Here is a 55340-nt window from a genome sequence, read left to right as displayed (position 1 = left end):
GCTCCTGAAAGATCATGGCGATGCGGTTGCCACGCAGCCCCCGCAGCACCTTGTCGCTGGCGTGCAGCAGGTCGACGCCCTTGTAACGAATGCTGCCCTGGGTGCTCACGGACTTGGCCGGCAGCAGCCGCAGGATCGAGTGCGCGGTCACCGACTTGCCCGAACCGGACTCACCGACCAGCGCCAGGCACTCGCCGGGCTGGATGTCGAGGTCGAGGCCGTGCACCACTTCGGCGCCGTTGAAAGCGACGCGCAGGTTGCGGATCTGGATCAGAGGGTCAGTCATGGCAGCGCTCAAGTCCGTGGGTCGAAGGCGTCACGGCAGGCTTCGCCGATGAACACCAGCAGTGTGAGAATCAACGCCAGGGCGCAGAACGCCGTGACGCCCAGCCACGGCGCTTGCAAGTTGCGTTTGGCCTGACCGATGAGTTCGCCTAGGGACGCGCTTTCGGCGGGCATGCCGAAGCCAAGGAAATCCAGCGCGGTGAGGGTGGCGATGGCGCCGGTCACAATGAACGGCAAGTAGGTGAGGGTGCTGGTCATGGCGTTGGGCAGAATGTGTCGCCACATCAGCGCGCCGTCGCTGAGGCCCAGGGCGCGGGCGGCTTTGACGTATTCCAGATTGCGCCCGCGCAGGAACTCGGCGCGGACCACGTCGACCAGCGCCAGCCAGGAAAACAGCGACATGATTCCCAGCAGCCACCCGAAGTCCGGCTCGACGAAGCCCGACAGAATGATCAGCAGGTACAGCACCGGCAGCCCCGACCAGACCTCCTGCAAGCGCTGGCCGATCAAATCCGCCAGCCCGCCGTAATAGCCCTGAATCGCTCCGGCGAACACGCCGATCACCGTGCTGATGGCGGTCAGCGCCAACGCGAAGAGTATCGATACGCGGGTGCCGAACAGCACCCGCGCCATGACGTCCCGCGCCTGGTCGTCGGTGCCCAGCCAGTTGCGCGCGCTGGGCGGGCTGGGGGAGGGCTCGCGCAGTTCGTAATTGACTGTGTCGTAGCTGAAGGGGATCGGCGCGAAGAGCATCCAGCCGCCCTTGTCGACGATCAGTTTGCGCACGTAATCGCTGGAGTAGTCCGGCTCGAAGGGCAGTTCGCCGCCGAAGTCGGTCTCCAGGTACTGGTGCATCGCCGGGAAGTACAGCTCGCCCTGATAGCGCACGATCAGCGGCTTGTCGTTGGCGATCAGTTCGCCGCACAGGCAAATCACCAGCAGCGCCACGAACAGCCACAGCGACCACCAGCCACGCCGGTTGGCCTTGAAGTTGGCGATGCGGCGCTGGTTTTGCGGGGAAAACTCGAACATCAGGCGCTCCTCGCGGAAAAGTCGATGCGCGGGTCGACCAGCGTGTAGCACAGGTCGCCCACCAGCTTGATCAACAGGCCGAACAGGGTGAACAGAAACAGCGTGCCGAAGACCACCGGGTAATCCCGGGACACCGCCGCTTCGTAGCTCATGCGGCCGATGCCATCGAGGCCGAAGATGGTTTCGATCAGCAGCGAGCCGGCGAAGAACACCTCAATCAGCGCCTGGGGAATGCCCGCCACCACCAGCAGCATGGCGTTGCGGAACACATGGCCGTAGAGCACGCGCTGCTCGCTGAGACCCTTGGCCCGTGCGGTGACCACGTACTGGCGACCGATCTCGTTGAGGAAGCTGTTTTTGGTGAGGATGGTCAGGGTGGCGAAGCCGCCTATGACCAGCGCACTGACCGGCAGCACCAGATGCCACAGGTAATCGCGCAGCTTGCCCAGCGGCGAGAGGCTGGCGAAGTCGTCGGAGAACAGCCCTTGGGCCGGAAACCAGCTCCAGTAGCTGCCGCCGGCAAACACCACGATCAGCAGAATGGCGAACAGGAACGCCGGGATGGCGTAGCCGATGATGATCAGCGTGCTGCTCCAGACATCAAAGCGGCTGCCATGGAGCACGGCCTTGCGGATGCCCAGCGGGATCGAGATCAGGTACGTGATCAGCGTCGCCCAGAGCCCGAGGGATAGGGTCACCGGCAGCTTTTGCAGGATCAACCCGGTCACCGTAGCGCCGCGAAAAAAGCTGCTGCCGAAATCCAGCTGCGCGTAATGGGTGAGCATCAGCCACAGGCGCTCGTGCAGCGGTTTGTCGAACCCGTATTGGTGCTTGATCGCTTCGACCAGCTCCGGGTCCAGGCCTTGGGCGCCCCGGCTGATGCCGCCGGTGGCCCCGACCTCGCCACCGCCGCCACCGATGCCGCCCGCCGGGCCCATGCCCTGAACCCGGGCGATGGCTTGCTCGACGGGACCGCCCGGCGCGGCCTGCACGATAAGGAAGTTGACCACCAGAATGCACAGCAGCGTGGGAATGATCAGCAGCAGTCGACGCAGGGTGTAGGCGAGCATGTCACTGGCCCTCCGTTGTTGGTGCAGCACGGCTATTAGCGCTGTTGCTGTGTGCCGCCAGCTGCGCGGCCATCTGCGCATCGGTCAGCGGCACACGGCTGACTTCCCACCAGCTTTCCAGACCGACGTCATAGATCGGTTCGATTGCCGGGCGGCCAAAGCGGTTGGCGAACACCACTGGCGTGCCCTGGGAGTAATAGTTTGGAATCATGTAGAAACCCCAGAGCAGCACCCGATCCAGGGCGCGGGCGTAGTGCAGCATGTCGTTGCGGTTGTTGGCCGCCACCAGGCCATCGATGAGGCGATCGACCGCCGGATTGCGCAGGACCATGGCGTTGGAACTGCCGACCTGCCGCGCGCTTTGCGAGCCGAACAGGTTGTACAGCTCGCGGCCGGGGGAGAGGATCGGATTGCCGTTGCTCGGCAGCGTGACCACGATCATGTCGTAGTCCCGGGCGTTCAGGCGGTTCATGTACTGCGCCGAGTCCACGCGACGAAAATTCAGGGTGATGCCGATCTGCGCCAGCACCCGCTTGTACGGCAGCACCAGCCGCTCGAAACCGCCCTGGCCGTCGAGGAAGGAAAACTCCAGCGGCTGACCGGCGGCGTTCACCAGCCGGTTGTTCTTCGCGTGCCAGCCGGCGTCGGCCAGCAGCTTGAGGGCCTTGAGCTGCTTGTCGCGGATGTAGCCGCTGCCGTCGGTCTTCGGCGCGTGCCAGACCTGATCGAAGACTTCGTCCGGCACCTGCCCGCGCAGGGGCTCGAGAAGGCTCAGCTCCTGGGCGTCGGGCAGCTCGGTGGCGGCCATCTCGCTCTTCGGGAAGTAGGTTTGTTCGCGCACATAGAAGTTGCGCATGATCTGGCCGTTGACCCACTCGAAATCCCAGAGCATCGCCAGGGCCTCACGGACACGCCGGTCCTGGAACATCGGCTTGTCGAGATTGAACACGAAGCCCTGACCGGCCACCGGGCGGCGTTTCGCCAGAATGGTCTTTTGCAGACGGCCGTCCTGCAGGCTCGGTGCGGTGTAGCCGACGACGTAGCCAGCCGAGGAGAACTCGCGGTTGTAATCGAAGTTGCCGGCCTGGACCAGTTGCCGGGCCACGTCGACATCGCCGTAGAAGTTCACCGTCAGCGCGTCGAAGTTGTAGAGCCCACGGCTGACCGGCAGGTCTTTGCCCCACCAGTCCTTGACCCGCTCGAAGCTGACACTGCGCCCGGCGTCGACCCGCGAGACCCGATACGGCCCGCTGCCCAGCGGCGGTTCGAAGCCGCCGCCCTTGGTGAAGTCGCGGGTTTTCCACCAGTGCTCGGGCAGGATGCGCAGGCTGGCGAGGTCCAGCGCCAGGGTGCGGTTGGTGCCGGTCTTGAAATCGAAACGGATCTGCCCCGGCGCTTCAATGACCGCGTCCTTGACGTCGGCGTACAGCGGTCGATAGCTGAAGCTGCCCTGGGTGATCAGCGTCTGCCAGGTGTAGCGCACGTCTTCGGCGGTGATCGGCGTGCCGTCATCGAAACGCGCCTTGGGGTTGAGGTAGAAGCGCACCCAGAGATTGTCGGGGTCACGCTCCATTTTCTCGGCGACCAGACCGTACACCGTGTAGGGCTCGTCCAGTGAACGATAGGCCAGCGGCGCATACACCCACGTATCGATCTGGCTCACGGAAATGCCCTGATCGACATAGGGCGTGAGGTAGTTGAACTGGCCGATCTCCTCGGACGCGCGGCTCATGGAACCGCCTTTGGGCGCATCAGGGTCGACGTAATCGAAGTGCTGGAAATCAGCGGCGTATTTCGGCGCTTCGCCATAGACGGTCAGCGCATGCACCGGCGCGGCAGACACCTGGGAAATACCCAGCAGCAGCGAGCCACACAACAGCACCGAGTACAGCAATGCCCCGCCCGGTAAGCGGCGCGGCAGTGGAAAGGGGGTGGCGGACATGCGGACATCCTTGAGTGCAGCCCGACGCGCCGGATCACCTGCGCGTCGGGCGTCAGCGCTTAGAAGTGGTACGTGGCGCGGGCGAACAGCGTGCGGCCCAGTGGGTCGGCGTAACGAGGGTCATAGCCGGACTGGAAGTTGTAGGCCTGGTTGGTGAACGGCGGGTCGCGGTCGAACAGGTTGCGCACGCCGGCATCGAGGTCCAGCACCTTCTCGAAGGTGTGGCCCACCGACAGGTCCCACAGCGAGTACGACGGTACGGTGCCGTTGGTGCTGCGGTCGTAGTCGTTGTAGCCGCTGGTGAAACGGTTGGTCAGGGAGGCACGGCTGTCGCCCAGGGTCCAGCTGCCGATCAACACGTGTTTCCAGCGCGCGATCACGCCATCACCCTGGAAGTCGCCGACCTTGTCGGTGTACGGACCGTCGATGATGTTCTGGAAGTCATAGCGGTTGACGTAGGTCCCGGTCAGCCCCAGACCGAACTGGCCATACGGCGTGTTCGGGAAGCGGTAATCCAGGGTCACGTCGACCCCGTTGGTCTTGACGATGCCCAGGTTGGAGTTGCCGGTGACGATGTTGGCGATGGAGCCGTCGGAGTTGCGGATGATGCGGTCGCCGTACAGGTCCGACTGGTCGAACACGGTGGATTCAGGAAACGATTGAATCTGGTTGGAGATGTGAATCCACCAGAAATCCAGGCCCATGGAGAGGTTGTTCATCGGCTGATAAACGAAGCCCAGGGTAACGTTGCGGGCTTTCTCCGGGGACAGGCTCGCGTTGCCGCCGCTGCGGTTGAGGAACTGCTGATTGCAGTCACGCCCGGCCTGACCGCCCGGTTGCACGGTACCGCCGGCGCAAAGGGTCGGATCATCGTAGTAGCCCTGGCTGTAGGCCAGGCTCTGCGGGGCGTACAGCTCGTACAGCGACGGCGCACGGAAGCCTTCACTGTACGCGCCGCGCATGACCAGCTCTTTGAACGGCTGGAAGCGGAACGAGTATTTCGGGTTGGTGGTGCTGCCGAAGTCGCTGTATTTGTCGTGGCGCACGGCAGCGGTCAGTTCCAGGCTGTCGATCACGGGGACGTTCAGCTCGGCGTATTCGGCCTTGACGCTGCGATCGCCGGACACGGAACCGGCCGAGTCCAGGCCCAGGCTGTCGATGTCATCGACGAAGTCCTCGTAGTTCTGGTGCAGCTTTTCCTTGCGGTATTCGCCGCCCAGCGCCAGACCGGATTCCCCGGCGCCGAACCAGTTACCGATCTCGCGACTGATACGTCCGTCCACGCCATAAACGCGGCCAACGGCGGTGGAGTATTCGCCGTGGTACGCGGCGTCATCGATGTACTGCTGTCCTGCCGCCGATTGCGCGCCGAACGGGTTGAGCAGTCCGCTGGCCAGGCCCGCCTTGAGGGCGGCGTCGCTGGCGTAACCCGATGTCACGCTGGAAACGACTTTGCTCTGGTTGTAGTTGGCGCCCAGGTTGTAATCCCAGCCGCCGACGGTGCCGTCGAAGGTCAGCAACAGGCGCTGGTTGGTGTTCTGGTCCTTGCTGCCACGGGGGCCCGCGGCGGTCTCACGCCAGGCGGTGTCCACCGGTTGGGTCGGGTCGAGGGCGAAGTTGTTCGGGCCGGGGGTGATGCCGTTGCCCGGGTAGTAGGGCGAAGACGGGTCGATGCTCAGGCCGGTCAACGGCGCCGGGCCAACGGTGGCGGCGTTGTTGTTGCGGGCAAAGAAGTATTCCAGGCTGACGTTGTGGTCCTCGGCCAGCTTGCCGGTGGCGCGACCGAAGAACGAGGTCTTCTCGGTCTGCGGCACCAGGTTGATGTAATCGCGGGTGCTGAAACGGCACAGCCCGTTCACGCTGACCAGGCCCGGTCCGGCGCAGTTGGGCGCGAGGGGGTTGGTGCTGTTATTGCCCTGGTAGTAGTTGCCGGGATAAGCGGTGCCGGAGGTCTGGTTGAGGCCGCGGCCCGGGACGTAATCCTTGTCGAACGAACGGTCGTTGGCGTCGAGGTTCTGCTGCTTGTTGTAGTTGAACACGCCCATGACGTTGAAGCGGTCTTCGTCCAGATCGCCGAAACCCCAGCTGGCGCTGACGTCTTTGCTGGCGCCGCCACCGCTGGCGGTCGGGGTGTCGCCGCCGAGGCTCAGGGTGCCGTCGGTCAGGGATTTCTTGGTGATGAAGTTGATCACGCCGCCGATGGCGTCGGTGCCGTACAGGGCCGAGGCACCGTCGCGCAGCACTTCGATGCGGTCGATGGCGGCGAACGGAATCATGTTCAGGTCGATGGCACTGCCGTTGGGCGTGCCGACGCCGGACAAGGCGTTGTTGGCCAGACGACGCCCGTTGAGCAGGATGAGCGTTTTGTTGGCGCCGATGCCGCGCATGTCGGCATAGGAAGCGCCGCCGGTGGAGGCGCCAACCGAGCCTGCGCTGTTCATCATCGACTGGCTGCCGGTGATGCGCTGGACCATCTGTTCGGTGGTGGTCACGCCCTGTTTCTTCAGCTCGTCGGCACGCAGGATGGTCACCGGCACGGCGGTTTCCGCGTCGGCCCGGCGCACGGCCGAACCGGTCACTTCCACCCGTTTGAGCTGGGTGGTCGCCGGCGCAGCAGCCACCGCCGCCGCGGGGACAGCGGCTTCACCGCCAGGTGCGGCATCGGCGGCGCTGTCCGTGCTGTCGGCGCCATAGGCCGGGCTCATGCCGACCGCCAGTGCGCAGATCAGCGCACGGGGGTGGCGTTGTACGGCAACAACAAGGGGCTTGAGGGTAAAACCGGGAAAGCTCATCAGCATGGTAGTTTCCGACTTATTCCAGATGTTATTGAAATGGCCTTGTGAGCCCTCGTTGCTCCGACACGGTGATGGCGGTCGGGAATTTCCTTATTTCAAACAAGCCGCTCCCCTCCGGGCCAAAACCCGGACGGCGGTGAATCGGGAGTAGGGTGCGCAGGGCCGCAGCGGGGTGCGGCGCCGGCTTCAGGTGCAGATCAGGTGCGGGTCATGTGTCGATCATTTGGACGTCATCACTGAAATCCTGGTGATGCCCGAGCGCTCGATCGACGCCATCGCCTTGGCCACCTGGCCGTAGTTGACGTTGGTGTCGGCCTGCAATTGCACGCGCACCTCCGGGTCCTTGGCCTTGACGTCCTTGAGGCTGAGCTCCAGGGATTCCGGCGCGACTTCGGATTTGGCCAGGTAGAACTTGCCGTCCTGATCGACGCTGACCACCACCGGGTCTTTCTTGTCGGCGGCGGCGACGGCGTCGGTTTTCGGCAGGTTGACCTTGATGGCGTTGGTCATCAGCGGCGCCGTGACGATGAACACCACCAGCAGCACGAGCATCACGTCCACCAGCGGCGTGACGTTCATTTCGCTGAGCACTTCATCGCTGTCTTGGGTGGAGAACGACATCAGCTCGCCTCCCGCACAGTCTGGCTGTGCTTGCTGGCGATGGCCTGACGGTTGATGGCGAAGGCGCTGCGCTGGGCGAGGGCGTCGAAGTCGTGGGCGAAGTCATCCATGTCGGCGACGGCGAGCTTGAGACGGCGCAGGAAGAAGTTGTAGATCAGCACTGCCGGGACCGCGACGGCGATGCCGACACCGGTGGCAATCAGGGCGTGACCGATGGGGCCGGCCACGGTTTCCAGGCTCGCCGAACCGCTGGCGCCGATGCTTTGCAGCGCTTCCATGATGCCCCAGACCGTACCGAACAGGCCGATGAACGGCGCCGTGCTGCCGATACTGGCGAGGATGGCCTGGCCGGCTTCCAGGGCGCGGCGTTCTTTCTGGATCTGCTGGCGCAGGTTGCGCTCCAGCCGGTCGGAGCGGTTGATGGTGTGGGCGAGCTGCTGGGTGTTGCGCGGCGTGTCGTCCACTGCCATGGCTTCGAAACCGCTGTTGGCGATCCGCGCCAGTGAGCCCGGGTATTGACTGGAGTGCTCGGCGGCGGTGAGCAGATCCGGCGCTGCCCAGAAGGCTTTGGCGAACTGTTTGTTTTGGGTCTTCAAGCGTACGTACTGTGCGGATTTGATCAGCAACAGTCCCCAGCTCAGCACCGAAAACACCACCAGCGCCCAGAGCACGCCGGGGACAATCATCGAAGAGATCGATTCGTTCATGGTTACACCTCACCCGCTATATAAAGAGTTGTTGTTGATGGGCTGACCGGGTTCATTCGGGCAGCTTGAAGTCGATGGTTTGCGTCGCGAAGCCTTCGATCGGGGTGTCGCCGCGCTTGGCCGGAATAAACTTCCAGTTGCGCACCGTTTCCACCGCCGCATCGTCCAGCACCTGCTTGCCGCTGGATTTGGTCACCTCCACCGTGCCGGCGCGGCCGTTGGGCAGCACCTTGATGCGCAGGATCACGCGGCCTTCCATGCCTTTGCGCAGCGCCGCGCCGGGATATTCCGGTGGCGGGTTGCCCAGGCTTGCGAGCCCGGAAATCGCGGTCGATTCCTTGACCGGTGCCGCTGGTGCAGGCGCCGGGGCAGGGGGGGCAGGCGAAGGTGACGGGGCGGCCGGCGCAGGCGGGCTCGGCGCAGCGGGTGCTGGCGGTGCGGGCGGCGTTGGCTTTTTCACCGGTTCGGGTTTCTTCACCGGCTTGGGCTTCTCGACCTTCGGTTTCTCGACGGGCTTCTCCACCGGTTTCGGCGGCGGCTTGACCGCGTCGGGGTCCTCGACCGGTTGCTCCGGTTCGGGAGGCGGCGGAGGCGGTGGTGGCTCGGGCGGAGGCGGCGGGGGTGGCTCAGGTGGCGTTTGGGGCGTTGGCGGTGTCGGGCTGGTCAATTCGACGGTCATCTCGGGCACTTGCGGCGCAACTTCCGGGACGTCCGCTTTAGCGGTCTGCATATACCACCAGAGGGCGCCGTGAATAAGGACCGAGGCGGCAATCAATATCAACACGTGCGTGCGGCTTAGTTCACCCGGGCGCGATGTGTTTTCCTTGAAAGGAATACGCGGCCAGGCCATGGACAGTGCGTCCGGTGCCGGGTCAGGTATGGCTTTCGTTTTTACCGCGTCATTCATTAAAGCTCCCTCGGGTTGTTGAAGGGCAATAAGGGTCCGTTCAAACAAGTTGCCCTGTTTGAAGTTGACGTCCGTGCTGTCGGATGCACGAGGCCTGGGAAAGCAGGTCTTTAAGAGAACTGCCTTTATAAGTGCTGTTGCAGCGTGGGCTATGGAGAAGACATTGAGTTTCCCTGATTTCTTGTTGAGTACGAAGACGTACGTCTTTATTTCAGAATGACTACCTAACGATCATCGCTATTGCAACCGCTATGCCAGCGCAGGGATCTAGCGCGGCATTTATGGCCTGGGGCGGGGCGATGTCGCATTCCTGTAACTTTTTAGCGAATTTCATTTGATCCAGCTCCGTTCACTTTATGGAGGCAGGGACAGTTACCTGAACAGGGGGCGAACCTATTCATTCAGGTTCACCGCGTGGTTGCGCGTTGACCCGTTCCGGTTGAATCAGAAGTGCAATGCACCAAACGTGATTAAGTAGGTGCAAGTTGGTGCGTGAGTGTTCAAGTGATCATTGGGGTGTTTCCTGAAAGTGTGACTTGTCGGTCAGGGGGTGGAGAGTCGTTATCGTTGTCGTGCACTGACTAAAAATGATCAGTGATGCCTTTTAGTGTGTGCAGATCAACAGCGAGCAATTGAGCGGGTAATTCAAAACGTTATGGGAACAGGCGCACCTGTCCCGAATTGGAACAATAAAAAGTGGCTACTGAATCGCTATAAAAGCGGCAGCCGTTGAAACGAAATAAAGGTGAGGCACTGCAGCGCACTGGCGCTGGGTTTCAGCCGGAGCGCTGAAGGGAGATGGGGCGAACGGCAGGCTCGCTGACGGAGGCGTGCAGCGGATAAGGCAAGGCGCGGTGTGGGCGGATCGGGTGTGAGGGGCGCATGTCTGGCACGAATCGAATTCCTTATCGACGGACGCCAGACTTCTGGTCGGCGTCCTGCACTGTTTCGGACGGGGTAGTGTCCGGTTTCTGCCCGTGGGTGCGGGGTGCGCACCGTTTGGCAGCGTAGACTCACGGCAGCCTGGGCTGGACGCGAAGCGTTTCGTGGTACTGACGTTCCACAAGAGAAACACTAGAAAGAAGTGTGCCAAAACGTGTCCGGTTGTAACATTTTTGACGCAGTGTCGTTTTTCCGTGGCGTTCGGCCTGTCTGGTACGCGCCTGTCCCCCGGTGCCACTACCTTTGGAGCGCATCAATGAGCCACTTTTTTCCTGATCGTCCGGGTTATCGCCCGCTTCGCGAACGCTTCATCGCGGCAGCCACGGCCGCTGGCGCACGATTGAGCGAATACGTCCACCCGCTGACGGGGCCGTTTGGCGAGACGCTGGCCACGGATGTCGCCTGGCTCGGCGACCCGGGTGCGCAGCGGGTGTTGGTGGCGTTGAGCGGCACCCATGGCGTCGAGGGCTATTACGGTTCCGATTGCCAGAGCCGCTGGCTCGAGGGTTTTGACCCACGCTCGTTGCCCGAGGGCGTGGCGATCCTGATGATTCACCTGATCAACCCCTGGGGCACGGCGTGGATGCGCCGGGTCAATGAGGACAACCTCGATCAGAACCGCAACTACCTCGACTTCAGCCGGTCATTACCGGACAACCGCGACTACGCCGACGTCCACGCTATCTATGCCTGCGATCAGTTGCGCGGGCCCCGGCGGGATCAGGCTGACGCGTTGTTTCAGGCAGCAATCGACGTGCGGGGTTGGGCAGGGCTGATGTCGGTGGTGGAGGCGGGGCAGTACGGATTCCCCGATGGCCTGTTCTTCGGCGGCCGCGAGCCGAGCTGGTCCAATCGCACGCTGCGCAGCATCGTCGGGCAATATTTGCAGGACGCCGAGGTGGTGACCTGTTTTGACCTGCACACCGGCGCCGGTGCTTACGGTCATCCGATGCTGATGAGTATCGTTGAATCAGCCTACCCGGCGCTGGAGGACGCGAAAGCGTTGTTCGGGCCGTGGCTGTTCACCCTGATCACCGGCGCTCATCGGGTCAGCGACACCGGTGTCGCGGCGACCTCCACTGGCTACACCTCGCAGATGCTCCTCGACGTGTTGCCGGGGGTGCATCTGATGCCGTTTGTCATTGAATGCGGCACGTACCCGGGCTCAGACGTACATGGGCATTTGCGTGATGATCACTGGCTGCACCTGCACGGCGACCCGCTGGACGAAACCGGGCGGCGGATCAAGCAGGGGCTGCTGAAGCAGTTCTATCCGGCGGACCCGGACTGGCAGGAAGTGGCGTGGGTCAGGACGCGGCAGGTATGGGACCGGGCGTTGGCGGCGTTGCCGGGGATTCGTGCAACCAGCTAATGGATCGAGCGCGGCGGGAGGACTCCGGTCCTCCAGACAACGCGCTATCTCGCAGCGAACAGTGTCCGTTAACCCACCAGCAGCCGCTGCGCCAGCGCTGGCAACAGCACCTCGCACGACGCTTCTATCTTGAGATCCAGCAGATCATCCGCCCGGGTTTTGCCCAGGTTGATGGCGATCAGCGGTTTGCCCTGATCGCTGACGGCGCGGCACAGGCGAAACGCCGAAAACGCCATCAACGATGAGCCCACGACCAACAGTCCCTGGGCTTCTTCCACCCGCTGCATGGCCTTGGCTGCAGTAGGCGGCGCGACGTTTTCACCGAAAAACACCACGTCAGGTTTCATTCGCTCGCCGTCGCAATGGGGGCAGTGGGGCACCTGGAAGCGCTCTTCGAATGCCGGGTCGAGCAGGGTATCGCCATCGGGCGCCTGCACCGCATCGACGCCGGCCAGGTAGGGATTTTGTTCAACGAGGGTCAACTGAATGATGTCGCGCTCGGTGCGCTGGCGGCAGTCCAGGCACAGCACCCAATGCAGGCTGCCGTGCAACTCCACCCCATCATGGCTGCCGGCCTGATCGTGCAAGGTGTCGACGTTCTGAGTGATCACACCGCTGATGAGGTCGTGCTGCTGCAAGCGCGCAATCGCTTCGTGGGCGGCGTTGGGTTGCGCGGCGCGAACGCGGGGCCAGCCGAGCATCGCCCGGGCCCAGTAACGGCGCCGGGCCTCGGGTGCATTGAGGAATTCCTGAAACATCATCGGCTGCCGACCCCGGCGCACGCCTTCGCTGTCGCGGTAATCCGGGATTCCGGAGGAGGTGCTGATCCCGGCGCCGGTCAGGACGACGAACGAGCGGTCGTGCATCCAGTGCAGCAGGGTATCGACGTGAGTGTCAGGTCCATCAGGCATGCACAGGTCCTCATGATCGGCTGTGCGCTGATACTAGTAGGACCGGCTCCGTGCGGGAAGGGGCCCCAGTGAGCACCTTCAATTCTGCAGCGTGACGCCTGACGTCTTCCCGGCTGAAGCCAGTCCTACAGGTTGACCGCGTTGTGTCAGTCGGACCACTGCAAATCTCCGGTGGCGCCGCGGTCAATTTGTAGGACAGGCTTCAGCCGGGAAGGGGCCGGTGCGAGCACTATCAATCTCGAACCCGGCCCTGACCGTACCTAGCTCAACAACTCCGCAAACGCCTTGTCATCCTCCAGCACCTTCGGCAGGGCGGCGAACAGGGCATCCAGGTCAATCCCGTCCAGCAACGGCCCGTCGACTTCCTGCCTGGCCTGCGCGGTGGCGCCGCCGTGATTCTCCAGCGCGGCAGAAATGGTCAATGCCTGAGCCACGATCCGGGGCTGGGTCGCATCCCCCGGCGCCTGCATGGGCCGCGCCTGATAGGCGATGGCGTTCTGGATGACCTCCGGCAATCCCCAGCGCCGGGCCAGTTCCGCGCCGACTTCCGGGTAGCCAAAGCCCAGCTGCAGCGTTTCGATGGCCGCGCGGCCGGTCGTCCCGGTCTTGGTCACGCTGTTGATGCGCTCGGCAACGGCGGGCGCGCCGGTCTGGATCAGCAGTTCGCCGATGTCGTGCATGACCCCGCAGGTGAAGGCGATTTCCGCATCGGCGCCGGACTGTTTCGCCAGCAAACGGCAGATCCCCGCCACCTGAAAACTCTTCAGCCAGAAGCCCTTCAGATCAAAACTCGGGCCTGCCTTGAACGCGCCGGTCACCGCCGACGCCAGCACCAGCGTGCGCAGAGTGTTGAAGCCCAGGCGCATGGCCGCGTCCTCGATGCTCGACGACTCCCGCGCCCCGCGAAAGCGCGCGGAGTTGGCCAGCCGCAGAATCTTCGCCGCGATCACCGGGTCCTTTTCGATGTTGCCGGCAATGCTGCCCAGGTCCGACGACGGGCTGTCGAACTGTTTGATCAGGTCCTGCGCCACCTTGGGAATGCTGGGAAGACTGCTCAAATCGGCGAACAATTGATCGATACCCATGGGTGCTGCTCCTGTCTCGGACGATTTACACACCATAGGCAACATTGGCGAAACTGCACGGGTCGGCCGGCGGTTTTGCTACAGACGGCACAAACCCCGATGCTTGAGTCGGGCCGCCCAGGATCTTTTTCAGCTCATCTGCCGCGGAGGCGGTTTGCGGGGAGAAAAATCAGTAATATGGCGACACACCGGAACGGGTCGCGTCCTGCTCCGGGCTTTATCGATGAAACGCCAGACGCCGGACACTCCCGGTCGCGCTGGCCTGGACATAGAGGGTGTCATGGGTAACGACAGCATTAACTGGGACAAGCTCGGCTTCGACTACATCAAGACCGACAAACGCTACCTGGCTCACTGGCGCGATGGCGAGTGGGACCAAGGCACCCTGACCGAAGACAACGTGCTGCACATCAGCGAAGGCTCGACCGCGCTGCATTATGGCCAGCAATGCTTCGAAGGCCTCAAGGCCTATCGCGCCAAAGACGGCTCGATCAACCTGTTCCGCCCCGACCAGAACGCCGCGCGCATGCAGCGCAGTTGCAGCCGCCTGCTGATGCCCCACGTGCCGACCGAGCAGTTCATCGAAGCGTGCAAGCAAGTGGTCCGCGCCAACGAGCGTTTCATCCCGCCGTACGGCACCGGCGGCGCGTTGTACCTGCGCCCGTTCGTGATCGGCGTCGGTGACAACATTGGCGTGCGCGCTGCGCCCGAGTTCATCTTCTCGGTGTTTTGCATCCCGGTGGGCCCGTACTTCAAGGGCGGCATGAAGCCCCACAACTTCGTCATCTCCAGCTACGACCGCGCCGCACCACAAGGCACCGGCGCGGCGAAAGTCGGCGGTAACTACGCCGCGAGCATGATGCCCGGCGCCGAGGCCAAGAAAGCCAACTTCGCCGACGCCATCTACCTCGATCCGTTGACCCACACCAAGATCGAAGAAGTCGGCTCGGCCAACTTCTTCGGGATCACCCACGACGACCAGTTCATCACCCCGAAATCGCCGTCCGTGCTGCCAGGCATCACTCGTCTGTCGTTGATCGAACTGGCGCAGAGCCGTCTGGGACTGAAGGTCACCGAGGGCGAGGTGTTCATCGACAAGCTCGACCTGTTCAAGGAAGCCGGCGCGTGCGGCACGGCGGCGGTGATTACCCCGATCGGCGGCATCAGCTACAAAGACAAACTGCACGTGTTCCACAGCGAAACCGAAGTCGGTCCCGTGACCCAGCGCCTGTACAAAGAGCTGACCGGCATTCAGTCCGGGGACATCGAAGGCCCGGCGGGCTGGATCGTCAAAGTCTGATCCGACGCGTCTTGCACGTCCGAAAACCACCGCCTTGCGCGGTGGTTTTTTTTGCCTTCGATTTGGTCAGGTACGTCATCGCAGACGTCAGGGTATGAAGCCACTGAACTGATCACCCGGTGCGACGCCGGTGGGTGAGCTAGGGTTCAAGCACGCGCGTTCTTTTAGTGGGCCCGGCTTTGGCGGGTGATTTACCCAATACACCTGCCGGGAATTGACCGACGTCCGTCACCGACGACAAAAAAGGATACCTCATGCACCCACCCGTCTCGTTCCGTCCCGGCGCTTTCAAGCGGCCGCTGACCCTGTCCCTCGGCCTGCTCGCCGCCACCCTGGTGTCCAGTGCGTGGGCAGACGACTATCCCCACGCCCAGGAACCCATTGGCACGGTCGAGCAGATCTACGACGGCGCCATGCTCCCGGACCTGGCGGTCAGCACCTATCGCAATATCGGCCGACTGTTCCCCACCCACACGATCAAGGCCGGCGATCACCCTTATGCGCTGCCGAAGTCGGATCGGCAACTGCCCAACGTGCGCCTCACCGTCGAGGTTTTCTAGACAGGCCCTGCTTTGGTGTCAAAACCCACAAGGCTTTGACTGCTCTTGCTCTTGCTCTTGCTCTTGCTCTTGCTCTTGCTCTTGCTCTTGCCCTTGCTTTGGCGTTGCCTTTGATTCCGAAGCCCACAAGGCTTTGGTGCTCCTGCTCCTGCTCCTGCTCCTGCTCCTGCTGGGAAAGCTTAAGTATTTCTTTTGACTGGGAGTGCTTCTAGCTCGATCGTGCTGATTCACCTAATCTAAGCCATACCCCGGACGCCCGAAGGATTTGAAACGATCAATGGCGGTCGACTCCGTAGACCACTCTGGGGCTAGCTTCAATCCTCCGCATCGGTAGGCCGGGCCAGCAAAGCCTTCGCAAACTTTTTCATCCGCGCTTTGAAGCCTGTTTTGTTTGAAAGGTCTGCATAAACGTTGGGTAACCGATCTTTGAGCTTTGTCACATATGAGGCGTAGGTGTCCTTGTGATCCTTGGAAGTCGACCAGTCCGCAAGCTGCTCCCACCGACCATCCAAGAAGTCAGAAACTCGGGATGTAGACTCTGGGTTGCGATGGAGGAACAAAAGTATTTGGAGTAAGCGTTCTTCCTCAACTGCGTTTCGAGGGGTGACACTTGGAAGAAGGAAGTTGAGTTCAGACAAAATAAATATTGAAGACTCAATCGTGGCACTAGCATCATAAACGAAGGTCCGGAGCTCTGTTCCGATGACAAATAGAGTATCCTTGTCGAAAAGCTTTAGCACGTTCTTAATATTACCCATTACCGGCGCGGGTGGGGATGCAAAGGGTGATTGTTTTGTCAAGTCTGAGACGTATTTAGAAAATGCAGGGTGAGCATTTTTTTCACCTTTGAAATCCAGCTTTTCTTTGACCATTCGATTCAGCGTATTAGCTACCCTAGCATCAGGGCTGTTAAAGATAGTGAGCCAGCCGCTTGCATCAATCTCAGAGCCAAAGTCTCTATTTAGGACACGAGCTCTGAGCGGAAGAAGTTCGTCATTCGATCCGGTCAATATCACGTCTAAGAAGTCTGGGTCTATCTTGTCTAGTGTCGGGAGATGTTCAACAATCGTAGGAAATGAAAGGATCCATGCTAGAAATTCGCTTTCCGCTAGGCCCGCTTCTTCCAATGTTTCGCGCAGCTCCGTGTATTGCCGAAATAAGTGAAATACAAATAACGTGGCTACATGGCGCTCTTTAATTGCATGGGCAAGAAGCGGAGTCACTATCGCTTTTGACTCAGGTTGGAGAGCAAGAGATAAAAGATTACCGCTAGTAAGCAAGGCCCCAGCTAAAGAATTGAGGAATTCTGGCTCTTGATTAAACGCAGATTCGATTTCTGGGATTTCGGCAAGATCTGTACCCATATCTTGGCGCATATATACGACTGCCATCGCAATTTTTATGCGGTTCGACTTTGTAGTGAGTACATGGCTTTTGATTAGCGCGGGCACCGTGCTTGCGTATTTTTCACAGAATGCCAGGCCTAACCAAGATCTCTCTTCTGTAGGATCAGCGTTTATCGCAGTTGTGATCTCCGTCGATTGTTCGTCGCCTAGGTGATAGTCACGCTTCGCGGTGGACATTCGGATGTTTCTAAAATACTGATAGAAGCAGTGCACCCATTCCTCCTTTGGCAGAGGAGTCATATCGAATGCAACCGTATCATTCGAAACAAGCTGTCTCACGGCATCTATGCGTCCTTTCTGACTAAGCGTGATGCGGTTCACGTCGACTACGAGGAGATCAGGATCCGGAACTAAGGTATGAAAGAGAATTTCTGAGCTGTCCATAGCGATTTCTGGGAACGGCTCATCCAATGCGTGTAGATAGCTGTCATACATGTTCACTGTTTTTTGATAGGCATCCGTAGCGTCTGGGTCATATGCCTGCTTATTCATCTGCAAAAATGCGTCTCCCGCAGCTTTCAGCTCTCCATCGAATATGGTTTTACTAAGCCCTAGGCTAATCAGCTCTTTTGCCGCTTCAAAAAAACCGGTCTCTGGAACGTGACCTGCCAGTAAATTATTCTCTGTAAATTTCTTATTTATATGAGGAATTAACATGGCAATGTCGCAATTTTCTGAGGTTGCGGCCTCGTGAAGTGTTAGGAAAAGATTGTTAGGTGATACTTCTCCTTCGAGCTCTCTTAGGAACGAGTCGGTAAATCCGAAGTACCCTGCTAGCGAAGCTAGTTGTTTTCCATCTTGGGATTCAATGGCAGTAGCCAAGGGTTGGTCTATCAATTCTGCGATGGCAATATCTGGGGATGTTTGGAAGTGTATCTGAAGGACTTGAATGGGCCAGCCTTGATCCACGTCCTCGCCTAACAATGTTTGAAGAGTACGTTTCGTCCTGGCTAAATTGGCTCTGTTCTTTTCATTCTGTTCATTCTCATCAGGTTTGCCACTAGCGGCGGTATCTTCGGCTGAAGGCGCAACCGGTTCTTTTAGCAAAGATTCAATAGAAATGTTATTGTATTTGCAGATTGCGATGTAAGCTGCGATGCACGCCACGCTCGGTCGGCCAGCTGTGACTAACATGGTCGTCGCGATGTCATTGATAAATCTTTTTTGTAGTCGAGGGGTAACCAAACCTGCTGCCATGGGACTGTGGCGTTGCAAAATAACGCTACAGGTATCTGCATCGTTTTGGCTCCCTAGGCCGAAGGTTTGAGCCCAAAGTGCCCTAAATGCGTCTTTCCACCCAGAGGTGATAATAGGTGGTGTACGAAATACCACGGGGAACTTCTTTGCGATGAAGTCCCTTGAGTCATAGCTTTGCTCAGAGTCTCCGTTAAGGTATTGCGAAACCTTTGTTGAGCAGAAAGGAACAATTACGCTTAAGTTCTCGGTTCCCGTTACTGAAGTGAAAATTTCAAGGTCACTCCAAACCGAACGAAGTACGTCCCGAGGTAACCGGTCGAGGTTGTCGATGACAATTATGAAGTGATGATCTTTAACAGCGTGAAGGTGGTTCCTCAGGGCCCTTTTCAAGTCTAATGGGCTGACTTCTTTGCTGATCTCGATCGTTTCAGTGATCTGATCATCCGAGCTGCCCTTCAGGAGGCTGCTGATATTCCACCGTTTCTTACCAACTTGCGCCTTTCCATTGAAGAAGTAAGCAAGCGTCAGAATTATTAGCGGTGCAAGACTTGTACCTAGATAGAGTAGATGTTGCCACCACGACAATTCCAGACTTCCCCGAAGCTGAGGCAGATAATCCCGAATAAAGGTAGGGCTAAGCACGCCACTTGCGATAAGCAATACAGCCCAGACGCTTATGTGACTTCTTGTGTCCTTCGTATAGCTGAAGTGTCGACCTAAGGCGATGTCTCGGGTTTTGAGGGCCTCTGGGATAGCAGGTTTGTCCCCAGTCTTTATGAGGAGAGAAGTGATTTGATCGGTAAATAGCTCGATAAAATTACTCTTAATAGAGCCTTGGTAGTTTTGCTCGCAATCAAATATCCATAGCACGGACTTCGAGCCTTTGTCCTTGATCTTTCGTTCGAGCATCTGGAGTATGGAGCTTTTTCCCGAGCCGAACTCACCATCAAGGCCAATTACACGGTGATTTTTTCCGCTACTAATGTAGTCATGGATGGCTTGTGCGACTCTATCGTGGCTCTCGCCCTTGAAGGCATCACGTTCAGACGGGTTTTCGCTTTGGAAATTTAAGATGTTCATCAGTCCTTTGCACCTTTCCAGGCCCTACGACGTGGCCGATAGGTGTGAGGATACTGGTTTTGATGGCCAAGTGCCCGATTGCTTTCTGAGAAATTGAGTCCAGCGTTTCAGTGGTCGATTTTGCGAAGGAATGCCTGAGACCGATGGTGTCCATCGATTGACGAGTCCCCGAACGGTGCCTCTCGTTGGTGGTCTAGAGTGCAGCTGCGGCAAAAAGTACGACCTGTACGACTTCGTGGCGCTGGACAGTATTACCGCGATGCTGGTGATCAAGGACGGCAAGATCGTCTTCGAGACTTATCAGCGCGGCAACACCGAGAAAACCCGCTGGATGTCGATGTCCATGGCCAAGTCCATCACCTCGACCCTGACGGCGGCGGCGATCAGTGATGGCCTGATCACGGGCCTTGACGCCCAGGTGGTCGACTACGTGCCGGCCCTCAAAGGCAGCGCCTACGACGGGGTGACCGTGCGCAACGTGCTGATGATGTCGTCGGGTGTGAAGTGGAACGAGACCTACACCGATCCGGCGTCGGACCGGCGGGCGTTGCTCAAGGCGCAGATTTCCCAGCAGCCTCACTCGGCCATGGCGCTGATGGCAAGCCTGCCGCGCGCTGCCGAGCCCGGCACGGTGAATAACTACAGCACCGGTGAAACCCAGGTTCTCGGCGAGATTGTGCGGGGTGCGGTGAAGATGCCGCTGGCCGAGTACCTGTCGAAGAAGATCTGGCAGCCGTTCGGCATGGAAAGCGACGCCACCTGGTGGCTGGACTCGCCTGACGGCGTGGAGATCGGCGGCAGCGGCATCAGCGCCACGCTACGGGATTACGGGCGCTTCGGGCTGTTCTTCATGAACGACGGCAAGATCAACGGCACCTCGATTCTGCCCGACGGCTGGGTCAGGGAAGCGACGCTGCCGACCACCCTCAAGGGCGGCAAAAGCCTGGATTACGGCTACATGTGGTGGACCGCCTGGACCGCGCCCTCCGTCAAAGACGGCGCCTATTCGGCGGTCGGCATCCAGGGCCAGAACATCTACGTCAACCCGGCCAATAACGTCGTGATCGTCACCTTCGGCGCACAGCCCAAGCCGGTGGACAAAGAGCCCATCGACCCGATGGCCTTCTTCGATGCGGTGGTCGCGGCGTTGAAGTGACCTTGTATGCATCGCTGGCCCCACCGCGCACGCCTGACCTGCAGGCGCGCGTTTGCCTGCCAAGAGGCGGGCATGGGCACCTCATCCGTTGATGTAATAAATGCACAGCGACAGCGTGACCAGCGAGCCCAGCGTCGAGATCAGGATCGTGCTCGACACCACCGACGCCTCGCGCTTGTAGTACTCGGCCAGCATGAACGGCCCGGTGCCGGTGGGCAGGGCGCTCAACAGCAGGGCAGAGTTGGCCCACAGCGGCGGCAGGTGGAACACCCGATACGCCAGAAACCAGGTGAGCAGGGGGTGAGCGATCAGTTTGATCAGCACCAGCAACGTCGTGCCCTCGCGCGGGCCTTGCTGCTTTTGGGCGAGAAACAGTCCCAGGGAAATCAGCGCGCAGGGTGTCGTCGCAGCCCCCAGCAAGCTGAGGAATGTATCCAGCGCGCCGGGCAATGCCACGCCGGTCGACGCCCAGCAGGCGCCGAGGATGGGCGACACCACCAGCGGGTTTTTCGCCAGCGCCAACAGCACTTTGAGGACGATGCGGTGCACCCGGGCCTCGCTTTGCAGGCCGACTTCGATGCACACCAGGGCGATGCCGAATACCACGCAGACCACCAGCAACGAGGCGATAAGGGCCGGTTCCAGGCCTCCCTGCCCCAGCACCATGACGCACAACGGAATGCCGATGTAGCCGGTGTTGGCATAGGACGCGCTGAGGGCATCAATGCTGGCATCGGCGAAATGGCCGGCCTTGCGGCGCCGCAGCAGTAAGGTCATGACGAACATCGCGAGGGTCGACAGGGTGAAGGTCAGCACGAAGCCCGGGTGCCAGATCTGTGCCCAGGTGGCGTGGGCTGTGGCGGTGAACAGCAGGGCCGGCAAGCACAGCCAGACCACCATTCGATTGATTTCAGACGCGGCGGTCGGTCCGAGGCGGTTGGTGCGGCGACAAAGGTAGCCCACCAGGATGAGCGCGAAGATCGGCAGCAAGACATTCAAAACGGAAGACATCGAACCCGGGCCTATGGCGCAACAAACGAGAGGCGCAGAGTAGAGGGCGCCATCGCCAGGGTGCAACCTTTCTTGTCAGCGAAAAGCAGCGGGGGCGGGCGTTTGGACAGGGTGCTGGCAAAGCGATGCCCGACGGGTGTCGGGCACGGTGACGGGCGTTGCGGTCGTTACTTTTTCAGCGGTTTCAGGTTGCCCGGCGCGATGTCGAGGACCTTGCCGTCTTCCATGTTGATCAGCGCGTATTTATCGCTGATCAACACCCATTGGGTACCTTCCTTTGGTGCGTGCAGGCCCTTGCCCTCCCAGTCCCTGACGCCGACGCGCTCGTCTTTGTACAGGTCATGGGTGGTGTCGCCCACCTTGTACTGCTCATTGGTGTGTTCTGCCTGCACGCTTTTCGTCGCAGGGGTCTGTGCCGCCGCGGCGAAGCTGGCCCCGCCCAAACAAGTAAACACGGCCGCGCAGGCCATCAGTTTCTTCATGTTCATGGGAATTCCTCTGGTCGTTCTTATACGTTCTTCAAGAGATGGTGCGCGCCACGCAAACCCGGCGCGCTGGGTCGCTGCCCCGACTTATTTCTCGATCGGGACAATCTTGGTGATCTGGCCATTGGTGGTCTGCACTTCAACGTATTTGTTGTTGATGCGCACCCATTGACTCATCTTGGCCGGTTCTTCCAGGCCCTTGGCTTTCCAGTCCTTCAGCGCTGCATCCGGGCGCTGAAATTCCTGCGGCGATCGGCTGCCGACTTCGAGCTCCCGCATGTTGTCTCTGGAAGGTTGAATGGTCGGCTCCGTTGCATTGGCGGCCTGCACCGTGAAACTCGCAACGGAAATGCTACCCAGAATCGCCAGACCGGCAATGAGCGATTTGCTGTTCATTCGAAACTCCTTGGCCAGCGCGTGGTGCGCTGTCATTAGTTCCGACCGTGGGCCGCGCAAATCATTCAGTGCAGGTGCTGGCGTGCCGCCCGTTCTGGTGGGCGGCGGTCACGAATATCAAAGGGACAGCGCATCGGCAACGCTGGCCGACAGCGGCGTGGTCGGCCGGCCAATCAGACGGCTCAACTGCCGACCGTTGTCGAACAGCGCACCTTTGGCCGCGGCGGCATCGGAGTTGGCGAGCAACTCGGCGACGAATGCCGGCAGCCCGGCGTGCAGCAGCGCAGCCTTGTAATCGGCCTCTGGAAGATCGGTGTAGACGACAGGCTTGCCGGATTGCTGCGCAATTTGAGCGGCGAATTCCTTCAGCGTGTAAGGCTCGTCGCCGGCCAGTTCGTAGACCTTGCCCGCCTCATCATCAGTCGATGTCAGTACAACGGCCGCCGCCGCGGCATAGTCCGCCCGCGCAGCAGAGCTGATCCGGCCTTCGCCCGCGCTGCCGTAATGCGCGCCGTTCGCCACCGCGTGGGCGACGCCGGCCGTGTAATTTTCGTGGTACCAGCCGTTGCGCAACACCACCGCCGGAACGCCGGACTGCGCCAGCGCCGCCTCGGTCTGCTGATGTTCTTCAGCCAGGCCCAGCGCCGAGGAGTCGGCATGCAGCACGCTGGTGTAGCCCAGCAGTTGGACACCGGCGCGTTGGGCGGCATCGATCACCGCGCGATGCTGAGCCACGCGCTGGCCTACTTCACTGGACGAGATCAGCAGGACCTTCTCGGCGCCTTCGAAGGCGCGGTCGAGCGTGTCCGGCTGCGAATAATCGGCCTGGCGAACCTGCACGGCCTGGGCAGCAAGGTCGGCCACTTTTTCCGGGTCACGGACGGCCGCGACGATCTGCGAGGCATGCACGGTTTCGAGCAGCTGAGCGATGACGAGGCGGCCAAGCTGGCCTGAGGCACCGGTGATGACGATCATGATGATTCCCGAGAGAAGTGATTGAGCGATCAGCATAGTCACCGTGCTAACCTTTCGTAAGTACGTACGAAAAGGTAAGTGTCATGAGCAATATGTCTCCTTCCTCTGCTGGCACTGTCTCGTTGCTCGAGCGAATCCGTACCGGTGAGGTGCTGGCCCGGGATTGCCCGTCGCGGGAAATCCTCAATCATGTGTGCAGCCGCTGGGGGGTGTTGGTGCTGGTGGTGTTGCTGGACGGCATGCACCGGTTTAGCGAGCTGCGGCGCAAGATCGGCGGGGTCAGCGAAAAGATGCTGTCGCAGACGCTGCAGAGCCTGGAACAAGATGGGTTTGTCGATCGCAAAGCGCTGCCGGTGGTGCCGCCCCACGTCGAATACCGTTTGACCGCGATGGGCGAGGAGGTCGCCTTGCAGATGGACGGGTTAACGTCCTGGATCGAGGAAAATCTGTCGCGCATTCTGGCGGCGCGGGAAGGGAAAGCACCGGCGCTGGAGTGAGCGGTGCTTCTCGTTGCAGAGGCGGGATGCCGCGCTCAAAAAGCGGCATCCCGACTCTGCGCGTTTTGCCTGGCCAGGCAGCAGCCCACCCTCGCTTCACTGCCAGCCAAACCAACGTGCAGTCGGTCTACAGACCGACCAGACGCTTAACGCTTACGCATCATCAACAGCGCAACCACAATCGCCAGGGCGGCGATCCCGGTCGCGATCCAGCCGAGCGACCCAAGTCCGAAGTGGCCAATGCCCAGGCCACCAAAGATCGCACCCAAACCGATACCGGCGTTAGCCGCCGAGATATTCATGGTCGCCGCCAACGCCTGAGCCTTGGAGCCGGCCTGCATCACACGCACCTGGCACACCGGGAACAGTGCGGTGTATGCAACGCCCCACAGCACCAGCGCGGCGATCAGCCAGATATGATCAGTGGCCAGTGGAATGGCGGCGGCCATGCCGACACTCAGAATCACCAGAAACAGCACCATCGCGCCCAGCGGGCTGCGGTCGACCAACTTTCCGCCCCATTGGTTGCCGATCATGCCGACCGCGCCGAAGCCCATCAGCCACCAGCCCACTTGATTGGTCGGCACGCCGGCCAGGGTCTGGAGGATATCGGCCAGGTAGGTGTAGGCCGTGAACATCGCGGTGAACGCCAGCACGGACAGCAACACGTGGGCGAGAAAGCGCGGCTGTTTCAGAATGTCGGTCTGCTTCTCGCCGTGCTTGGCCGGCGAGGAGGGCAAGGTCGGCATGCACAGCTGCATCAGGATGGCGATGACCAGGGAGATAACGGCCAGCACCCAGAAGCTGCCGCGCCAGCCGAGGGTATCGGCGGCGACGGTGCCCAGCGGTACGCCGAACACCAGGGCGGCGGAAATGCCCAGGTAAACCCGCGACACCGCCTGACCCGACTTGCCGGGTGCTGCCAGTTGTCCGGCGGTTTCGCTGGCCGTGCCCCAGAACACGGGCAGGCCCAGCGCCGGAATAAAGCGCGCGAGGGCCATGACCCAGATGTTGGTGGACAGCGCCGCCAGCACGTTGGAGGCGGCAAACACCAGCAGGATGATGGTGAACAGCTTTTTGCGTTCCACGCCGGCCAGTTTTGCCGTGAGGAACGGCCCGAACAGCATCACGGTAAAGGCGAACAGCGTCACCACTTGGCCGGCCACGGCGATGGAGACACCGAGGTCGTGTGCCATCGCCGGAAGCAGTCCGACGATCAGGAACTCAGTGGTGACGATGATAAAAGCGGCGATCGCCATGATCAGGATCTGTATCCCTGACCGAGACGTGGCATCCGGCGCTGACGCCGTTGCGGAGTGTGAGGGTTGCATAGGTGAAGCTCCAAAAGACGATGCCATAGCCTATTGGAGATCTGTGTTCTCATCCGCGACATAAATGACTTACTATCGCGAATCCAATTCAGTAATGGTGTTCGCGTTGTTCTCCTCCGAGCGTCTCAAAGGCATTGACGTATTTGTGGCAGTGGCCGATTTCGGCAGCTTCGCCAATACCGCACTCAAGCTGAACCTGACAGCCTCGGCGGTCAGCAAAGGCATCGCCCGCCTGGAACAGCGGTTGGGCCAGCGTTTGTTCAACCGCACCACCCGGCGGTTGTCCCTCACCGAAGCCGGTGTGAAGTTCTACGCCACCTGCAGCGGCGTGCTGGCAGACCTCGAAGAAGCCGAGCTGGCCCTCGCCTCGGAGCGGCATGAACCCCATGGCCGGGTGCGGATTGATTTGCCCGCGTCCTACGGGCGTCTCCATGTGTTGCCGCTGATTCTCAATTTCGTCAAAGAGTACCCGCTGCTGCAACCGCATATTTCGTTCTCTGACCGGTTTGTCGATCCGGTGCATGAAGGCATCGATATTGTGGTCAGGATCGGTGGGCGCGACGCCTGGGCGGCGGGGCTGGGGCATCGGTTCATCGGCGCCCAGCGACTGGTCTTCTGTGCCGCGCCGAGTTATATCGCCGAGCACGGTCGGCCGCAGACCGACGCCGATCTCGAGCATCATCACTGCATCGCCTACGGCCAGTCCGACGGGCAGGTCGGACCCTGGTATTTCCGCGGGCGCGTGCCGGGAGATCAGGAGCGTCGGGTCATTCATCCGCGCATTGCCGTGGGCGACGGGGAGGGGGAGGTGTCGGCCACGCTGGAAGGCCATGGCATCGCTCAGTTGCCGACCTGGCTGGTGCAGACCCACCTCAACGAAGGTCGGCTGGTGGAAGTGCTCCCGGAGCTTGCGACCGATGGACTGCCGATGAACCTGGTCTGGCTGAAAGCCCGAGAGGCGCTGCCGAAGGTCAGCATTCTGCTCAAGTACCTCAGCGAGCATCTGGCGCCGTACGGCAGCGTCGATTCTGCTGCCGGGCCGGCCTGATCCGGGCGCACACAGCGGCGGGCTATAAATCCTTGCCCATGGTCATCTCGCAGACCGCCATCCCCGAGGTCTCGTAGAGCGTCCGCGCGGCAACGTTGTCCGAAAACACGTTCAACTCCAGACGCCGAATGCCGCGCTCGAGGGCCCACGCTTCGACGGCGCTCAGTGCCTGCCTGCCCAGACCCTGACCTCTGAAGGCCTGATCAATTTCCAGGTCGTAGACGAACAGTCGGGTGGGCAACGGCGGGTTCTCCACAATCCCAATCCAGAGGCTGCCCACCTCAGTGCCATCGGCGTTGCACACGCGGTAGAAGTAATGCCCCTCGGTGTCCAGACCGTCCTCCAACAGTTCATTGAAGTCAGCGTTTGCGCTTGTGCAGGCCAGCGCATCAGGCAGCCCGTAGGTCCGCGCAATGTCCCGGGCGTACCCGGCGACCGAACGGGCAGCAAACCCCTGAAAATCAGCCGCGTTCATCGCGATCAGCTTCATACCTGCGGCCCTGCCTGTGACGCGGGCGCTTTCCCGCGATAAGCCACCAGCGCCTGCTCCAGCGCGCCCATCGCCGCATTGAGTGCAGACTGCCGCTCGCCGACAATGGCCTCCGGCGCGTCGGCCTCGCAGGCCGCTTCCAGCGCTTCGCAGCCTTGAATGACCGCGGTTGCCGAAATGATGTTCGCGGCGCCGCGCACCTTGTGGCCGATGTCTTTCAGCTGGCTCGGCAGCGTGGTCGCGTTCAGCTCGGCGCGGTCCTGACGCATGCTGGCGATGAGCTGATCCAGTAGTCGCTCATTCATGTCGGCCCTGCCACAGGTCAACGCTTCGATGGTGTGCGGGTCGAACACAGCCTGCGGCGGCTGAGCGGGCAGGGCCGGGAGCGTGCCCGGCGCAGACGAAGTCCGCAGCGGCGTGACCTTGCGCAGGCGGTCGTTCAGCGCGGTCAGGCTGATGGGTTTGAACAGGCAGTCATCCATGCCGGCATCACGGCAGCGTTGCTTTTCCTCCGGCTGCGCATTGGCGGTGTAGCCCAGCACGGTGCAGCGCGGACGCGCCTCGGTTTGCTCCAGCTGACGGATGGCCCGGGTGAGGTCGTAGCCGTTCATGACCGGCATGTTGCAGTCCGCGATCACCAGATCGAAACGCTCTGCACGCCAGCGTTCCAGCGCTTCGGCACCCTGAAGCGCCATGTCGCAGCGGTGCCCGAGGAAGCACAGTTGCTCGAACAGCAACAGACGGTTCGCCGGGTGGTCGTCGACGATCAGAATATGCAGCTGTCCCGAGGCATGGGTGACCGCTTCACGGGCGATGCTTTTCGCCTCCAGCGGCTCCAGGGTGGTGAACTCGAAGGTCATTTCGATGCGCGTGCCATCCCCGGGGCGGCTGCTCAGCGTCAGCTTCCCGCCCATCATTTCGCACAGGCTGCGACAGATCACCAGACCCAGGCCGGCGCCGGTGCGCGCCAGTTGCCCGGATTGATCGACCTGAGAGAAGGGCGCAAACAGCCGCTGCTGGTCCTGCTCGGTGATGCCGATGCCGCTGTCGTGAATCACCACTTGCACGCGCATTTGCTGGGGGCTGCGGCCGGCTTCGGTCTGCAGGGTGATCTTGACCTGACCCATTTCGGTGAACTTGATGGCGTTGCTGATGAGATTGGAGAGGATCTGCTTGAAGCGCAGCGGGTCGATCAGCACATCGGTGTTGGTCCGCGCGTCCAGATCCAGGGCCAGGGTGAGGCTTTTCTGCCGGGCCAGGCCGTCGAACACCCGCACCACGGATTCGACCAGCTGGCGCAGGTTGGCGCGCTCGGGGCTCAGGCTCAGTCGCCCCGACTCGATGCGCGCGATGTCGAGGATATCGCCGATCAGTTCGAGCAAATCCTTCGCCGAGCTGTAGGCCACTTCGATGGCCGGGCGGTCGAGATGGCCGTGGTCGGCACGCTTCAGGGCCAGCTCGAGCATGCCGATGACGGCGTTCATGGGCGTGCGGATCTCATGGCTCATGGTTGCCAGGAAGGTGCTTTTGGCGCGGTTGGCATCGTCCGCCAGGTCCTTGGCCGTCTGCAGTTGCTCGATCAGTTGCCGCCGTTCGCTGATGTCGATCCAGCCGCCGATGATGCCTTGCACTTTGCCGAGGGAGTCGCGGAACGGCAGGATCCAGTGGTAGATCGTCAGCTCGCGGCCGCCGATGTGCAGCGAGCGGTCGAGAATCAAGGGCTCGTTGTCGGCCATGACGCGCTTGTAATCCTCGACGTAACCCTGGGCCTCTTCGGTGTTGCTCAGTACGCCGTCCAGAATGCTTTTGCCGATCACGTCCTCGCGCCGCTCGGCAAAGGCGGCGAGGTAGCTTTCGTTGCACATTTTCAGCAGGCCGTCGCGGTCGCGGACATAGATGGGATGAGGCGTGCCGTTGAGCAGCGCGCTCATGAATTCAAACTGATCGTTGAGCGCCCGCTCGGCGCGTTCGCGCTGTTTGATCTGCCGGCGCATCCACGCGTTCCAGGCCAGCGAGCCGAGCAGCAACAGGCTGGCGCCGCCGATGATCTGATAGATCAACAGCTCATAGTCGTGCCACGCGCCGCTGCTCGGCGGCGTATACGTGCGCCAGCGATTGTTGATCGCGGCCAGGTCTTCCGGGGCGATGCTCGACAGCGCCTTGTCGAGAATCGAGGTCAGTTCGGTCGCATTGCGTGACGTGGCCATGGCAATGCGCGCCGGTTCCTGCCCGACGGTCACGCGCATCTGCAACGTGTCGTTCAACGCCCGGGAGGAGAGGAAATAACTGGCGCTGAACAGCGACGTGATGGCGCCCTCGGTACGGCCGTGGGCCAGCAGGTCCAGGGCTTGCGCCGGGTTGTCGACCTCCACCGGATAAATGCCCGGGTGCTGGTCGCGCAGGAAAGGCAGGATCGGGCTGCTGAGGGCCAGCGCCACCCGCTTGCCGTCCAGTTGATCGAGATTGGAGGGCGCCGAGGTTTCCTTGCGGGTGACCAGCACGAACACGTTATCCATGTACGGCCGGCTGAAATTGAAGCGGTTCTGGCGCTCTTCGCTGGGAATCATCGCGCCAATCAGGTCGGCCTGGCCCTGGCTCAACTGGTTGGTCATGTCGTTCATGCTGGCGGCATGGCTGACCTTGAAGGTGAGCCCGGTGCGCAGGCGTATGAGTTCGAGCAGGTCGGCGGTGACGCCGCTGAAATTGCCGGCTGCATCAAAAAACGTCAGCGGCGCGTAAGCCTCGTTGAACACTACGCGAACGGTCGGATGCTGAGCGATCCAGCGTTCTTCCCGTTGATTGAGCTGCAGCTTCTGGTCGGTGAGCATCAGATCGCTGCCGGCGCCCCAGCGTTTGGAAATGGCGATGCGCTCTTCCACCGGAATGCCTTTGATGATCCGATTGACGATGTCCAGCAGTATCGGGTTTGAAGCCTGCACGGCGAAGCTGAAACCGTTTGCCTCGTGCTTGCCGAAATTGGCCATCTGCACGTTGTTCAGATAGCCCTTGTTGATCACGTAATGGGTGGAGATGGTGTCGCCCAGAAACACGTCGGCCTGATTGAAGGCCACGGCGTTGATCGCGCTCTGGAAGGAGGGGAAGGTCTGCAGGCGCGCCTTGGGATACAGCGCGGCGATTTCGTCGGGCGGCAGGTAGTGATAAACCATGCTCAGGCGCAAACCGTTGAGGTCGCCGCTCAGGGGCCGGGCCTCGCCGGCGCGGGTCACCAGGACGGGCTGATCCACGGCGTAGGGCGTAGACAGTACGATCCCGCGCGACGCCGCTTCGTAGCCATTGGCGCTGCCCAGCAGATCGATTTCGCCCTTGCTCAGCGCCTGAACCGCCTCGTCGCGGCTGGCGAAACGCAGGACCTTGACCGGCAGGTCGAGCACGCGTCCGAGAATGCCGATGTAGTCGGCGGTAAAGCCTTCGTAGTCGTGCCCGGTCAGGGTCATGTCGAAAGGCGGATAGTCCGGCGCGGAGGTGCCGACCACGAGCTCGCGCTTGTTGCGCACCCATTGCCACTGGGCGCGCTCCAGCGTCACGTCCATGTGCGCAGGGTTGGAGCGGCTCAGCAGCGTGTAGCGTTCCGGCGCCAGGGGTTCTGCCTGGCTATCGAAGCTCAGGCAGACAATCACGGCTGCTATCCAATAGTCCTTTAACGCCTTTGGCATCCTGTCTCTCACACTAGCGAATTACGTTTTGCCATCTCGATAAGTTCTACCAGAGTCTTGGCCTTGAGTTTTTGCATCAATCGGGTTTTGTAAGTGCTGACCGTTTTGTTGCTGAGGAACATGCCTTTGGCGATTTCCTTGTTTGTCCGCCCTTGGGCAAACAGTTGCAACACCATCAGTTCACGGTCATTGACGAGTTTGAAGCGCTCAAGCTCGTTGGGGTCACCCTCTTTTTTGATTGATGCGGCAAGGGCCTGACTGGGAAAGTAATTGTAGCCGGATAATACCGCTTTGACCGAACTGACAAGTTCGCTGAGGTCTTCCTGCTTGCAGACATATCCCGAAGCGCCCGACTGCATGCACCGGATGGCGAACAGGCTCGGCGCCTGAGCAGTGAGTACGAGAATTTTCGAGGGCAGGTTCATGGCGTTGAAGCGGGCGAGGACTTCGAGCCCGTCCAGCTTGGGGATGCTGATGTCCAGGATGATGAGATCGGGCATGCATTCACGGACCATCTGCATGGCGTCGACACCGTTGTCGGTCTCTCCGACCACCTCGTAATTCTCGTTTTCCAGAAGCATACGTATGGCCATTCGTATGACCGGGTGGTCGTCGATAATAAAAATAGAGTTCATGATCAATCCATAACGGGTGGCAAGAAAGCGCGCACCTTATCCCAGATGTTCAGAGGCGCACACGAAGAGATCATGCCCGAAGCGCTATATAGGAATGTTCCTACAGAAATAAGCGTATGTGCGTACGTGGATACACGCAGCGGTCATGAATGTTTAATACGTAACAGCATTTACCATCAATCGATATGCATTTAAGTGCGCGCGTTTATTGCGAATCGGAATAACCCTACATAATCCGGAAACTTTGCCTACCTGCTTAAACATGTCGGTTCAACGATATCAACGGCGCTTTGGCAATAGGCGCTGGGCAGCGGTCTGTATTCTTGCCCGATATATCCAAAAAAGGCTGCCATGCAGGCAACCTCAAGCGGGTGCGGACAGCAGGCTGATCAGCTCGAGGGTGTTAAGCGGCTTACTCAGGCACCCCAGCAGTGGCAGGCCCAGCGCCCTGGCCTCGGACTCAAGGTTCGCCAGCGGATCCGCGTCGAGGCCGCTGAGCAGCACGGCGCGCTGGACCAACCCGCGCTGGTTCGCCGTCTGAATCAGCTCCAGGCCACACATGCCTGGCAGACGCTGGTCACAGAGCAGCAGGTCATAGAGCTCGGCGCTGCGCTCCATGGCGCCGAGCGCTTCGCTGGCATTGAGCGCTGGCGTGACACGGTACAGGCCGTGGTTGTTCAGCAGAATCTGCAAGGCAATCAACTGAAACGGATGATCCTCAACCAACAGGATTCGGAAATCTTTCGTGAACATCGGCGGTTCCAGACGTAGGGGAAATGAGCACCGCCGTTTGAAGGCGGGCCGGCGGCGCGCTCGCAGGGCGGGCGGTGTCTTCGGGAGGTAATGGGTCGGGTTGTCCCAAGGCTCGGAATGGCGCGGATTATTCGGCAGCGATGTATGACCAGCGATAAGGGCATTCCGACGGTTGCGTAGGAAATGTCCGAAGTTGCTGTTGGATTGCCTGAAGCCCCAACGAGAAAAGCCCGAATACCGGTACGTATTCGGGCTTTGGCAAGCGTCCTAGGAAGGGCGCCACGGCTGGCGGGCAGCCCTAGGCGGGGTTGGAGTGGCCGGTCATCTCACGGGCCATTTCGCTGGCGTAGCTGTCGGTCATGCCGGCAATGAAGTCGATGACCCTGAGAAAGGACGTGTGCAACGGCCAGCTCGGGTCGGGCGCGTTATTGCCCAGCAGATCGAGAATGCGCCGGCTCTTGAACGACGGCTCATGCCCGCCGAACTGTTCCAGCGCCGCGCCGCAGAAGGCGTTTAGCAGGATCTCCAGCGTGGTGTAGGCGCCGATTTCGTGCAGGGTCTTGCGCTTGTCCTGGAAGATCTTCTTGCGCGCCATGTCCTTGGCGTTGAGCACGCAGCGCTTGGCCGGCCCGTGCATGTGTTCGACCAGATCACCCTGCAGCGTGCCGGCCAGCAGTGCGTCCTGCTGTTCGACGAACGCGCGGGCGGCGGCGTTGGTCAGGTGCTCGATGGCCTTGCCGCGCAGAATCGCCAGCTTGCGACGACGGGAGTCATTGGGGCCCAACTGACGATAGGTTTCGGGCAGGTCATCGCCCACCAGGCCCAGCAACAGCGACTCCACTTCGTCGTAGGTGAGCAACTCCATTTCCAGGCCGTCTTCGAGATCGATCAGCGCGTAGCAGATGTCGTCGGCCGCCTCCATCAGGTACACCAGCGGATGCCGGGCCCAGCGTTGGTCCTCGATCTGCGGCAGACCGAGCTTGCCGGCGATTTGCTCGAGGATCGGCAGCTCGCTCTGGTAGCAGCCGAATTTGTGTTTCTTGTAGCCCAGCGAGTCGGCGTGACGCGCCGTCCACGGGTATTTCAGGTAGGTGCCGAGGGTCGCGTAGGTCAGCCGCGTGCCGCCTTCGAACTGGTGGTACTCCAGCTGAGTCAACACGCGGAAGCCTTGGGCGTTACCTTCGAAATTGAGAAAGTCATTGCGCTCGACTTCGCTCATCGCGTCGAGCCAGCCGCGGCCGGCGGCCTGTTTGAACCAGTTGCGAATGGCGTCTTCACCGGAGTGGCCGAACGGCGGGTTACCGATGTCGTGGGCCAGACAGGCCGATTGCACGACCATGCCCAGATCGCTGGGGTCACACCAGTCGGGCAGGGCGCTGCGCAGGGTTTCGCCGACGCGCATGCCCAGCGAGCGGCCGACGCAGCTGACCTCCAGCGAATGGGTCAGGCGCGTGTGAATGTGGTCGTTGCTGGTGACCGGGTGGACCTGGGTCTTGCGGCCAAGACGGCGAAAGGCACCGGAGAAAATAATGCGGTCGTGATCCTTGTGGAACGGACTGCGGCCCAGTTCCTCAGGGCTGTGCAGGGTTTTGCCAAGGCGCTCGCGGGTGAGCAGGGTTTGCCAATCCAAGGCCGGTACTCCGTCGGGTGATTACCGCGCTAGCTTCCCGGTTCGCCCCGCACGCTGCAAGCACAAGATCGCCGATGCGGCGTCAAGAAGCGTCATCAAAACCCTGCTGCGTCGACATCGATCAGCAACAGCCGCTCGCCGTTGTCGAAGAATTGTCCGGCCGTCAGGCAATACTGATTGCTGGTGGCGTCCCGGTAGGTGCTCGACAGCGTCAGGCGCCGCTCGTGCCAGCCCTCGGCCAGCAGGTGATAGAAATAGGGTCGCCACGACCAGTTATGGCCCAGATACCGGGCGTCCGCGGTCCACGCGCCGTTGCGCCATTCCAGATTCGGCGTGAGCTGCGTGCCATGGCGGTCGCACTGGTAAAAGCGCAGCAACCACGGGAAGTCAGTGACCTGGGGCAAATCACTCAGCGGCGCGTTGCCCTCGGCCCAGCTCTGCAGGCGGGACATCAACTGCGTGAGTTGTCGGCGCAGGGTCATCAGCCGTTCGCGTTCACCGACTTTCTTCATCACATAACGATCACGCAGAGCGGCGAAGCGGTCGACAAATGCATCGGCGTCAAAGAAATCTAGCTGCGCCGGGGCGAACAGATAGCCCTGGACGTAGCGCGAGCCGCATTCGAGGGCGAAGTCCAGCTCGGCTTCGGTCTCGACCCCTTCGGCGATGATCCAGCACCCGGTTTTCTCCGCCATCTGCGCGAGGGCCTTGACCACATCGCTGCTCGGGCCGCCCCGCGCTGCGGCCTGAAACAGGCGCATGTCGAGCTTGAGGATGTCGGGCTGCAACGCCAGTACCCGGTCCAGCTGCGAATAGCCGGCGCCGAAATCATCGATGGCAATGCGCGCGCCGGCGTCGCGGTAGCGGGCGACCACCTCGTTCAGGCGCTGGCCATCGCCGCTCAATTCGGTGATTTCGAAAACGATCCGTTCCGCGGGAATGCCGTAGGTCTGCAGCTGCTTCAGGCTGGGCGGCGATTCGTCGGCGCGCAGGCGGCTGATCCAGCGCGGGGAGATGTTCAGGCTCAGGAACCAGTCGCTCGGCGCGTCGTGAAATCGGCTGAGGGCATTGTCGCGAACCTGACGGTCCAGCCGACGCAATTGCACCGCCGGGCGCCGTGGGTCCGTGAACAGCGCGCCGACCGATTGCAGGCTGCCGTCTGCCTGGCGCAGACGGCCCAGGGCTTCTACGCCGGCGATGCGCCCGGTCGCGGTGTCGATGAACGGCTGGAAACAGGCGAGCGGTTGCCCATCGAACACGGGGCCTCCTTAGTGGCGGTTGATTGGAGTGGTGTTGGCGACGGATTGGCTGAGTGTTCTCGTCTGACAAGCACCGTCACCTCACCCGATAGGCGTATCGGGCAAGGCGGGGTTGCTTAGCAAGAATGCAGCCAGAAGGCTTTTAGCGACGGCGGGACGAGTTCTGCAGGGCCATCTTGATCAATGGCAACACGGTTGCGCTGAACTTGATCAGGCGGGTGACACTGCCGGTCTTTTTGCTGCGCGTGCCCTTGCCGGTGAGGAACCCGAGGAGGGTGACGGCACCGACGCCCCACAGCGGCCCATGCTTGATGCCGAGGGAGCCGGGGAGGTCGGAGGCCATGCCGCGCATGCGTTGCAAAGGGTGCATCAATCGCGAGGACTCCTGACGGATCTCTTGACGGTGCATTTCCATGCGCAGGCGGATCAGCGCCTTGCGCAGCTCGCGACGGTTATGGGTCTGGGGCAATTGAGGTGCACTCATGGCATCAGTCGCTCGCGGTCGTTGGCCAGTTCTTCCAGGGTCGAATGGAAGGGTGAAGACTCATCGAACACAGCCGCCTTCAGCCGCATGGCGCAGAACAATGCCGCCAGGGTGTATAGCCCGCACAGGCCGACGATCCCGTAAAGGCGATAGCTGTCCCAGACGAGAACCAGCAACAGCGCGGACAGGCCGATGAGCAGCAGCAACGCGAAAACCAGCGCCAGGCCGGCGAACAGCAACAGCCTGACCGTACGGGCTTTCTGTTCCTGAAGCTCGATGCCGAAGAGCTCGACATGGGTGTGCAGCAGCCCTAGAAAGGCCGCACCCAGCCGTCGTGGCGAAGAGGATTGATCGGTCCCGGTTGGACCTGTCGGCTGCGTCATGGCCGTTAGCGCCGGGTGGCCAGCAGGCCCAGCAGAAAGCCGACCCCAGCTGCGATGCCTACCGATTGCCATGGATTGTTCTGAACATAGTCCTCAGTGACGATGACCGCTTCCTTGCCGCGTGCGCGCAGGGTTTCTTCGGTCAGCTTGAGGGTTTCGCGTGCACGGAGCAGGCTTTCGCGAATCTGCTCACGCAGTTCGTCAGCCTGTTCACCGGCCAGGGAGGCCGTGTGCGCCAGCAGTTTTTCCGTATCGGCAACCAGCGTCTGGAAGTCAGACATCAATATGTCCTGGGCTTTTTCTGCTGTAGGTCGAGCCATGGTTTTCTCCTTAGGGATGACGATATGGGGTTTCGAGTATGGCGCATTCCTGAAGGTTCATTCCAATCGCGTGAACAGCACTGCCGTTTCGGCCATGGCGTTTTCTGCGCCGTTCCGGTGCGCCCGCCGAGGGTTGCGCGCCAGTGTGGGCAGGCGCGTGGAGGGAGGTCTGGGCGCATGGGCAGGCTCGACGGTGTTTCAGGGGAGTTCTAGACTGGTTCATCCAAACCCTTGCAATCGCAGCCACAGAGGGGCCGAGCCATGCCATCGGAATGTCAGCTATTTGGAACGTTGGGGTGTCATCTGTGCGAGGTGGCCGAAGCGGAACTGATGCCGCTGGTTGAGCACGGCTTGATGGTGGAGCTGGTCGACATTGCCGACAGCGAGGCGGACCACGAAACCTACGGCCTGCGAATTCCCGTGCTGAGGCGGGCGGACACCGGTGCCGAACTGGACTGGCCGTTCGACACCGATCAGGTCGTGCTGTTTCTGAGCGACTGACGCCCACGCGATCAGGGCACAGGACCGCGCGTTATCGCTGGCTTCAGAAATGTCGCGTATCAGAGGTATTGCGTGTCGACCACCATGGCTTGAGCGACAGCGGCTTTCTGCTCGTCGGTCATGCCGTCCCAGACGTGGACTTTGGCGTAGTAGCCAAGGCCGGCGACGATGTACAGGCTCAGGGTGAGCACGATGAACACCGACATGAACGTCCAGCGACCCACGTCGTGGTCTTCGTTGGAAAAGGACTGGGAGTAGTTGTCATCGTTCTGCGATGACGTACCGGTGGAGAGACGTTTGATCCATTGGAAGAATTGAACCAGCATGGGCGTAACCTCAAAAGTTGCGAAAAGAAATCTGTGGTGGCAGCACGTCGTGCAGTGGCGCCCGACGCGCGATACAAACGCTGAAAACGAAAAAAGCCCGTCGATGACGGGCTTTCTTTTTATGGGTTCAGGTCTGGCAGGCGTTTTCGATTTCAGTCACGTGGGTGTTCGTGTCCGCTCGGATTCGCGCCTGCGTGCCGATTTCGAAACATTTTAGGACAAATCAATTTGCGCATCCAGCACCGCACTGTGGTTGTCAGACAACTGGCGCCGGTTTTCCGTGCGACATAACGTCGCGCGCCGCTGTGGGGCTCGGAATAGAGCCCTCCCGCGAAACCGTCATTTGCCCTGTCGCGTAAAGCGTCGCCGGCATTGATAATGCCGACCCTGTCGCCTTCGTTATTTCAGCCTGAGTCATTTATGTCCGCACCTGTGTTCACCGCCGCCCACCGTCAAGCCAGCACGTTGTATCTGCCGCCCGGACCCTGGTTGACGGTGCTCGACTGCCTGTGCGAGCGCTTCAGTGCCATCAGCCGCGAGCAGTGGCTCGACCGGATCGCGCGGGGCAAGGTGCTGGACGCTGACGGCCGGCCGATCGCCGTGGACCTTGCGTACCGCGAAGGCCTGCGCATCCATTACTTTCGCGAGGTGCCCAACGAGACGCCGATCCCGGTGCACGAGTCGATCCTGTACGCCGACGAGCATCTGGTGGTCGCCGACAAGCCACATTTCCTGCCCGTCACCCCCGCCGGCGAGTACGTCGAGCAGACCCTGCTGCGGCGATTGATCCGTACCCTCGACAATCCTGATCTGGTGCCTTTGCATCGCATTGACCGGCACACGGCGGGGTTGGTGCTGTTCTCGGCCAACAGGCAGACGCGCTCGGCGTATCAGGCGCTGTTTCCTACCCGGCAGATTGAAAAGCGCTACGAAGCGATTGCCCCTGCGCTCCCGGACATCGCATTTCCTCGCGTGCACAAAAGCCGTCTGGTCGATGGCGAACCGTTCTTTCGCATGCAAGAGGGCGACGGGCCGAGCAACACCGAGACGCGCGTGGAAGTCAGCGAGAAAAATGGCGGGCTCTGGCGCTACGCGCTGTATCCGGTGACCGGCAAAAAACATCAACTGCGCGTGCACATGGCGGCCCTGGGTGCCGGCATCTGCAACGACCCGTTCTATCCCGACGTGCTCAAGGATGCCGTGGACGACTACGCCCACCCGCTGAAGCTGCTCGCCCAGGGCTTGCGCTTTGTTGACCCGGTGACCGGGCAGGAGCGGGTGTTCGAAAGCCGGATCACCCTGGACTGGTGAGGCACGGATTTTTCGCCGTCCCACCGCTATACGCCAGACAAAAAAAGACCCGCTCGATTGGCGGGTCTTTTGCTTTCAGCGGCGGGCTATCAACCCCTCGCGATCAAGCCGGGATCACAGTTCTTTAACGGTACGAACCTGATCTTTGTTGATGCGGGTTTCTTTACCGTCCAGCTGCTTGAACTCATAGAAGCCCGAATCTTCGTCGTACTTCGGCTCGTCGGTTGCCTGGATTTCACGGCCGTCGTTCAGCGTGATCACGGTTGGCGAAGAGCAACCGGCCAGGGAGGCGAGGCTCAGTGCAAGCAGGAAGGCGGCAGGAAGAGTCCGTTGTTTCATTGCTGTGTCTCCGGGGTATTTTGTTTAGTGATGTGTCTGACGCAGAGTGTAACGGCAAAGTTCCATGAAACCTGCCCGCTGCGCTCAGTGCGTGATCTCGGTCAATAGATCCGGCGTGTTGAGGTTGGCCAGACGCGGGTCGTCGGCTTCGCACTGCAAGGCGACGGCGTGCAATTCTGCCAGGGTCCGGCGTGGGCTGCGCTGGCCCTGTCGCCAATGCTGCTCGAACACGTTCGCGTGTTGGCAGGGGATGCAGCATAACAGCGGCTCCCACTGCTCGCCCTGGCGGACCATCACCGGCACGCCGGGGTTATCGGCTGCGGTCTGGCGCAGGCCCTCGAGAAGCGCGCGATCCAGCAGCGGCATGTCACAGGGGATGACCAACAGGTAGTCATGTTTTGCCACGGCAAGGCCGGCGCGAATGCCCGCGTAAGGGCCGGGAAAGTCCTGTTGCTCGTCCTCCACCAGTTGGTCGGCGTAGCGCGCGTAGTGCTCGCGGTTGCGGTTGCACGACACGATCACATCGTCCGTGAGGGTGCGCACCAGATCGTGCAAATGTTCGATAAAAGGCTTGTCGCGCCAGGCGATCAGGCCTTTGTCTCGTCCGCCCATGCGGCGACCCTGGCCGCCGGCGAGCAGCAGGATAGAGCAGGGCGGGAGGGCGTCGGAAGGGGTCATGTTCAGCTCGGTCGGCGCGGAAAAAAACAGGTGCTGTGATATAACACCGCCCTGTTTCCTCTACAACCGGACCTCGCCATGAAAGCCAAGGCAGACTCGCCTTTCGTACCCCTGAACATTGCTGTTCTGACGGTCAGTGACACCCGTACTTTTGAAACCGATACCTCCGGCCAGATGTTTGTCGATCGCCTGACCACCGCCGGTCACGGCCTGATCGAGCGCGTGCTGCTCAAGGATGACCTGTACAAGATCCGCGCCCAGGTGGCGACCTGGATCGCCGATGATGAAGTGCAAGTCGTGCTGATCACCGGCGGCACCGGGTTCACCGGCCGCGACAGCACCCCGGAAGCCGTGGCTTGCCTGCTGGACAAGCAAGTGGACGGTTTTGGTGAGCTGTTCCGCCAGATTTCCCTGCCCGACATCGGCACTTCGACCATCCAGTCCCGCGCCCTTGCCGGGCTGGCCAACGGCACGCTGGTCTGCTGCCTGCCGGGCTCGACCAATGCTGTGCGCACGGGCTGGGACGGCATCCTCGCCGACCAGTTGAACAACAGCTTCCGTCCGTGCAATTTCGTGCCGCACCTGAAAAAGGCCGAACCCTGCGCGACCCGCGGGTGAGCCTTTATGAGCGCACCTGAAAAGAGTCGCCTGATGCCGGTCGAAGAGGCCATGCAGCGATTGATGGACCTCGCCGCCGCCGCGCCGATCACCGAGCGTGAAAGCGTGGCGCTGGCCGATGCCCTGGGACGCGTGCTGGCCGAGGATCTGGTCTCGACGCTGGATTTGCCGCCCTGGCCCAACAGCGCCATGGACGGTTACGCCATGCGCGTCGCGGACTGGACCGGCGAGCCGTTGCCGGTGAGCCAGCGGATCTTCGCCGGGCACGCGCCCGAGCCACTGCAACCCGGGACCTGTGCGCGGATCTTCACCGGCGCTCCGGTTCCTGAAGGGGCTGATTGCGTCGAGATGCAGGAGAACGCCGAAGTCCAGGCGGATGAGACGGTGCGCTTTCTCGAACCCTTGAGCGCCGGTCAGAACATTCGCCCAAAAGGGCAGGAGACCACGGTCGGCGACAAGGTGCTGGATGCCGGCACCGCCATGAACCCGATTGAACTGGGCCTGGCCGCGAGCATGGGTTTCGGCCACGTGCAGGTCATACGCCGCGCTCGGGTCGCTGTGCTGTCCACGGGCGATGAGTTGATCGAGCCGGGGCAGCCTTTGGGACCAGGGCAGATCTACAACAGCAATCGCGTGCTGCTGTGCAGCTGGCTGACGCGGCTGGGCTGCGAGGTGGTCGATGCGGGCATCCTTCCCGACAACCTCGAGAAAACCCGCGCGGCGCTGGGCAGCCTGAACAACGTCGACCTGATCCTCTCCACGGGCGGCGTGTCCGTCGGCGAAGCCGATTTCCTCGGCCACGCGCTGCGTGAAGAAGGCGAGATCGCCCTGTGGAAACTGGCCATCAAACCCGGCAAGCCGCTGACCTTCGGCCACTTCCGTGGGGTGCCGGTGATTGGCCTTCCGGGCAATCCGGCCTCGACGCTGGTGACTTTCGCGTTGCTTGCCCGTCCTTACCTGCTCAGACGCTTGGGCGTGCAGGCCGTCAAGCCGCTGCAGTTTCAGGTGCCGGCTGCATTCACCTGGACCAAACCGGGCAACCGGCGCGAGTACCTGCGCGGACGCCTCGAACAGGGCCGGCTGGTTGCCTACCGCAATCAGAGTTCGGGTGTGCTGCGCAGCGCCGCCTGGGCCGACGGGCTGATCGAGATTGTGGAAGGCACAACGGTGGCGGAGGGTGACTTGCTCAACTTTATTCCGCTGAGCGAAGTCATGGGCTGAAGAGGTGAGCCTTCTTCGAAAGGCTCACCCGTGGAGCTACTGTTTTTTAGCCTTCAACGCAGGCTGCGCTTCACTCGCTTCCTCGTCCATCCGGTCGGATTCGAACAGCTCGGACAACTCGGTCCGCGCCTCAAGCGCGCTTTGCATGACCTTCGCTGCATCGTCGTAGATCAGGTGCTGGCGATTCAGCACTTGTTCGTCATGACGCTTGAATCGATCAATCCGCGCCGCCGCCTGGGCTTCACTCAGGCCCAGCCCGATCAGGGTGCGGCGGGTCATCTCCAGGCTTGAATAGAACGTCTCACGCACCGCCTCGGCGTCCAGATCCAGCAGGCGGTGAACGTGCTGACGGTTACGGGCCCGGGCAATGATCTTCATGTGCGGGTACAGCCTGCGCACCAGCTCGGCGGTCTTGATGTTGGTGTCCGGGTCGTCGGTGGCGATGACGAAGTATTCGGCCTGATCCACCTTCGCGGCGCGGAGGATTTCCGGGCGAAGGGGGTCGCCGTAGAACACCGGTACATTACCGAAACTGCGGGTGAACTCGATGGTTTCCACCGACGTGTCCAGCGCGATGAACGGGATATTCTGGGCGCGCAGGATACGCGCAACGATCTGCCCCATCCGGCCCACACCAGCAATGACCACACGCGGGTTGTCGGATTCGATTTCCTTGTACTCGGCCGGTACTTCCCGGACCACCGGCTTGGGCTTGAGCCAGCGCGACATGACCAGCAGCAACAGCGGCGTCAGCGCCATCGACAGGGTGATCGTCAGCACCAGCGTGTCGTACAGCGCGGCATCGAACAGGCCCTGATCGCGGCCGATCTTGAACACCACGAAAGCGAACTCACCGCCCGCGGCCAGGACCAGCCCGAGGCGCAGCGCGCTTTGCTTGCCCAGGCCGCCCGCCAGACGACCGACGAAAAACAGCAGGGGCAATTTCAGGCCGATCAGCAGCAGCGTCAGGCCCAGCACGGTGAGCGGCGAATTGATCAGCAGGCCGATGTTGGCGCCCATGCCGACGCTGATGAAGAACAGTCCCAGCAACAGACCCTTGAACGGCTCGATCTGCGCTTCCAGCTCATGGCGGTATTCGGAATCAGCCAGCAGCAGGCCAGCAAGAAACGCCCCCAGGGCCATGGACACGCCCACCAGATCCATCAGCCACGCCGTGCCGATCACCACCAGCAACGCGGTCGCGGTGGAGACTTCCTGCAGTTTGGTTTTGGCGACGATGCGGAACACCGGACGCAACAGGTAACGACCGCCGACCACGACAATGGCGATACCGCCGAGCACTTGCAGGCCGTGACGCAGGGAGTCGCCGGAACCGGCATCGTGTGAACCGCCCGCCAGCATCGGCACCAGCGCGATCAATGGAATGGCCGCGATGTCCTGGAACAGCAGAATGGCGAAGGCCAGGCGACCGTGGGGCGCATTGAGCTCCTTGCGTTCGGCCAGGCTCTGCAAGCCAAAGGCGGTCGACGACAGCGCCAGCCCCAGGCCGAGCACCACGGCGCTGTTGAGCGGCTGATTGAAGCCCAGCAAGGCGACCGCGCCAATGACCACCCCCGTGAGCAGCACCTGTGCCATGCCGACACCGAATACCGATTTGCGCATGGTCCACAGGCGTCGCGGCGACAGCTCCAGGCCGATGATGAACAACAGCAGCACCACGCCAAGCTCGGAGATGTGGGCGACGCTTTGCGGATCGCCGATCAGGCCGAGGCAAGACGGGCCGATGATCACACCCGCGATCAGGTAGCCAATCACGGCGCCCAGTTGCAGGCGTTTGGCCAGAGGAACCGTGAGAACGGCGGCGAGCAGGAACACGACTGCGGCCTGCAACAGGCTGCCTTCATGGGGCATTGGGAACTCCTTGTTGAATGAGTGCGGAGGGAGAACTCTGCGTCGTTGGCAGACCCGTCCTACCGCCCTTAAACGCTTAAGCGACTGAAAGTGCGCGCATTAAACCACGTGAAAGTGACGGGCATCAGCGGCCGAGACGCTTCGTCGCAGCCTCGACGCGGTCCTGATGCGGGCGTGTCAGCATCGATGCGAGCAGGTACCATGTCCGCACATGTGTACTGCGCCCCACATCTCGACCGGTTTTAGGAATCCCGCAATGACCAACAAACAGCGTCTGATTTACTCAATCATCATCGCCCTCAGCGTTCTGGCCATCATGCTTGGCCTTTCCCATCTGCAGAACACCGGCGTGCTCAGCGAAAAGACCTTTCAATACATCGCGATCTTTGTCGCCGTCGTCGTGGTGGTGCTCAACGGCGTGCTGCGGCGCAAGGTCAAGCGCTGATCGGATCTGATCGGTGCCTCGCTGACGCGGCCTTCATGGCGGCATTCATCCGGCAGCATCAAGCGGTTACAAAACCCCGGATGAACTATTTTTCGGGTCAGGAACTCCAAAAAATCGCATTCAAAAAGCCCGCAAAGGGAAATGGAGTTCAATCATGATCAAGAAACTTACCGCTGCCGTTCTTGCCACCGCTGCCCTGACCACCGCACAGTTCGCCTTGGCGGACAAGCCGGGCGCTGGCTGGATCACCATCGAAAAAGCGATCGAAAAAGCCAAGTCGGCAGGCTACACAGAGATCTACAGCATCGAAGCCGACGACAAAGGCTACTGGGAAGGCGAAGGCCGCAAAGCGGACAGCCTGACGTACGAATTCCGCATCGACGGCACCTCCGGTAATGTCCTGCGCGATCAGAAAGACTGATCGACTCTGCGCCTGAGCGCGTGTGGGAGCCCCCGGGCTTCCACATCCATCCTCACTGAATCTGTTGCCACTTCTTCGCTTTAACCCCTCGCAGCTTTACTCCCCCTCGCATATCCGACAACCTTGCACTTCCCCCTTTACGTCAGCAGGAAGCGATGCATGAGTGTCCGGATCGAATTCAAGTCCAACCCCTCCGAAGAAGAACGCCTGCAGATCCTAGAGCCACTGAGGACCTATAACGCTGCCATGGCGGGCGACGGCAAATCCGAGAAATTTGCCCTGTTTGTCCGCGACGAACAGACCGATGCCGTGCTCGGTGGTCTGCATGGCCGAATCCTCTATAGCTGGCTGTTCATTGAACTGCTCGTGGTGCCTGAACAGGCGAGGGGCCAGCGCATGGGCAGCCAGTTGATGGCGATGGCCGAGGACCTCGCCCGCGAACGGGGCTGCCTCGGCGTGTGGCTCGACACCTTCGATTTCCAGGCACCCGAGTTCTATCGCAAGCACGGCTATGAGCAGTTTGGCCAGCTGGATGATTATCCGCCCGGGCACCAGCGGCTGTTCTTCCAGAAGCGCTTGCAGTCGGAGTAATCAGCGCTGTGCAGCGCGCGGCGGTTTACGCGAACCGCTTGGGGCTGTAAGGCGCCGGATCGGTAAACGGCGTGGCGCCGGTCATCATTTCCGCCAGCAGTCGGCCTGTGACCGGGCCGAGGGTCAGACCATGGTGGGCGTGCCCGAAGTTGAACCACAGCCCTTTGTGGGAAGCCGCCGGCCCGATGACCGGGCGCATGTCCGGCAAACACGGCCGGCGACCCAGCCTGGGTTCATCGTCCAGCCGCTCGCCTAACGGATAGAGCCTTGGGGCGATGGCTTCGCAGCGGCGCAGCGGGATCTCGTTGACGGGCGCGTCCGGCGCGGCGAACTCCACGCCGGTGGTGAGGCGAATCCCGCGCGCCATGGGCGCCAGCACACAATGCCGGCGCCGAGGACGACGGTGTGGCAATTCACGATCTGGCTATCAGCGGTCAGCGAATCCATCGAGCGGTCCTCGTTCGGTTGAGGTCAGGGCGGCCATTGCGCGAGGCACGCAGTTTACCCGCTTGTGGCCGCGCAGTACTCTGCAGAACGAGCGTCTCCAGGCGCCTGCCTTCTCTGTTTCGCTTCCACGTCCAATAATCACAACGGAGCTTCAGATGCCTTCAACCCACGACAGCCAGACCACCCGGACGATTTCCTTTGCCGATCTGATCGAGCTGCTGCGCCAGATCTTCGTGCGCCATGGCACCTCGCCCGAGGTGGGGCAAGTGCTGGCCGCCAACTGCGCGGCCGCCGAGCGCGATGGCTCCCACAGCCATGGCATTTTCCGCATCAAGGGATATCTGTCGTCGCTGGCAGCGGGTTGGGTCGACGGCCGGGCGGAGCCGAAGGTCGAGGACGTCGGCGCAGCGTTTGTGCGCGTCGATGCCATGGGCGGCTTTGCCCAGCCGGCGATGCAGGCGGCCAAGGCTTTGGTCATGGACAAGGCGCGAAGCGCAGGGATTGCCATTCTGGCCATTCGTAACTCTCATCACTTTGCCGCGCTGTGGCCGGACGTCGAGCCGTTCGCCCAGGAGGGGCTGGTGGCGTTGAGCGTGGTCAACAGCATGACCTGTGTCGTGCCCCACGATGGGCAAAAGCCTTTGTTTGGCACCAATCCTATTGCCTTCGCCGCGCCCCGCGCCGACGGTCAGCCCATCGTTTTTGATATGGCGACCAGTGCCATCGCCCATGGTGACGTGCAGATTGCCGCCAGAGAGGGACGCATGCTCCCGCCCGGGATGGGCGTCGATCGCAATGGTCAGCCGACCGAAGACCCGAAAGCCATTCTCAACGGCGGCGCGTTGCTTCCCTTCGGCGGTTACAAGGGATCGGCGCTGTCGATGATGGTGGAGCTGTTGTCCGCCGCGCTCACCGGCGGCCATTTCTCCTTCGAGTTTGATATGTCGAAGTCTCCCGGGGCGCAAACCCCCTGGACCGGTCAGGTGATCATCGTTATCGATCCGGACAAGGGCAGCGGTCAGGCATTTGCCGAGCGCAGCGAAGAGCTGGTCCGGCAGATGCACGGCGTTGGCCAGCAGCGGATGCCGGGTGATCGCCGCTATCGCCAGCGGGAGCGTTCGTTGAAAGACGGGATTGCGTTGTCCGCAGAAGATCTTGATCGGCTGGAAGCGCTCGCCCGGGTTTAAGCGCCTGGTTACGGATCCAGTGCCTGAGAAGGTGGGGAAGTCGGTTCGGACGTCCACACTGCCGGGGGTTATCCGAGTGACCATTCGTCGCGACAGGACTTGCGTTCGAGGGGCGTTGAAAATACTGTATGTTTAAACAGTATCGAGAAGAAGAGAGCAGCCATGCAAACCAATCAAGCCAATACCCGTCAGGACTTCACCGCCCAGAAAAACGAATCCTCGTTCAGCAGCGTATGGGGCAACGAGATGCAGCGTGAGGATTTTCTAGCCCTGGCATCCGGACTTCGCCAGTTCAGCGCCAATCAGGCCGACCTTGCGTTTGTGCCAGCCAGCAGTGGCTTCGCATCGGGATATGCCACGGGCAACGCCAGCGGCTACGCGGCTGAACAGGCTCAGCTCGCAGGGGAGTGATGTAAGGGGTTGCTCCCGGCAAGACGACCGGGGCTGATTCAGGGTTTGAATCGCACCAGGACCGGGACGGGTATTTGACCGGACACCGTTTCATCTGCGTCAGGCTGGCGCATTTTACCGGTGCGAATCACCGCCAGGGCAATCAATGTGCCTACGGCGGACAGCGCCAACCAACCCAGTAAGAAAGAAATCATTGTCTGGTTCTCCGAACTACAGAAATCGGGCGGCCATTCGAAAGGAATAGCGGTACACCAGAACCTATCGGCCACGAAGGGGATTCCTTGAGCCGTCAATTCGGAAGATTGACCAAATGAGCCCAAGGGCGCAACTCCCTCGGACCAATGGGGTCTTGCTCTTTGAACATAGTCAACTTCAGGACCCTCGTTTATGAAAGATCTCGGCTCACGTCTGAAAGAAGAACGCAAACGGCTCGGGCTGTCGCAACAGGACTTCGGCTCCATCGGAGGCGTAGAGGCCAACGCACAAGGTAAATACGAGAGCGGTGAACGCATCCCACGCTCGGATTACCTCGCGGCCCTGGGCAAAAAAGGCATCGACGTCATGTACGTGCTGTCGGGCGAGCGTACCCCCATTGCCACCGACACACTGAACGAAGCGGAGCGGGCGGTCATTACTCATTACCGGGCGCTCAGCGAAGACGACCGCGAGGCGATTTCGCAGCTGGCCACGTCGCTCTCCGAGTGCGCGACTGAGTTTTCCGGCTCTGCGTAAAAGGCCGTGCTCTGCATAGGGTCGCGTTCTGCGTAGCAGATGACCAAGGCCGGTTGCGATGAAATATATGGAACGTATATGCTCCGTATATTCTTCGAGAGGTCGCTATGGGACTGGTCAAAATTTCCGAACAGATGCACGCCAACATTCGTTGCGCCAGCGCGGCCTTGAGTCGCTCGATCAATGCTCAGGCCGAGCACTGGATGCGGGTAGGCATGCTCGCCGAGCTGCACCCCGGTCTGAATTACAGCGAGATCTGCCAATTGCTGATTCGCGCTGAAACGTCCGGCGGCGCCGTGTTGAGCCTTCAGGCCAGCGACCTTGTACCGGATCTGGCACCGGCCAGGGCGGTGTCCCAGTGAGCATCAGCATCAAGACCGAAGCCGACCTGGTCGGGCTACGTGTGGCGGGGCGTCTGGCGGCAGACGTACTGGCGATGATCGCAGAGCACGTCAAGCCGGGCATCAGCACTGAAGCGCTGGATGATATCTGTAACGCGTACATCGTCAACGAGCTGAAAGTGATCCCCGCCAACGTCGGTTATCACGGGTTCACCAAAACCACCTGCATCTCGCCCAACACGGTCGTCTGCCACGGTATTCCTTCGGCGGAAGATGTGCTCAAAGACGGCGACATCGTCAACATCGACGTCGCCGTCATCAAAGATGGCTGGCACGGCGATACCAGCCGTATGTACTACGTCGGCGAGGTCAGTCCGCTCGCCCGCCGTCTGGTCGAAACCACCTACGAAGCCACGCTGGCGGGGATACACGCGGTGAAGCCCGGCGCGACATTGGGCGACATCGGCAATGCCATCCAGACTGTGGCCTACCGCGAAGGCTTCAGCGTGGTGCGCGAATACTGCGGACATGGCATCGGTCGCAAGTACCACGAAGAACCTCAAGTGTTGCACTACGGCGCGGCGGGCAAGGGGCTGAAACTCAAGACCGGCATGGTCTTCACCATTGAGCCCATGATCAATGCCGGCAAGCCGGGCACCTACGTGCTGGAGGATGGCTGGACCGTGCTCACCCGCGACCAGTCGTTGTCGGCGCAGTGGGAACACATGGTGGCGGTGACCGAGACGGGGTTCGAGCTGCTGACCCCTTGGCCAGATGGCACCGGTGACTACCCGGCGGTCTGAGCGCAGGCGTTAAGCCAGAGGCTGGGAGAGGGCTGGACGCATGAAGTCACAATACGGGGCGTGACGAAAACGAGACTCAGCTTGTAGGCTCCTTCTCGTTCCCCTGTGGTGCTGCGTCCTGACAGGCTTACGATGTTCAGTGCAGGCAGCACCAGGGGAGAACACCACTTTATCGATTCCCTGAAAAAACCGGCCTTGGCCGGTTTTTTTATTGCACGCGCACGCGCTTAGTGCCGGGACTGCTCCACCTCCAGTTGCTTGGCCGCTTCGACACCCGAAGAACTGAGTTTGATGGGGTACTTAAGAGACCGATCCCCCTCACTGACGCGATGGACGCAGCCGTCGTGGATCAAGCCCGCCGTCTGCAAATGCTCCAGAGTGTCCGCGACTGCGTTCTCCCCCCTGTAGTTGTCCAGTACTTCTTTGCCCAGGCCTGCCGGGTGGGCGTGCAGCAATCGGGTCAGGACTTCCTGTTTCAACGCGTTGTCGATGGTCATGTTTACCTCGCTTTGCTGGTGTGATGAGCGCTGCTAGTAAATTCCGACCGCGTGAATCAGGGTTTGTTTGCAGTTTTCCTCGATCAGGTGCGTTTCCATCGCACCTGCGTGACGCCCAGGCCTTCCGCGCAAAGCAGCGCCAGTTTCACCGGGCCTGCGCAAATGTGCCCCTCGACTGCGCCCACCCCGGCGTGCAAGGTCGCAAAATGCAGCGCCTCACTTTCGCAGAGAGGGTTGCCGTGATGATTGAAGTGCCGCGGCTCACCTTGAAAGCGGTAATGAATTACAAAATCCTTGTAGTCACTCATTGTCCTGGCCTGTAGGGGGGCGTGCAGTGACGCCGGGTGAATAAGGGCTTCCTTGATGTACTGGACAGCCTGCGCGTCGACTGCATCGGCATTGCTGTCATTTCATTTCGAGATCGATACAGGCTGATCAACTCTCAATGGGCCTCGAACCGTAATGCATCTCTACCCGAGACGGGCCGTCCGCAACCGGGTTGCGAGGCGACCAGCCGACGCAGAATTGCACACCTTCCTGAGCGTTTAACATCCCTCTCCGATGGGCGGCCATGTGCCATATCGATATGGATATTGCCCCTATATCCAGACGAATTGAACGGATAAATAGGGCGTTTTCGAGGGGGCTGCCGGGGATCGGATCAGCCCGATACAGTGACCGCTGGCAGCGCCGGAAATGGTTTGTGCGAAAGAGGCATATTGATGGCCCGCGCCGGCTGCCATTTCTGGAAAAATCCTTTTTTATCAATTAATTCCGGGATGAAATGTGTATGCGCAGTGTGGGCTTGGCCGTGGTGGCGGCTTTTCTGGCAGCGGTGTCCGTCACCGCGCACGCCAAGGACCTCAGCAAGAACGACCTGCAGGTCTGCAAATGGGGAGCGGGGGTCGCGGGGGCGGCGCAGCAGTCCAAACTCTCTGGGACAACCCTCTACAGCGCGCGCAAAAAGCTGCAGAGCCGCAAGTTCGCCAAACCGTGGATGAGCAAGATGGCGTTGGGCATCACGGAGCAGACTTACAAAAGCCCCTCGAAGCTGAAGCCCGCCGCTGTGAAGCAGACCTACTACGAGGGCTGCATTCAGCACGACCTGGCGCGTAAATGAGTCGGGAAGTCAGCCCGTTCTGGCCAGTATCGCCTGCCACTGTGTGGCAGGCGAGTTGAGTGGGGATCAGCGTGCGCCGTTGCGGATCAATGGCAATTGCCTGCCAAGTGATAATGCTGCGCTTCTGCCGCCGCCGGGCTGTTGAACTCCACCCGGTTCTTCTCGGCGATCGCGTTGTACGAAGGGCAGTCCGGGCGGTGGTAAACCATGGTCTTCCTGTTGCCGCGAATCGCCAGCGTCAGGTTGGCCGGGCTGCCACCGGCACTCGCAGCGGGTTTCATCGGATTGCCCGCAGGGGGGCGGGCTTGCGCGGTGACGGCAGACGCGCTGGCTGCGCCGTTGCCGCCGCTCAGGTTGGCGCTGAGGAAAATCGGCGCGTGGTCGGAGACGCTGTCACGGCCCTTGGCGTGGGTCAGGCCGAGGAATTTCGGGTAATCGAACACTTCGACCTTGTTCACCCGGATCGCCGACTGCTTGCTGATGAAGATGTTGTCGTAGAGGTTGGCGAATTTGCCATCCTTGGTCGACAGCGTGCTGGCGCCTTCCAGTACCAGCGGCCTGGCGCTGGTGTCGAGTTTGTCCCACGCAGGCGAGTTGGGTGGGGTGTTGAAGTCGCCCATCAGCATGATCTGGTTGTTGCCGGGGTAGGTTTCCTGTAACCAGGTCCAGTAGTTGGACAGCGCGACGATTTCCGAAGCGCGCTCCGCCTGGTTCTTGCCGTAGAGGATGTGCACGGTGGCCACGACAAAGGTCTTGCCGTCCTTGAGCGAGCGGAATTGTGCGGAGTAGGGCTCGCGCTCGAAGGTGTCGCTGCGGTCCAGGTAGCTTACGGCACCGTCTTCGTACGCAACGGCATCGTCTCGCCACACGAATCCGTACATTTCCTTGTAGGACGAGCGGCCCACGGCATGGGAGGCCATCGAACTCCAGTGCTTGCCGGTCTGCCGGGTCAGCTCCTTGGCCAGCGCGTCCAGCGCGTCTTCACTCATCAATTCCTGAACGGCGAGAAAGTCGACCTTCCGGGCGACCTTGGCGATGCCCTCGAAGTCCTTGTTCGGGCGCACGCTCAAGTGCTCCAGGTTCCAGGTGCCAATGTTGACGTCAGCGTAAGCGGTTTGCAGGAAGGTAAAAGCCAAAAGCAGAGCAGCACAAAATCTGAGCATGTTATCCAACTGGGTCGTTCATCGAGGTGGGTTCGGGTTGCAGGTCAATCTTCCTTGGGCACCGTCCAGAAAATCTGCACGCCGCCGTCGTCCCGCCAGGCCAGGGTCACGTTGTCGTTCTCGTCGATCTCTTCCAGCAACTGTTTCCAGTCGTCTTCGAGTTCGTCCGGGAGCCTGAAAATCAGCGCCGCGCGGGCTTTCTGCGCACTCTGCGAGTTGATGATCTTCTGGACCCGCACGGCCATGCGCTCGTAGTGCCCTGGCGATGCTGCCGTTGATACGTCGGTGTCAGACACGAAGTGACCCTCCTGCTTGCTGTATGCGCATACAGTATTTGAGTGTCAGACGTTTCGCAACAGCGGATCGGACAAAAACCTGCTTTCACCCAAGTTGCTGATTTTTCGGCTGATTGTGCAGATGGCGAACCAAACTCGATCACGCTGATCTGATCTGCTAGATGACGATTGATCGCTTGCGCGCACCACGCCCGAGCCACACCCCTCAGGAGACTTTATGAAAATCCAATCATTGCTGATGCCCGTCGCGTTCGCCTGCTGTGCAGCGTTGGCCGGCTGCTCCACATCGACTGTCGTTACCCTGCAGAACGGCACCCAGTACGTGACCAAGGACGCGCCGAAAACCAAGAGCAAAGACGGTTTTTATGAGTTCGAAGACATCTCCGGTAAAACCATCCGCGTGCGCGCTGACGAGGTGGCTACCGTCAAAGAAGAGGATTGAGTCGCGTCAGGGCCCGGCTGCTACGGCTACCGGGCCATGTGTGTGCAAACTCATCCCGATCTGAATGGAACGCCATTGCATCGCCGTCGCTCTAAGCGATGCAATCTGCTCACGATATTTCCTGTCAGGCCCTAATTATGGATAGCCCACCCAACACCGGGTTCAGCGCAGCCCCCCTGCGCTTTCTAGCCAACGGCGGTGCGGTCGGTGATCTGCTTCAGTCCCCCTTGATGGATGGCTCGCCCCTTGGCGTGCCCGCCGACTGGCCCGACGGTCTAAAAACCCTGATGGGCACGATCCTTCCCGTGCAGGCGCAGATCGTGCTTTTCTGGGGGCCCGAATTTGTCGCGCTCTACAACGATGCCTATGCACCGAGCATCGGTTCGAAGCATCCCCGCGCCCTTGGTCGGCCTGCGATCGAGAACTGGCGCGAACTGTGGGACGACCTTGAGCCACTGTTGCGCGGTGTGCGGGAAACCGGGCAAACGTTTGCTGCCAAGGACCGTGCGTTCTACATCGAACGGCATGGCTACGGCGAGACCGTCTACTTCGACGTCTCTTACTCTGCGGTGCACCAGAACGACGGATCCGTCGGCGGTGTGCTCTGCGTTGTCACCGAAACCACCGAGCGTGTGCATTTCGAGCGTCGTCAGGCGCTGCTGCTTGAACTGGGCCAGGCGCTGCCCTCCATTCGCGACCCCGAGCAGATCAAGGCAGACGTGATCCGGCGTATCGGTCAAGAGCTGGGCGCCGCCCGCGTCCATATTGCGGAAACGGACGAGGAGAGGGGCGATTTCGTCATTCTCCGTGAGTACCGTGAGGGTGAGGTGGCGGCCCGATCAGGGCTGATCTCCGTGAGTCATGACACCTGTTCTGCGTTGCACCAAGGCATTACCGTGCAAGCGCTGGTGAAGGGCGACGCCGTTCGCGCCAACCCTGACGCCCCTGCCTCTCAATCGACCGTCACAACGAGTCTGGCCGTGCACGTCCCGTTGATGCGCCATGACACATTGGCCGGCGTGTTTACCGTTGAGTTCGAAGGGCAGCGGGTCTGTAGTCCCCACGACATCCACCTCATCGAGGAAACAGCCAAGCTGGGCTGGCAGTGGATCAACCACACGCGGGCTGAAGCGGCGCTGCACGCCAGTTCCGCGCAACTGGCCGGGATGTTCGAGCAGGCGGGTGCCGGCATTGCCTTGTGTGATCACCGAGGCGTGTTCCAGCAGGTCAATGATCGCTACTGCGACATCATGGGTCTGCAGCGCCGGGCGATCGCCGGCCGTTCGATCCTTGAATTGCAGAAGGATCTGGTAGCCGGCGCGCAGCCGATGTTCTACGAGAACTTTCTGACCGCCGAAGCGCCCTTCGAACTGACCCAGCACCATGTGCGGGCGAACGGCTCTGTGGTCTGGGTGCAGACCCACGTCACGCCGCTGCTCGATGCCCAGCAGCAGGTCAGCGGGCTGCTGTTCGTGTGCGTGGACATCTCGGCGCGGGTCGGCGCGGAACATCAACTGATCGAACTCAACGAAAGCCTTGAACAGCGCGTCGCTACCATGGTGTCCGAGCGCGAAGCGGCCATTGCGCTGCTGCACGAGTCGCGCAAGATCGAGATGGTCGGCCAGTTGGGCGGCGGCATCGCCCACGACTTCAATAACCTGCTGACGCCCATCATGACGTCGCTGGAGTTGCTGAGGCGCCAGCCGGTCAGCAATGATCGCTCCCATCGGCTGATTGACGCGGCGCTGCAAGCGGCGGATCGCGCGCGGATTCTGGTGGGCCGTCTGCTGACCTTTGCCCGCCGGCAGACGCTCAAACCCCAAGTCGTGGCCTTGGACAGTCTGGTCAACGACATGCGTGACCTTATCCAGCGCTCGCTCGGCCCGACCATCGAAGTGATTGTCGAGATTCCTGCAGATCTGCCCAACATTCTCATTGACCCCCATCAGCTTGAACTGGGGGTGCTCAACCTCGCGGTCAACGCCCGTGACGCGATTGCCGAACGCGGCTACCTGAAAATCAGTGCGCGACCTGAAGTGGTGGCCGACAGTCCGGGGCTGGGTCCGGCGCCCGCACAGGGTTGCTACGTCAGGCTGACGGTCTCGGATAACGGCAGCGGCATGAGCGAGGAAGTCCTGCAACGCTGCGTTGAGCCTTTCTACTCAACCAAGGGCGTCGGCAAGGGCACCGGCCTCGGGTTGTCGATGGTGCAGGGGCTGGCCCTGCAATCCGGCGGTGGTTTTGATGTTCAGTCCGCGCCGGGTCTCGGCACGCGGGTTGACATCTGGCTGCCGGTTTCCAGTGCGCAGGTGCTGACACCGGCAGAAGGCGAGGGCGACTCAGCGCCTGGCGCGGACCACCCTTTTCACGTGCTGGTGGTGGACGATGAGGAACTGGTCCGCTACACCGTTGCGCTGCAACTGCGTGACCTGGGCTATCAGGTGACCGAAGCGGCGTCGCCGTCCGCCGCCGAGCACATGGTCAGCGCCGGCTTGCGGCCGGACGTTCTCATCACTGATCAGCTGATGGCCGAAAAAAGCGGCACACAGCTCGCCGTGAGCCTGCGCGAGGTCTTGCCTGCGCTGCCGGTGCTCGTCGTCACGGGTTACACCCGCGAATCGGCAACGCAGATTGCCGGTTTCGACGTGCTGGCCAAGCCGTTCACCCGCGCTGACATCGCGTCGAAAGTGGCGCAGGTGATCAACGAGCGCACAGCCCCGGCATGGATCAGCGAGCAGGCGGGTTACGTCCCTTGACGGGCCAGGCTCCTCACGCCGGGTGCTGCTGCGCGTGAAGGGGCCTGCCTGCCTTTGCTGCCGCGCTTAAATGGCTCGGCCGATGGCTTGCTCGTAGCACGACAGGAAGTACTGCCACTGGGACTCGTCCCAGAACGAATGCCTTCTGAGCTGGGGGATGTCGTGACGCGCGGCGCCCAGGGCAGTGATCCGGCCGTGGGATTTTTCCAGATCCAGCAGCGCCAGCTCGAAGTCAAAGCGCGTGTCGGTGACGGTCGCCTTGATGAAGATGTGTTTGGAGCGCATGCAGCCGTGCTGCCACTTGCCCAGGTGCATCTTCGCCAGCGTTTCAGCCAGACGCTTGAAGAGGCGCTGATGTTGCTCGACGCTCAAGGTGCTCGCGCCGCCCTGGGCATACCAGGTGTCGAGGTCGATGAAGCCGCCCAGGTCCTTGGTCACCAGGACGCCCTGCCATACACCGGCAACTTTGCGTGCGCCGTAGAACACAGGTCGTGGCGCGTTAACGCCCAGTTCCTCGAGCTTGGTCAGCGCGATGCCTTCACGCAGTGCAGTGGGGCGGCCGGTGGGGTAGCGCAGGCTGCGAAACAGGTGGCCAGTCTGGCGTTTGACGTAAAGCGTCTTGCCATCGTGCACCACGCGTTGCACACCGCTGGTGCCGTTGCGGCGCACATTCGGCGGCTCGACCCAAGGCCCCGAAGTGCCCCACCAGAACTCAAACTCGTTGTTTGCCCGACCCATCATGTGCTCCAAATACGGTAGAAATCTTTCTTGTGCAGCGACTGCCATGTTGCAGCGCGAGCCCCTCTGGCCGCCGCGGGCGTGATTAGTTCACTGGCGCCCAAGGAGATTGGCGAATGGCCATTTTCGAGGCGCCCAGCTTACTGGCTTGTCGCATCCATCACTTCGTCAAACCCGCGCCATTTACGCCATCCAGCAGGCCGTATGTGCAGCGCCGGTCTGATCGGGGTTACAGCGTCAACCTCGTCGAACCCTCCATGGACGAAGATCTCTTGATCTGGGTCATGCCCGTTCGTCCCATTCTTGAGAAACTCTTGGAATTGCTGCCCCTGTGCGATATCCACC

59 protein-coding genes (2 of these 59 cut by a window edge) are annotated in these 55340 nt (G+C 61.1%); 23 read left to right on the top strand and 36 right to left on the bottom strand.

What is annotated here, in order from left to right; genetic code table 11:
* The 8 genes from QWI18_RS02550 to QWI18_RS02515 form a co-directional block, all read right to left on the bottom strand.
* On the bottom strand, window positions 1-286 hold the start of the coding sequence (locus tag QWI18_RS02550) for an ABC transporter ATP-binding protein (RefSeq protein ID WP_192131085.1). Its footprint begins 1307 nt before the window's first position; only the first 286 of its 1593 coding nucleotides appear in the window; it begins with the start codon at window positions 284-286; the stop codon falls past the left edge of the window.
* 8 nt (window positions 287-294) lie between these two features.
* A complete protein-coding gene (locus QWI18_RS02545) occupies window positions 295-1317 on the bottom strand; it encodes an ABC transporter permease (RefSeq protein ID WP_192131087.1) in 1023 nt (340 codons plus the stop codon).
* On the bottom strand, window positions 1317-2387 hold the full coding sequence (locus tag QWI18_RS02540; protein WP_369318124.1) for a microcin C ABC transporter permease YejB: 1071 nt from the start codon (window positions 2385-2387) through the stop codon (window positions 1317-1319). The genes QWI18_RS02545 and QWI18_RS02540 overlap by 1 nt, the downstream gene beginning before the upstream one ends.
* 1 nt (window position 2388) lies before the next feature.
* Window positions 2389-4329 (bottom strand): extracellular solute-binding protein, encoded by a 1941-nt coding sequence (locus QWI18_RS02535; RefSeq protein WP_369318123.1) that lies wholly within the window; start codon window positions 4327-4329, stop codon window positions 2389-2391.
* Window positions 4330-4388: 59 nt separating this feature from the next.
* Window positions 4389-7127 (bottom strand): TonB-dependent receptor, encoded by a 2739-nt coding sequence (locus tag QWI18_RS02530; protein ID WP_369318122.1) that lies wholly within the window; start codon window positions 7125-7127, stop codon window positions 4389-4391.
* Between the two features lie 216 nt (window positions 7128-7343).
* Complete coding sequence (locus QWI18_RS02525; RefSeq protein ID WP_065991471.1) at window positions 7344-7745, bottom strand: biopolymer transporter ExbD; 402 nt, start codon at window positions 7743-7745, stop codon at window positions 7344-7346.
* Window positions 7745-8452, bottom strand: a complete 708-nt coding sequence (locus QWI18_RS02520; RefSeq protein ID WP_141695229.1) for a MotA/TolQ/ExbB proton channel family protein — start codon at window positions 8450-8452, stop codon at window positions 7745-7747. Before QWI18_RS02520 ends, QWI18_RS02525 begins: the two co-directional genes overlap by 1 nt.
* Before the next feature lie 52 nt (window positions 8453-8504).
* Complete coding sequence (locus tag QWI18_RS02515) at window positions 8505-9359, bottom strand: energy transducer TonB (protein ID WP_369318121.1); 855 nt, start codon at window positions 9357-9359, stop codon at window positions 8505-8507.
* Window positions 9360-10557: 1198 nt separating this feature from the next.
* Between QWI18_RS02515 and QWI18_RS02510 the strand changes: the two genes are divergently transcribed.
* On the top strand, window positions 10558-11673 hold the full coding sequence (locus QWI18_RS02510) for a DUF2817 domain-containing protein (protein ID WP_369318120.1): 1116 nt from the start codon (window positions 10558-10560) through the stop codon (window positions 11671-11673).
* Between the two features lie 68 nt (window positions 11674-11741).
* Here the strand turns inward: QWI18_RS02510 and QWI18_RS02505 are convergent, their stop codons facing one another.
* Window positions 11742-12584 carry an NAD-dependent protein deacetylase gene (locus tag QWI18_RS02505; protein ID WP_369318119.1) on the bottom strand — a complete coding sequence of 281 codons (843 nt, stop codon included), beginning with the start codon at window positions 12582-12584 and terminating at the stop codon, window positions 11742-11744.
* A gap of 260 nt (window positions 12585-12844) precedes the next feature.
* Window positions 12845-13669 carry an HDOD domain-containing protein gene (locus QWI18_RS02500; RefSeq protein WP_244656922.1) on the bottom strand — a complete coding sequence of 275 codons (825 nt, stop codon included), beginning with the start codon at window positions 13667-13669 and terminating at the stop codon, window positions 12845-12847.
* 280 nt (window positions 13670-13949) lie between these two features.
* Between QWI18_RS02500 and QWI18_RS02495 the strand changes: the two genes are divergently transcribed.
* Both QWI18_RS02495 and QWI18_RS02490 read left to right on the top strand, forming a co-directional pair.
* Window positions 13950-14969, top strand: a complete 1020-nt coding sequence (locus tag QWI18_RS02495) for a branched-chain amino acid aminotransferase (RefSeq protein ID WP_065991476.1) — start codon at window positions 13950-13952, stop codon at window positions 14967-14969.
* 254 nt (window positions 14970-15223) lie between these two features.
* The gene (locus QWI18_RS02490; RefSeq protein WP_369318118.1) at window positions 15224-15529 is read left to right on the top strand and encodes a hypothetical protein; all 306 of its coding nucleotides are present in this window, start codon (window positions 15224-15226) and stop codon (window positions 15527-15529) included.
* Between the two features lie 314 nt (window positions 15530-15843).
* Here the strand turns inward: QWI18_RS02490 and QWI18_RS02485 are convergent, their stop codons facing one another.
* Window positions 15844-19212, bottom strand: a complete 3369-nt coding sequence (locus tag QWI18_RS02485; protein ID WP_369318117.1) for a P-loop NTPase fold protein — start codon at window positions 19210-19212, stop codon at window positions 15844-15846.
* 175 nt (window positions 19213-19387) lie between these two features.
* Here QWI18_RS02485 and QWI18_RS02480 point away from each other — a divergent pair, with 175 nt between their 5' ends.
* On the top strand, window positions 19388-20368 hold the full coding sequence (locus tag QWI18_RS02480; protein ID WP_369318116.1) for a serine hydrolase domain-containing protein: 981 nt from the start codon (window positions 19388-19390) through the stop codon (window positions 20366-20368).
* Window positions 20369-20449: 81 nt separating this feature from the next.
* Here QWI18_RS02480 and QWI18_RS02475 read toward each other — a convergent pair whose 3' ends face one another.
* From QWI18_RS02475 to QWI18_RS02460, 4 genes are all read right to left on the bottom strand, one after another.
* Complete coding sequence (locus QWI18_RS02475) at window positions 20450-21379, bottom strand: AEC family transporter (RefSeq protein ID WP_369318115.1); 930 nt, start codon at window positions 21377-21379, stop codon at window positions 20450-20452.
* A 167-nt stretch (window positions 21380-21546) separates the two neighbouring features.
* The gene (locus QWI18_RS02470; RefSeq protein ID WP_369318114.1) at window positions 21547-21867 is read right to left on the bottom strand and encodes an RcnB family protein; all 321 of its coding nucleotides are present in this window, start codon (window positions 21865-21867) and stop codon (window positions 21547-21549) included.
* 84 nt (window positions 21868-21951) lie between these two features.
* Window positions 21952-22260, bottom strand: coding sequence for an RcnB family protein (locus QWI18_RS02465; protein WP_065991480.1), 309 nt, complete (start codon window positions 22258-22260; stop codon window positions 21952-21954).
* A 117-nt stretch (window positions 22261-22377) separates the two neighbouring features.
* The gene (locus QWI18_RS02460; RefSeq protein ID WP_369318113.1) at window positions 22378-23235 is read right to left on the bottom strand and encodes an SDR family oxidoreductase; all 858 of its coding nucleotides are present in this window, start codon (window positions 23233-23235) and stop codon (window positions 22378-22380) included.
* An 83-nt stretch (window positions 23236-23318) separates the two neighbouring features.
* Here QWI18_RS02460 and QWI18_RS02455 point away from each other — a divergent pair, with 83 nt between their 5' ends.
* The gene (locus QWI18_RS02455) at window positions 23319-23732 is read left to right on the top strand and encodes a helix-turn-helix domain-containing protein (RefSeq protein ID WP_192131110.1); all 414 of its coding nucleotides are present in this window, start codon (window positions 23319-23321) and stop codon (window positions 23730-23732) included.
* A 146-nt stretch (window positions 23733-23878) separates the two neighbouring features.
* Here the strand turns inward: QWI18_RS02455 and QWI18_RS02450 are convergent, their stop codons facing one another.
* A complete protein-coding gene (locus tag QWI18_RS02450) occupies window positions 23879-25063 on the bottom strand; it encodes an MFS transporter (RefSeq protein WP_065991483.1) in 1185 nt (394 codons plus the stop codon).
* Window positions 25064-25169: 106 nt separating this feature from the next.
* Here QWI18_RS02450 and QWI18_RS02445 point away from each other — a divergent pair, with 106 nt between their 5' ends.
* The gene (locus tag QWI18_RS02445; RefSeq protein WP_369318167.1) at window positions 25170-26111 is read left to right on the top strand and encodes a LysR substrate-binding domain-containing protein; all 942 of its coding nucleotides are present in this window, start codon (window positions 25170-25172) and stop codon (window positions 26109-26111) included.
* A 22-nt stretch (window positions 26112-26133) separates the two neighbouring features.
* On the opposite strand, the gene QWI18_RS02440 is transcribed toward QWI18_RS02445, so the two are convergent.
* The 9 genes from QWI18_RS02440 to QWI18_RS02400 all read right to left on the bottom strand — a co-directional run bounded on the left by QWI18_RS02440 (window position 26134) and on the right by QWI18_RS02400 (window position 35739).
* On the bottom strand, window positions 26134-26601 hold the full coding sequence (locus QWI18_RS02440) for a GNAT family N-acetyltransferase (protein ID WP_369318112.1): 468 nt from the start codon (window positions 26599-26601) through the stop codon (window positions 26134-26136).
* The gene (locus tag QWI18_RS02435; protein WP_369318111.1) at window positions 26598-30275 is read right to left on the bottom strand and encodes a transporter substrate-binding domain-containing protein; all 3678 of its coding nucleotides are present in this window, start codon (window positions 30273-30275) and stop codon (window positions 26598-26600) included. Before QWI18_RS02435 ends, QWI18_RS02440 begins: the two co-directional genes overlap by 4 nt.
* An 8-nt stretch (window positions 30276-30283) precedes the next feature.
* Window positions 30284-30910 carry a response regulator transcription factor gene (locus tag QWI18_RS02430; protein ID WP_065991486.1) on the bottom strand — a complete coding sequence of 209 codons (627 nt, stop codon included), beginning with the start codon at window positions 30908-30910 and terminating at the stop codon, window positions 30284-30286.
* 363 nt (window positions 30911-31273) lie between these two features.
* Window positions 31274-31663, bottom strand: coding sequence for a response regulator (locus QWI18_RS02425; protein WP_369318110.1), 390 nt, complete (start codon window positions 31661-31663; stop codon window positions 31274-31276).
* Between the two features lie 298 nt (window positions 31664-31961).
* Window positions 31962-33293 (bottom strand): deoxyguanosinetriphosphate triphosphohydrolase, encoded by a 1332-nt coding sequence (locus QWI18_RS02420; RefSeq protein ID WP_192131248.1) that lies wholly within the window; start codon window positions 33291-33293, stop codon window positions 31962-31964.
* A gap of 95 nt (window positions 33294-33388) precedes the next feature.
* The gene (locus QWI18_RS02415; RefSeq protein WP_369318109.1) at window positions 33389-34552 is read right to left on the bottom strand and encodes an EAL domain-containing protein; all 1164 of its coding nucleotides are present in this window, start codon (window positions 34550-34552) and stop codon (window positions 33389-33391) included.
* A 142-nt stretch (window positions 34553-34694) separates the two neighbouring features.
* Window positions 34695-35036 carry a hypothetical protein gene (locus tag QWI18_RS02410; RefSeq protein ID WP_065991490.1) on the bottom strand — a complete coding sequence of 114 codons (342 nt, stop codon included), beginning with the start codon at window positions 35034-35036 and terminating at the stop codon, window positions 34695-34697.
* On the bottom strand, window positions 35033-35419 hold the full coding sequence (locus QWI18_RS02405; RefSeq protein ID WP_065991491.1) for a phage holin family protein: 387 nt from the start codon (window positions 35417-35419) through the stop codon (window positions 35033-35035). Before QWI18_RS02405 ends, QWI18_RS02410 begins: the two co-directional genes overlap by 4 nt.
* Window positions 35420-35424: 5 nt before the next feature.
* Entirely contained in the window at window positions 35425-35739 is a 315-nt protein-coding gene (locus tag QWI18_RS02400) for a YqjD family protein (protein WP_065991492.1), read from the bottom strand.
* Between the two features lie 261 nt (window positions 35740-36000).
* Between QWI18_RS02400 and QWI18_RS02395 the strand changes: the two genes are divergently transcribed.
* Window positions 36001-36240, top strand: coding sequence for a glutaredoxin family protein (locus QWI18_RS02395; protein ID WP_192131252.1), 240 nt, complete (start codon window positions 36001-36003; stop codon window positions 36238-36240).
* Window positions 36241-36299: 59 nt separating this feature from the next.
* On the opposite strand, the gene QWI18_RS02390 is transcribed toward QWI18_RS02395, so the two are convergent.
* Window positions 36300-36566: a hypothetical protein gene (locus tag QWI18_RS02390; RefSeq protein WP_065991494.1), complete on the bottom strand. Its 267-nt coding sequence runs from the start codon at window positions 36564-36566 to the stop codon at window positions 36300-36302.
* Here QWI18_RS02390 and QWI18_RS02385 point away from each other — a divergent pair.
* Together QWI18_RS02385 and QWI18_RS02380 are read left to right on the top strand one after the other, a co-directional pair.
* A complete protein-coding gene (locus QWI18_RS02385; RefSeq protein WP_065991495.1) occupies window positions 36565-36783 on the top strand; it encodes a hypothetical protein in 219 nt (72 codons plus the stop codon). The genes QWI18_RS02390 and QWI18_RS02385 overlap by 2 nt on opposite strands.
* Before the next feature lie 203 nt (window positions 36784-36986).
* Window positions 36987-37877, top strand: a complete 891-nt coding sequence (locus QWI18_RS02380; RefSeq protein WP_369318108.1) for an RluA family pseudouridine synthase — start codon at window positions 36987-36989, stop codon at window positions 37875-37877.
* 114 nt (window positions 37878-37991) lie between these two features.
* Here QWI18_RS02380 and QWI18_RS02375 read toward each other — a convergent pair whose 3' ends face one another.
* Complete coding sequence (locus tag QWI18_RS02375; protein ID WP_065991497.1) at window positions 37992-38216, bottom strand: YgdI/YgdR family lipoprotein; 225 nt, start codon at window positions 38214-38216, stop codon at window positions 37992-37994.
* 84 nt (window positions 38217-38300) lie between these two features.
* Window positions 38301-38894 (bottom strand): molybdenum cofactor guanylyltransferase MobA, encoded by a 594-nt coding sequence (gene mobA, locus QWI18_RS02370; RefSeq protein WP_296306233.1) that lies wholly within the window; start codon window positions 38892-38894, stop codon window positions 38301-38303.
* A gap of 78 nt (window positions 38895-38972) precedes the next feature.
* Here mobA and moaB point away from each other — a divergent pair, with 78 nt between their 5' ends.
* Together moaB and glp are read left to right on the top strand one after the other, a co-directional pair.
* Window positions 38973-39512, top strand: a complete 540-nt coding sequence (gene moaB, locus QWI18_RS02365; protein WP_065991499.1) for a molybdenum cofactor biosynthesis protein B — start codon at window positions 38973-38975, stop codon at window positions 39510-39512.
* A gap of 6 nt (window positions 39513-39518) precedes the next feature.
* Window positions 39519-40733 (top strand): gephyrin-like molybdotransferase Glp, encoded by a 1215-nt coding sequence (gene glp / locus QWI18_RS02360; RefSeq protein ID WP_369318107.1) that lies wholly within the window; start codon window positions 39519-39521, stop codon window positions 40731-40733.
* 36 nt (window positions 40734-40769) lie between these two features.
* Here glp and QWI18_RS02355 read toward each other — a convergent pair whose 3' ends face one another.
* A complete protein-coding gene (locus QWI18_RS02355) occupies window positions 40770-42605 on the bottom strand; it encodes a monovalent cation:proton antiporter-2 (CPA2) family protein (RefSeq protein ID WP_369318106.1) in 1836 nt (611 codons plus the stop codon).
* A gap of 256 nt (window positions 42606-42861) precedes the next feature.
* On the opposite strand from QWI18_RS02355, the gene QWI18_RS02350 reads away from it, so the two are divergent.
* The 3 genes from QWI18_RS02350 to QWI18_RS02340 all read left to right on the top strand — a co-directional run bounded on the left by QWI18_RS02350 (window position 42862) and on the right by QWI18_RS02340 (window position 44062).
* Window positions 42862-43050, top strand: coding sequence for a hypothetical protein (locus QWI18_RS02350; protein ID WP_065991502.1), 189 nt, complete (start codon window positions 42862-42864; stop codon window positions 43048-43050).
* 154 nt (window positions 43051-43204) lie between these two features.
* Complete coding sequence (locus QWI18_RS02345) at window positions 43205-43471, top strand: PepSY domain-containing protein (RefSeq protein WP_065991503.1); 267 nt, start codon at window positions 43205-43207, stop codon at window positions 43469-43471.
* Between the two features lie 159 nt (window positions 43472-43630).
* Window positions 43631-44062, top strand: coding sequence for a GNAT family N-acetyltransferase (locus tag QWI18_RS02340; RefSeq protein ID WP_369318105.1), 432 nt, complete (start codon window positions 43631-43633; stop codon window positions 44060-44062).
* Between the two features lie 25 nt (window positions 44063-44087).
* On the opposite strand, the gene QWI18_RS02335 is transcribed toward QWI18_RS02340, so the two are convergent.
* A complete protein-coding gene (locus QWI18_RS02335) occupies window positions 44088-44474 on the bottom strand; it encodes an NAD(P)/FAD-dependent oxidoreductase (RefSeq protein WP_369318104.1) in 387 nt (128 codons plus the stop codon).
* A 190-nt stretch (window positions 44475-44664) separates the two neighbouring features.
* Between QWI18_RS02335 and QWI18_RS02330 the strand changes: the two genes are divergently transcribed.
* Window positions 44665-45696, top strand: coding sequence for an Ldh family oxidoreductase (locus tag QWI18_RS02330; RefSeq protein WP_369318103.1), 1032 nt, complete (start codon window positions 44665-44667; stop codon window positions 45694-45696).
* A 162-nt stretch (window positions 45697-45858) separates the two neighbouring features.
* A complete protein-coding gene (locus tag QWI18_RS02325) occupies window positions 45859-46107 on the top strand; it encodes a hypothetical protein (RefSeq protein WP_369318102.1) in 249 nt (82 codons plus the stop codon).
* A 38-nt stretch (window positions 46108-46145) separates the two neighbouring features.
* On the opposite strand, the gene QWI18_RS02320 is transcribed toward QWI18_RS02325, so the two are convergent.
* Window positions 46146-46376 (bottom strand): hypothetical protein, encoded by a 231-nt coding sequence (locus QWI18_RS02320; protein ID WP_369318101.1) that lies wholly within the window; start codon window positions 46374-46376, stop codon window positions 46146-46148.
* A gap of 118 nt (window positions 46377-46494) precedes the next feature.
* On the opposite strand from QWI18_RS02320, the gene QWI18_RS02315 reads away from it, so the two are divergent.
* The 3 genes from QWI18_RS02315 (at window position 46495) to map (ending at window position 47983) form a co-directional block, all read left to right on the top strand.
* On the top strand, window positions 46495-46839 hold the full coding sequence (locus QWI18_RS02315) for a helix-turn-helix domain-containing protein (protein WP_065991508.1): 345 nt from the start codon (window positions 46495-46497) through the stop codon (window positions 46837-46839).
* 107 nt (window positions 46840-46946) lie between these two features.
* Window positions 46947-47201, top strand: a complete 255-nt coding sequence (locus tag QWI18_RS02310; RefSeq protein WP_065991509.1) for a ParD-like family protein — start codon at window positions 46947-46949, stop codon at window positions 47199-47201.
* Window positions 47198-47983 (top strand): type I methionyl aminopeptidase, encoded by a 786-nt coding sequence (map, locus tag QWI18_RS02305; RefSeq protein WP_065991510.1) that lies wholly within the window; start codon window positions 47198-47200, stop codon window positions 47981-47983. Before QWI18_RS02310 ends, map begins: the two co-directional genes overlap by 4 nt.
* Before the next feature lie 227 nt (window positions 47984-48210).
* On the opposite strand, the gene QWI18_RS02300 is transcribed toward map, so the two are convergent.
* Window positions 48211-48480: a hypothetical protein gene (locus tag QWI18_RS02300; protein ID WP_369318100.1), complete on the bottom strand. Its 270-nt coding sequence runs from the start codon at window positions 48478-48480 to the stop codon at window positions 48211-48213.
* Window positions 48481-48563: 83 nt separating this feature from the next.
* The gene (locus QWI18_RS02295) at window positions 48564-48788 is read right to left on the bottom strand and encodes a DUF6555 family protein (RefSeq protein WP_192131268.1); all 225 of its coding nucleotides are present in this window, start codon (window positions 48786-48788) and stop codon (window positions 48564-48566) included.
* A gap of 482 nt (window positions 48789-49270) precedes the next feature.
* On the opposite strand from QWI18_RS02295, the gene QWI18_RS02290 reads away from it, so the two are divergent.
* Window positions 49271-49600, top strand: coding sequence for a hypothetical protein (locus QWI18_RS02290; RefSeq protein WP_065991512.1), 330 nt, complete (start codon window positions 49271-49273; stop codon window positions 49598-49600).
* Window positions 49601-49686: 86 nt separating this feature from the next.
* On the opposite strand, the gene QWI18_RS02285 is transcribed toward QWI18_RS02290, so the two are convergent.
* The gene (locus QWI18_RS02285; RefSeq protein ID WP_369318099.1) at window positions 49687-50763 is read right to left on the bottom strand and encodes an endonuclease/exonuclease/phosphatase family protein; all 1077 of its coding nucleotides are present in this window, start codon (window positions 50761-50763) and stop codon (window positions 49687-49689) included.
* Between the two features lie 44 nt (window positions 50764-50807).
* Window positions 50808-51008, bottom strand: coding sequence for a DUF1654 domain-containing protein (locus QWI18_RS02280; protein ID WP_065991514.1), 201 nt, complete (start codon window positions 51006-51008; stop codon window positions 50808-50810).
* A 268-nt stretch (window positions 51009-51276) separates the two neighbouring features.
* Here QWI18_RS02280 and QWI18_RS02275 point away from each other — a divergent pair, with 268 nt between their 5' ends.
* Window positions 51277-51501, top strand: a complete 225-nt coding sequence (locus tag QWI18_RS02275; RefSeq protein WP_037010898.1) for a YgdI/YgdR family lipoprotein — start codon at window positions 51277-51279, stop codon at window positions 51499-51501.
* Between the two features lie 137 nt (window positions 51502-51638).
* Entirely contained in the window at window positions 51639-54257 is a 2619-nt protein-coding gene (locus tag QWI18_RS02270) for a PAS domain-containing protein (RefSeq protein ID WP_369318098.1), read from the top strand.
* A 66-nt stretch (window positions 54258-54323) separates the two neighbouring features.
* On the opposite strand, the gene QWI18_RS02265 is transcribed toward QWI18_RS02270, so the two are convergent.
* Window positions 54324-54995: a lipopolysaccharide kinase InaA family protein gene (locus QWI18_RS02265; protein WP_192131273.1), complete on the bottom strand. Its 672-nt coding sequence runs from the start codon at window positions 54993-54995 to the stop codon at window positions 54324-54326.
* A gap of 116 nt (window positions 54996-55111) precedes the next feature.
* Between QWI18_RS02265 and QWI18_RS02260 the strand changes: the two genes are divergently transcribed.
* Window positions 55112-55340, top strand: partial view of a hypothetical protein gene (locus QWI18_RS02260; protein ID WP_369318097.1) — the 5' portion only. 8 nt of this gene lie beyond the right edge of the window; 229 of the gene's 237 nt are visible here — the first part of the coding sequence; it begins with the start codon at window positions 55112-55114; its stop codon lies beyond the right edge, outside the window.

It is taken from the genome of Pseudomonas sp. W2Oct36 (genome assembly GCF_041060465.1).
GTDB classification, from domain to species: domain Bacteria; phylum Pseudomonadota; class Gammaproteobacteria; order Pseudomonadales; family Pseudomonadaceae; genus Aquipseudomonas; species Aquipseudomonas graminis_B.
The sequence above is the reverse complement of the archived record's forward strand: the minus strand, read 5'-3'. Positions and strand labels throughout refer to the sequence as shown.

Coding starts and splice junctions, on each gene's coding strand:
- QWI18_RS02545 (WP_192131087.1), bottom strand. CDS start 1,317: ATGTTCGAGTTTTCCCCGCAAAACCAGCGCCGCATCGCCAACTTCAAG.
- QWI18_RS02540 (WP_369318124.1), bottom strand. CDS start 2,387: ATGCTCGCCTACACCCTGCGTCGACTGCTGCTGATCATTCCCACGCTG.
- QWI18_RS02535 (WP_369318123.1), bottom strand. CDS start 4,329: ATGTCCGCCACCCCCTTTCCACTGCCGCGCCGCTTACCGGGCGGGGCA.
- QWI18_RS02530 (WP_369318122.1), bottom strand. CDS start 7,127: ATGCTGATGAGCTTTCCCGGTTTTACCCTCAAGCCCCTTGTTGTTGCC.
- QWI18_RS02525 (WP_065991471.1), bottom strand. CDS start 7,745: ATGTCGTTCTCCACCCAAGACAGCGATGAAGTGCTCAGCGAAATGAAC.
- QWI18_RS02520 (WP_141695229.1), bottom strand. CDS start 8,452: ATGAACGAATCGATCTCTTCGATGATTGTCCCCGGCGTGCTCTGGGCG.
- QWI18_RS02515 (WP_369318121.1), bottom strand. CDS start 9,359: ATGAATGACGCGGTAAAAACGAAAGCCATACCTGACCCGGCACCGGAC.
- QWI18_RS02510 (WP_369318120.1), top strand. CDS start 10,558: ATGAGCCACTTTTTTCCTGATCGTCCGGGTTATCGCCCGCTTCGCGAA.
- QWI18_RS02505 (WP_369318119.1), bottom strand. CDS start 12,584: ATGCCTGATGGACCTGACACTCACGTCGATACCCTGCTGCACTGGATG.
- QWI18_RS02500 (WP_244656922.1), bottom strand. CDS start 13,669: ATGGGTATCGATCAATTGTTCGCCGATTTGAGCAGTCTTCCCAGCATT.
- QWI18_RS02495 (WP_065991476.1), top strand. CDS start 13,950: ATGGGTAACGACAGCATTAACTGGGACAAGCTCGGCTTCGACTACATC.
- QWI18_RS02490 (WP_369318118.1), top strand. CDS start 15,224: ATGCACCCACCCGTCTCGTTCCGTCCCGGCGCTTTCAAGCGGCCGCTG.
- QWI18_RS02485 (WP_369318117.1), bottom strand. CDS start 19,212: ATGAACATCTTAAATTTCCAAAGCGAAAACCCGTCTGAACGTGATGCC.
- QWI18_RS02475 (WP_369318115.1), bottom strand. CDS start 21,379: ATGTCTTCCGTTTTGAATGTCTTGCTGCCGATCTTCGCGCTCATCCTG.
- QWI18_RS02470 (WP_369318114.1), bottom strand. CDS start 21,867: ATGAACATGAAGAAACTGATGGCCTGCGCGGCCGTGTTTACTTGTTTG.
- QWI18_RS02465 (WP_065991480.1), bottom strand. CDS start 22,260: ATGAACAGCAAATCGCTCATTGCCGGTCTGGCGATTCTGGGTAGCATT.
- QWI18_RS02460 (WP_369318113.1), bottom strand. CDS start 23,235: ATGATCGTCATCACCGGTGCCTCAGGCCAGCTTGGCCGCCTCGTCATC.
- QWI18_RS02455 (WP_192131110.1), top strand. CDS start 23,319: ATGAGCAATATGTCTCCTTCCTCTGCTGGCACTGTCTCGTTGCTCGAG.
- QWI18_RS02450 (WP_065991483.1), bottom strand. CDS start 25,063: ATGCAACCCTCACACTCCGCAACGGCGTCAGCGCCGGATGCCACGTCT.
- QWI18_RS02440 (WP_369318112.1), bottom strand. CDS start 26,601: ATGAAGCTGATCGCGATGAACGCGGCTGATTTTCAGGGGTTTGCTGCC.
- QWI18_RS02435 (WP_369318111.1), bottom strand. CDS start 30,275: ATGCCAAAGGCGTTAAAGGACTATTGGATAGCAGCCGTGATTGTCTGC.
- QWI18_RS02430 (WP_065991486.1), bottom strand. CDS start 30,910: ATGAACTCTATTTTTATTATCGACGACCACCCGGTCATACGAATGGCC.
- QWI18_RS02425 (WP_369318110.1), bottom strand. CDS start 31,663: ATGTTCACGAAAGATTTCCGAATCCTGTTGGTTGAGGATCATCCGTTT.
- QWI18_RS02410 (WP_065991490.1), bottom strand. CDS start 35,036: ATGAGTGCACCTCAATTGCCCCAGACCCATAACCGTCGCGAGCTGCGC.
- QWI18_RS02405 (WP_065991491.1), bottom strand. CDS start 35,419: ATGACGCAGCCGACAGGTCCAACCGGGACCGATCAATCCTCTTCGCCA.
- QWI18_RS02400 (WP_065991492.1), bottom strand. CDS start 35,739: ATGGCTCGACCTACAGCAGAAAAAGCCCAGGACATATTGATGTCTGAC.
- QWI18_RS02395 (WP_192131252.1), top strand. CDS start 36,001: ATGCCATCGGAATGTCAGCTATTTGGAACGTTGGGGTGTCATCTGTGC.
- QWI18_RS02385 (WP_065991495.1), top strand. CDS start 36,565: ATGGGCGTAACCTCAAAAGTTGCGAAAAGAAATCTGTGGTGGCAGCAC.
- QWI18_RS02390 (WP_065991494.1), bottom strand. CDS start 36,566: ATGCTGGTTCAATTCTTCCAATGGATCAAACGTCTCTCCACCGGTACG.
- QWI18_RS02380 (WP_369318108.1), top strand. CDS start 36,987: ATGTCCGCACCTGTGTTCACCGCCGCCCACCGTCAAGCCAGCACGTTG.
- QWI18_RS02375 (WP_065991497.1), bottom strand. CDS start 38,216: ATGAAACAACGGACTCTTCCTGCCGCCTTCCTGCTTGCACTGAGCCTC.
- mobA (WP_296306233.1), bottom strand. CDS start 38,894: ATGACCCCTTCCGACGCCCTCCCGCCCTGCTCTATCCTGCTGCTCGCC.
- moaB (WP_065991499.1), top strand. CDS start 38,973: ATGAAAGCCAAGGCAGACTCGCCTTTCGTACCCCTGAACATTGCTGTT.
- glp (WP_369318107.1), top strand. CDS start 39,519: ATGAGCGCACCTGAAAAGAGTCGCCTGATGCCGGTCGAAGAGGCCATG.
- QWI18_RS02355 (WP_369318106.1), bottom strand. CDS start 42,605: ATGCCCCATGAAGGCAGCCTGTTGCAGGCCGCAGTCGTGTTCCTGCTC.
- QWI18_RS02350 (WP_065991502.1), top strand. CDS start 42,862: ATGACCAACAAACAGCGTCTGATTTACTCAATCATCATCGCCCTCAGC.
- QWI18_RS02345 (WP_065991503.1), top strand. CDS start 43,205: ATGATCAAGAAACTTACCGCTGCCGTTCTTGCCACCGCTGCCCTGACC.
- QWI18_RS02340 (WP_369318105.1), top strand. CDS start 43,631: ATGAGTGTCCGGATCGAATTCAAGTCCAACCCCTCCGAAGAAGAACGC.
- QWI18_RS02330 (WP_369318103.1), top strand. CDS start 44,665: ATGCCTTCAACCCACGACAGCCAGACCACCCGGACGATTTCCTTTGCC.
- QWI18_RS02325 (WP_369318102.1), top strand. CDS start 45,859: ATGCAAACCAATCAAGCCAATACCCGTCAGGACTTCACCGCCCAGAAA.
- QWI18_RS02315 (WP_065991508.1), top strand. CDS start 46,495: ATGAAAGATCTCGGCTCACGTCTGAAAGAAGAACGCAAACGGCTCGGG.
- QWI18_RS02310 (WP_065991509.1), top strand. CDS start 46,947: ATGGGACTGGTCAAAATTTCCGAACAGATGCACGCCAACATTCGTTGC.
- QWI18_RS02300 (WP_369318100.1), bottom strand. CDS start 48,480: ATGACCATCGACAACGCGTTGAAACAGGAAGTCCTGACCCGATTGCTG.
- QWI18_RS02295 (WP_192131268.1), bottom strand. CDS start 48,788: ATGAGTGACTACAAGGATTTTGTAATTCATTACCGCTTTCAAGGTGAG.
- QWI18_RS02290 (WP_065991512.1), top strand. CDS start 49,271: ATGCGCAGTGTGGGCTTGGCCGTGGTGGCGGCTTTTCTGGCAGCGGTG.
- QWI18_RS02285 (WP_369318099.1), bottom strand. CDS start 50,763: ATGCTCAGATTTTGTGCTGCTCTGCTTTTGGCTTTTACCTTCCTGCAA.
- QWI18_RS02280 (WP_065991514.1), bottom strand. CDS start 51,008: ATGGCCGTGCGGGTCCAGAAGATCATCAACTCGCAGAGTGCGCAGAAA.
- QWI18_RS02275 (WP_037010898.1), top strand. CDS start 51,277: ATGAAAATCCAATCATTGCTGATGCCCGTCGCGTTCGCCTGCTGTGCA.
- QWI18_RS02270 (WP_369318098.1), top strand. CDS start 51,639: ATGGATAGCCCACCCAACACCGGGTTCAGCGCAGCCCCCCTGCGCTTT.
- QWI18_RS02265 (WP_192131273.1), bottom strand. CDS start 54,995: ATGGGTCGGGCAAACAACGAGTTTGAGTTCTGGTGGGGCACTTCGGGG.